Here is a 53,822-nt window from a genome sequence, read left to right on the forward strand (position 1 = left end):
GCGAGGCACGAGACTCCCGGCGAAGAGGCCGGCGGCCACGATGCGCGGCTCGACCACGGCAAGGCGAACGCCGATGGAGATCACTCCCCCCGAATACCCGACCGGGCCGCCGATTTCGGGCAGCGACAGGAGGGCGTCAAGGGCGGCCTGCCATTCCGGGACCGCCTTGTCGACGAGCGGGAGGATCAGGGCGTCGATGATCTCGTCACTGACCGGCTCGCCGGCTTCCATAACCCGGCGCAGGTCGGCGCGGGCCTGCTCGGCGGCGGCCCAACGGGGCCGGTCACCGCTCCCGGGGAGTTCGATGGTGGCCGCGGCGAAGCCATCCGCCGCGGCGTGCCGGGCCCGCGCCACCAGTCGGGGGTACATCTTGCGCAGCCCGAGCGAGGGGTGGCCGAGCAGGATCAGCGGCGCCGGTGCGGATGCGGATGCCGATGCGGGCGTCCACAGGATGCCGGGGATCTCGCCGAGGGTGAATTCGCGCTCGAGGACGCCGTCGTCGAGGCGTTGTTCCGAAGTGAATTGCATGGTCGTGCCTTTCGGGAGTGCGCTTGAACGGCGCTCCCGGACGACCTATCGCCCGACCGTGACCCCGGAGGAGAGCACCCATGTCGATACTGCGTTCACGGGTACCACCTCCTCGTTCTCTCGCACGGCCTCCGGAAAGGTAGCAGTGGCCGCCGTGGTCCGCCAGCGGGTTTTGCGGACTTCCGCCGCGCCGGGAAGGCGGTGCGTGTTCCCCTCCTTCCCGGCGAGGCGACGGCGATCGTGCGCACACCTTGACGTCAGGTGTCCATGACACGTACTCCCGGAGCGTCTTCGTCTTCGTCTTCGTCTTCGTCCTCGTCTTCGTCCTCGGTCCGGAGTTCGGGTTCCGAGCAGGGATGGTCCCTTCGGAACTGCCGGGAACAGGCAGTGCACGTACGAATGCGACCGTGTGAGGATGCGCCTGCCGGCACCGAGGGAGCCGGCCGCCTGGCAACGACCATGCGGTCGAGCCCTCCATCAGTCGGAGCATGTGACCGCAGGTCAGGGCACGCGTGATCGGATGAGCGGATGAGCGAGCGCGGCATGAGGTACGGGCCGTTGGAGCAGGTCGACGGACGCTGGGTGATGGGTGACACGCAGACCGGCGATGCCTGGTTGGAGTTCCGCACGGACGGGCTGTACCAGCACGTGCGAGGCTGGGAGGGACAGTTGATCCCCTGGCCCAGGATCATGGGGGCCAACATCAAGATCGGCGGCTCTCTTTCCAGGGCCCGAGTGACGCCGACGGGGCTGCTCTGCGGGCTGCCCGGCCCATGGAGAGGGCATGGCGGAGGGCGTCTGGATCTGACCCTCCGAAACCCGTACGGACCCTACCCGGCACGCTTCGAGCGCCACCCGAGCTGGTACAGGCTCGTCGAAGTCGACCTGGCGTGCATGCTGGTGTCCGAGACCATGGAGGCGGGCGAGGGAAGCCGGTTGGGCGACCCGGAGTGGCTGAGCCGGGCGGTCGGAGTGCTGGCTACGCGGCGTCGCCGGCGGCCACGTGAGATACGCAGGGTGCTGGCCGCGGCCCGTCAGGTCTGAGCGTTCAACGTGTGGACCGCTCACGCCCTTGCCCCGGGACGGCCCGGCGCCGTCGCCGAAGCCCTCGCCGCCGAGCCGTCCACCCACCACCTGAGGAGCCGACCACCATGCAGTACCGCACCATCGCCGACACCACCGTCAGCGCCATCGGCCTGGGCGCCATGCCGCTGTCCATCGAGCACCGCCCGGACCGGACGCAGGCCATCGCCACCATCCATGCCGCCCTCGACGCCGGCGTCACGCTCATCGACACCGCCGACAGCTACCACTGGCACGGCGACGAGATCGGCCACAACGAACTGCTGATCGCCCGCGCTCTGGCCGACTACGGCGGCGACACCTCCGATGTCCTGGTGGCCACGAAGGGCGGTCGCGGCCGGCCCGGCGACGGGAGCTGGACCGTCACCGCCACCCCGAAACATCTCAAGCGCGCCGCCGAGGCCTCCGCCGAGCGCCTGGGCGTGGACACGATCGGCCTGTACCAACTGCACAAGCCGGACCCGGCCGTGCCCTGGGCGGAATCCGTGGGCGCGCTGCGCGAGTTGCTCGACGCCGGCACGATCCGCGCCGCCGGCATCTCCAACGTCACCACCGCCCAGATCCGCGAGGCGCACACGATCCTCGGCGACGCACTCGTCTCCGTACAGAACCAGTACTCCCCCGCCGTCCGCGACAGCGAGCCCGAACTGCGCCTGAGCACCGAACTGGGCCTGGCCTTCCTGCCCTGGAGCCCGCTGGGCGGCATCCGGCGCAGCTCCCTCGACGGCGCCTCCGGGCCCACCTCCACCGGTACCGCCTTCCACCGCATCGCGCACGAACGCGGCGTCAGCCCGCAGCAGATCGCCCTGGCCTGGCTGCTCGCCCGCTCGCCGGCGGTGATCCCGGTACCGGGCGCCGGCCGCCCGGCCTCCATCACCGATTCGGCCAAGGCCGCGGAGCTCACCCTGAGCCCGGAGGAACTGACGCGACTCGAGGATGCCCTGCCGAGCTGAGGTGGTGGGCGGGTGGTGCGGTTACCGGTGCGCGGCCAGGAACGGGAGGACGATGTCGGCCATCTCGTCGGGCACTTCCTCCGCCAGGTCGTGGCCGGCGTCGAATACGTGTCCGGTGACGTCGTGGGCCATCAGCCGCATCTGGGACTCGTTGCGGTCGCCGATGAACGCGGATCCACCGAGCGCCAGGACCGGGATGTCCAGTTTCTGCCGCGCGGCCTGCCGGTTCTGTTCGGCGTCGACGAGCATCGCCCGGTAGATCGAGAGCATCGCGCGGATGCCGCCGGGCATCGAGTAACAGCGCACGTATTCGTCGATCGTGTCGGGGGTGGCGCTGTCGGGCCGGCTGCGCTCGAACTTGATCATGTAGGTGATCAGTTCGCGCTCGTGTCCGGCGATCAGCATCTCGGGTACGTCCGGCTGGAAGTAGAAGCCCAGATGCCACAGGTGCATGCCGCCGGAGACGTTCTCGGGGGTGAGGGCCGTATGGTCCTCGAAGCCGAATCCGGGGAACAGCGCCTCGGCGAACACGAGGGCCGTGACGTGGTCGCGGTGGCGCGCGGCGAGCTGGTAGCCGATCACCGCTCCCCAGTCCTCGCCCGCCACCGCGTATGTCTCGTGTCCGAGGCGGGCCATCAGTTCGGCGATGTCGTCGCTCATCGTCGCGGAGTCGTAGCCGTCCGCCGGGCGGGCGGAGTCGCCGAGACCACGCAGGTCGGGCACGACGACGGTGTAGTGCGGGGTCAGCTTCGGCACGAGGTGGCGCCAGTGGTAACCGGTCTTGGGCACACCGTGCAGGAGCACGAGCGCGGGTCCGGACCCGGCGGTGCGGTAGTGCAGACTCGTTCCGTTGACGGCAACTCGGCCGGTGTGGACGGGCGTTCCGTCGTGGTCGATCATCATGTCTTCCCATTTCTGGTTTCTGGTTCTGGTTCTGGTTTCTGGATCGCTCGATACAGTTTTTGGGCAGGGAAAATCAGCCGAGGGCGGCCAGGGCAACCTCCACGAGGGGTTCGAGGGCGTGCACATCCGGGGTGGTCTTCGCGGAGACGAGCAGTCCGTTGAGGAAGGTGACCAGGAAGGCGGCCAGCGTGTGCGGGTCGTGCCGCGCCGCGATCTCGCCCCGTTCCGCCGCGACCCGCAACACCTCGGCGAGCGCATCCCGACTGGCGTCCTGCGTGTCCCGCACGATGCGCCGGATCGCCGCATCCGCCGGCAGGCGCTCGCAGGCGGCATTGACCACCAGACACCCCCGACCGCCGTCTGCCACGGCGATCCGGATCCGCTCGACCAGCATCGTCCGGATCGCCGACCGGGCGTCCGCCCCCTCCTCCAGGCTGCGCAGGGCCTCCGCCGCGAGGGTGGTGCGGTAGTGCTCCAGCGCCGCCCGGTACAGGCCGTCCTTGTCGCCGAACGCGGCATACAGGGACCCCTGCCCGATCCCCAGGTGCCGGGTCAGGTCGCGCACCGAAGTCGCCTCGTAGCCACGCGTCCAGAACAGCTCCATCGCGCGGCTCACCGCCGCCTCTGTGTCGAACTCCCGGGTCCTCGCCATGACTCCACCGTAACCTATCTGGATCGATCGCTCAAGAAAGCGGTCGCGGCCATCAGGCGTCACGCCGTCGCAGGACCACATAGCCGCCGATCAAAGCAGCGGTGGTCCAGGCCAACAGGATGGCGAGGGCGGTCCCGGGGCCGTAGTCGGGGCCGAAACGGTCGTCCCCGGGCGCGCCGGCGATGTGCATCAGTTCCAGGCCGGCCTGGTCGGGCAGATACTGGAGAACCGGTTTGAGCACGGGGACGTTGCCCAGTCCTTGGGAGCCGAGGAACAGCAGCGGCAGCAGCAGGCCGAGGGCGGCGGCCGAGCTGCGCACGATGGTCGCGATTCCCATGGACATGGCGCAGATCGAGGTCAGGTACGCGACCGCTCCGGCGAGCGCCGACGGAATCCCGTCCGCGGTGAGGGTGGTGCCGTGTGGACCGAGGAGTACCTGTGCTCCGGCGAAGGTGGCGAGGACGGTGGCGATCGAGCCGGCGAGGGCAACCAGCGTGCCGGCGAGCAGCTTGGCGCCGTAGAACATCCCCCGCCGAGGCACCGCGGTCAACGACCCGCGAATCGACCCGGACGAGTACTCGGAGCCGACGAGCAGCACGCCGAACACGACGAGGGCCAACTGCCCGAGGGTCACGCCGTACAGGCCAGCCATCAACGGGCTGAAGTTGACGACGTGTTCGATGTCGCCGCGCCACTGGTACGCGACGAGGGCACTGACCCCGGCGCTGAGCGGGAGGGTCGACAACAGTGCGAGACGGGTCGAGCGCACGGTCCACATCTTGATCCACTCGGCGGCGAGCAACGCCCCGGACCGGCTTCCGCTCATTGGTGCGCTCCCCCGCTCGGGTGCGCTCCCTCGCTCGAGTGCGCTCCCCCGCGCGACCCCGCCCGGTGTTCGACCGCGTCGGCCGTCAGCAGTAGATACGCCTCCTCCAGGGACACGCTCTTCCGGGCCACCTCGTGCACCGCCACCGCGTGCCGTGCGGCGAGTTCGCCGAACCGCTCTGCGGTGGCCGCCACTTCGAGGCTGCCGTCCGCGGGCTCGGCGACCGTGATCCCGGCACCGGCCAGCACGTCGCGCAACCGCTGCGGCTCCGGCGTGCGCACCCGCAATCCGGCGTCGGAGTGTCTGTCGATGAACGTGTTCATGTCGGTGTCCGCGAGGAGCCGACCGCGGCCGATGATGACAAGGTGGTCGACCGTGAGCGCCGCCTCGCTCATCAGGTGACTGGACACGAAGACGGTTCGCCCCTGTTGCGCCAGGTCGCGCAGCAGCCGGCGGATCCACAGGATGCCTTCCGGGTCGAGTCCGTTGATCGGCTCGTCGAGGATCAGCACGGCCGGATCACCGAGCAGTGCCGCGGCGATCCCCAACCGCTGACTCATGCCCAGCGAGAATTCCCCCGCCCGCCGGCGTGCGGCATGTTCCAAGCCGGTCAGTTCGATCACCTCGCCCACCCGACGTGCCGGGATCCGGTTGCTGCGCGCCAGGCAGCGCAGGTGGTCGAGCGCGGTGCGTCCGGGGTGCACCGCCTTGGCGTCGAGGAGTGCGCCCACCGTGCGCAACGGGTCGTGAAGTTGCCGGTAGTGCGCGCCGCAGATGTGTACCTCGCCCGTCGTGGGGTGGTCCAGGCCCAGCATCATGCGCATCGTGGTGGACTTCCCGGCTCCGTTGGGGCCGAGGAAGCCGGTCACCCGGCCGGGCCGTACCCGAAAGGTCAGCCCGCCTACCACGGTGGTTCGTCCCTGACGTTTGGTCAGGTCGGTGACTTCGATCATGCGGGACATGGTCGGCGACCCGGCGCGGCGCTCGCGTCCGGCTCGGGATGGACCGTACTTTCTCCGCCCCGGGGTGGGATACCGCGCGTCGCCGGCGGTGGACATCCGACCGTGGGGGGAGCAGTCGCCCCAACCGGTGAGCGGAGGTGGTGCGGTGTACGCCCTCGATAGGGTCGAGCGGTGCAAGCAGGTACGGCCGCGGACTTCGACAACCCTCCGATCCTGGCCCGGCGGCTGAGCCGGCGCCGGCGAATACTCCTGGACGGCGTGCTCGTGCTCGTCTACGCGGCCACCCTGCTGGTGGCCGGGCCGACCGGCGTGTCCTCCTCCGCACCGCCGTCCTCGGACCCGGCCCCGTGGGAGCGGCTCGTGCTGATCGCCGCGACCGCGGCGCCGGTTGCCGCACGGCGGATCAAACCGTTGCCCGTGTTCGTGGTCGTGCTTGCGGCCACCGCGGTGGCCGTCATGCGGGACGAGGCGTGGGATCCGTTCCTGCCGGCGGCATGCGCCCTCTATACGGTCGCCGTCACCGTGCCGTTGAACCGTTGGTGGCAGCGCTGGTTGCCCGGCCTGGCCATCGCCGTATTGACGGCCGCCGGCGTGGTCGCGGCGATCCGTACCGGCGGAGGCGACCACTGGCGCAACGGGCCGGGCCTGCTGTTGCTCGGCTTCGTCGCGCTGCTCGGCGCCTGGCAATTGGGGCGCGCCGCGAGAATGCGGCGAGCGTTCGCCGCCCGGGCGGCCGAGCAGCTCGCGCAACGCGCCGTCACCGAGGAACGCCTGCGGATCGCCCGCGAGTTGCATGACGTCGTCACACACAGCATGGGCCTGATCGCGGTCAAGGCCGGCGTCGCCAACCATGTCCTGCACGTCAGACCGCAGGAGGCGCACGACGCGCTGCGCGTCATCGAACACACCAGCCGCACCGCGCTGAACGACATGCGCCGGATGCTCGGCGTACTGCGTACACCCGAGGACGCGCGGCAGGCGGCGGACCTCGGCCCGGCGCCGGGCACCGCCGCTCTCCGCGAACTCGTGCGGCAGGCCGACGCGCAGTTGACCACGCGCGGTGTGGAGGGTGTTCCCGACGCCGTCGCGCTGACCGTCTACCGGATCGTGCAGGAGGCACTCACCAACGTCGCCAAACACGCCGGCCCGGCAACTCGCTGTCAGGTGGTGGTCGATGCGAACGGCCACGAGGTCCGGCTCGACATCGTGGGCATGCGCGAACGTGTCGCCCTCCACGGCGGTACCCTCACCGCCGGACCGCGCCCCGAAGGCGGCTTCACGATACACGCGTTCCTGCCGTACGAGTACAACTTCGACTACGACTACGACTACAAGGAGGACGCGTGACCGAGCCCGACGACCATCCCGACGATCGTCCCGGCGACCCGATCCGCGTCCTGATCGCCGACGACCAGGCGCTGTTGCGCGGCAGCCTCCGGGTGCTCGTCGACACCGAGCCCGGCCTGATCACCACCTCGGAGGCGGCAACCGGCACCGAGGCGGTACGGCTGGCCCGGCGGGATCGACCGGACGTGATTCTGATGGACGTTCGGATGCCCGACATGGACGGCATCGAGGCGACCCGGCAGATCTGCGGTTCCCCCGAGAACACGAACGTCAAGGTGCTCATCCTGACCATGTTCGATCTGGACGAGTACGTCTACGCCGCCCTGCGCGCGGGCGCCAGTGGGTTCCTGCTCAAGGACACCCCACCCCGCGAACTGCTGGCGGCGGTTCGGGTCCTCGCCGCCGGGGACGCGTTGTTGGCACCGGCGGTAACCCGGCGCCTGATCGCGGAGTTCGTCCATCGCCCCGAATCCGTACACCCACCACGTCACAGCCTGGACGGCATCACCCGGCGCGAACACGAGGTCCTCACCCTGGTCGCCCGCGGCCTTTCCAACACCGAGATCGCCGAACGCCTCTTTCTGGGCGTCGCCACCGTCAAGACCCACATCGGCCACCTGCTCGGCAAGCTCGACGCCCGTGACCGCGCCCAATTGGTGATCGTCGCGTACGAAAGCGGCGTGGTCACGGTGGCAACACCACCGAGCGGCAGCTGAGACGCGCCGTCCAGCGTCGGGAGTGGAGTCCTCGGGACCACTCGTGGCCCTCGGACTCGTTCGTGCAGCCTCACATCCGGGATCTCAGCACGTCGACCTCGCAGCCCGGTGCGGACGGGTCGAAGCCGTGCTCGACCAGCCAGCGGACCGCCATCAGGCTGCGCAGCGACCACCACGCGCGGATCACGTCGAGGTCGACGTCGGTGCCGTAGCCGGCGACGACGTCGCCGAGGTGCTCCTCGTACCCGAGCGTCAGGACGGCGAGGTCGTACAGGGCATCGCCCCGACTCGCCTCGGACCAGTCGACCACGCCGGTGACCTCGTCACCGTCGACGAACACGTGGGCGACTTGCAGGTCCCCGTGCGTGAACACCGGTGTCCACGGCCGCAACGCATCCTCGGCGACGCGGCGGTTGCGCGTGACCAGGTCGGTGGGCAGGAAGCCGTTCGTAACGAGGCGGGCGCATTCCACGTCGAGGGCGGATGCGAGTTCGGCGACGCCGCGACCGGGCCATGGCGGCAGTGGCGCGTCGTGCAGCTTCCGTACGGCGGCACCCGCCGCGGCCCACGCCGCCGGCGACGCGGTCGACGGCTCGCCGAGGCGGCCGAGCGCCGTGCCCGGGAGGGCGGCGAGCGCGAGCACGGGCGGCTTCCGCCACAGGACTTCCGGAGTCGGGATCGGCGCCATGGCCATCGCCTCGACCTCGACGTCGGTGCGCCTCCGATCGGCGTCGATCTTCAGGAACACGTCACCGACGCGCAGGGTCGCGCGCTCGTTATGGGCGACAACGACCTCGACATCATCCACGTCGACGATTATCGCGGCACGACCGCCGATGTCGCCGGGGTTTATCGCGGGCGAGCACCCGACCGACCGGACCCGGCCATGCGTGAGCGATGAGTTTGGCCGGCGGATCGGGTCTGCCCTGGCATGACTCGAATCATCGCCGACATCTCGGTCTCTCCCACCGGCTGCGTCACCGGGCCCGACCCCGGCCCGGACCGTCGTCCCGACCCCGGCCCGGACAACGATCCGGGCCGGGGTCGGGACGACGGTCCGGGCACCGGCCGCAAGGCCCCGCACACGTGGGCGTTCTCCGAGGGCCCCCGACGACCGCCGGGTCCTGCGCGAGCGGACCGCCCGCTCGGGCGCCGGGACAACACTGTCCGCCAGGACAACACCGTTCACCTACGACGTCTGCCGGTGATCCGATGACCACTGTCAATGCCAATGAAATCGCCTTGGGCATCGAGTCGTTCGGTGCCGACGACGCGCCACTGGTCCTGCTCGCGGGCGGGACGACGATGCTCTCCTGGCCCGACGCGCTGTGCGAGCGCCTCGCCGCCGGCGGGCGCCGGGTGGTGCGCTACGACCTGCGCGACAGCGGGGAAGCGACGACGACGGATCCGCAGGCGCCCGCCTACACCCTGCGCGACCTCGCCGCCGACACGGCGGCCCTTGCCGACGCGCTCGGCGGGGGACCCGCGCACCTCGCGGGGATCGGCGTCGGCGGGATGGTCGCCCAGGTGGCCGTGCTCGACCATCCGGGCGCGTTCTCGGCACTCACCCTGGTCGGCACCCGCGCGGTCGCCCCCGGCCCACCCGACGACGACCTCCCCGACCATGACCAGGCGACGATGGGTCGGTTGTTCGCACGTCCGATGCCCGATTGGACCGACCGCGAGGCGGTTGCGGAGTTCGCCGCCGGCGGCGCGGAGATTCTCGGCGACGACCCCGCCGCCGCGCGCACGATCGCCGCGCGCATCTGGGACCGCACGCCCGGCACCACACCCCCCGTCCAGATGGCCAACCAGATGCGCATGGTGTTCTCCAGGCTCGACTGCCAACCCCGCCGGCGCGAGCGCCTGCCCGAGATCGAGGTCCCCACGCTCGTCGTGCACGGCCGCCGCGACCGGTTCTTCCCCGTCGGCAACGGCGAGGCGATCGCGCGCGAGATCCCCGGGGCACGGCTGCTCGTCCTCGACGAAGCCGCCACCGCGATCCCCTTCAGGACTCCTGGACTTCGAGTTGCCTCGCGGCCGCCGCCACGGTCTGCGCGAGCAGGACGGCGATGGTCATCGGGCCCACGCCACCGGGTACCGGCGTGATCAGACCGGCTCGGGTGCGGGCGCTGTCGAACTCCACGTCGCCGACGTTGCCCGGGTTGTACCCCGCGTCGATCACCACCGCGCCGGGCTTGATGTCCTCGCCCCGGATCAGCCGGGGCCGTCCCACGGCCGCCACCACGACGTCTGCTTCCCGAACGAGCGCCGACAGGTCCGCCGTTCGCGAGTGGCAGTACGTCACTGTCGCGTCCTTCGCGAGAAGCAGCATCCCGACCGGTTTCCCGAGGATCGCGCTGCGTCCGACCACGACAGCGTGCTTGCCGGCGAGTTCGACGTCGTACGCCTCCAGCAACCGCATGATCCCGCCTGGTGTGCAGGACACGAAGCCCGGCAGTGCGAAGCTCATTGCGGCGAAGGAATGCATCGTGACCCCGTCGACGTCCTTCTCCGGGGCGATGGCCTCGAACGCCGCTCGCTCGTCGACGTGCGGGCCGCAGGGATGCTGGAGCAGGATGCCGTGGACTGCCGGATCATTCGACAGGGCCGTGAGCGTGTCGATCAGTTCGGCGGTGGTGGTGGCGGCCGGCAGACCGACGAGTCGGGACTGGATGCCCGCCTTGGCGCAACGGGCCCGCTTCATGCGGACATACGTGACCGAAGCGGGGTCCTCCCCCACCAGGACCGTCGCCAGACAGGGACTGGTTCCGGTGCGCTGTGCGATGTCCGCCGCCTTGACGGTGGCCTCTTCGACGATGCGTCCGGCGAGGCTGGTGCCGTCCATGAGCTGAGCCGACCGAGTCGGAGTCATCGTTGCCCTCCAGGCGTTGTTGACCAATCGCCCAGGCGCACGGCATCGACTTCCCGTCAGGCCGCTCCCCGGTGGTGCTCCACCTCAGCGCCAGTCACGGCCCACACCGAACTGTAGTAGATGCCTCATCCGCACCGGGCCCGATCGGCGTCCTCGACCGGAGCGACACACGAACCGCCGTCCCCCGGTCGGGAGTTCTCCGACCGCGAGGCTGTTCTTCACTTCGGTCGGCGTCACCCGGACGATCACCCGCGCGGTCGCGTCGGGCTCCGGCGGCGGGGCCTCGCCGAGGTACCTGAGCGGGAGTGCCGGCGGAAGCTCCTTCGCCTGCGCTCGCGTCCTGGCGGTGCCCTGCCCATTCACAGGCGGGGAGCTGGCGGTCGTGCCTTCCGCGGTGCCGTGTTGCCGGGTACGGCTACTGTGCCGGTCATGTCTGGTGATCTGCGGGACATCCGCCCGCGTGCCGAATCTGCCGTGGCCGTTGGGTGGTTGGCCGATCCGGGGTTCCTGGTGAACGAGGACCCGGGATCGGTGACGGCGTTGCTGGAGGCGGCGTCGGGTCCGGCGGCGCGATTGGTCGCGTCGGTGTACCGGGCCTCGACAGACCTGGATCGTGACGTCACCGCGGGGGTACGCCGACAGCTGCTGGCGCTGGAGGCGGCCCGTCATGGGGAGCGGAAGCTGTCGGCGCGGATCACCGCGGTACCGGTGCCGGACGAACCCGCCGCGCCGTGGGGCGTCGAGTGGGCCACCGGCTCCCAGCTCGACCGGTCCCTGCGTCGTATTCCGACCGGCCACACCGAAGTGTTGTTGGCGGTGGCGACGGCGGTGCTCGACGGCCGCCCCATGGCGGTCACCGGCAGTTGTGACCGGACCGTGCGGGTATGGGACCTGACCACCGGCCGGCAGCTCGGCCGACCCCTCACCGGCCACACCGGCGAGGTGGGCGCGGTGGCGACGGCGATGGTCGACGGCCGCCCCGTGGCGGTCACCGGCGGTTCCGACCGGACCGTACGGGTGTGGGACCTGACCACGAGCGAGCAGATCGGCGAGCCGCTCACCGGCCACGCGGCTGCGGTTGGGGCGGTGGCGACGGCGGTACTCGACGGCCGTCCCGTCGCGGTCACCGGCAGCGGCGATGACGGGGTGCGCGTGTGGGACTTGACTACGCGCGAGGGGATCGGCGAGCCGCTCACCGGCCACACCTCTGTTGTGTACGCGGTGGCGACGGCGATACTCGACGGCCGTCCCGTCGCGGTCACCGGCAGCCAGGACAACACCGTGCGGGTATGGGACTTGACTACGCGCGAGGAGATCGGCGAGCCGCTCACAGTCGCCCACTCCGGCGCACCGCTGTGGCCGGACGAGGAGGGGGTACGAGCGGTGGCGACGGGGGTGGTCGATGGCCGCCTCGTGGCGGTCACCGGTGGCCACGACGCAACCGTGCGGGTATGGGATCTGACCACGCGCGAGCAAATCGGCGAGCCACTCACCGGCCACGACGGCTGGGTGTTGTCGGTGGTCACGACCACGATCGAAGGCCGCCCCTGCATCGTCAGCGCAGGCGAGGACTGGACGCTCCGGGTGTGGGATCTGGCCACGGGCGAGCAGGTCGGCGAGCCGGTGATCGGCCATGGCGACAAGGTGCGGGCGGTGGCAACGGCGGTGCTGGACGGCCGTCCCCACGTGATCGCCGGCAGTCAGGACGGGATCGTGCGGGTGTGGGACCTGCCTGCGGTTCGGCAGGTCGGCGAGCCCCGGACCGGCCACACCGACCAGGTGAACGCCGTGGCGACGACGGTGGTCGACGGCCGCCCCCTGGCGATCACCGGCGGCAACGACGGCACGGTACGGGTGTGGGACCCGACCACCGGCCGGCAGCTCGGCCGGCACCTCGCCGGCCAGGACGAAGGGGTGTGGGCGGTGGCGACGGCGGTGGTCGACGGCCGCCCCCACGTGATCGCCGGCTGCTGGGACGGGATGGTGCGGGTGTGGGACCTGACCACGGGCGACCCGGTGGGTGAGCCGCTTGCGGGTCACGACGGCTGGGTGTTGGCGGTGGCGACGGCAGTGGTCGACGGCCGCCCCTTGGCGATCACCGGCGCCTTCGATGACGTACGGATCTGGGACCTGACTGCGGGTCGGCAGGTCGGCGAGCCCCTGACCGGCCACACCGGCGAGGTAAACGCCGTGGCGACGGCGGCGGTCGAGGGCCGCGCCGTCGCGGTCACCGGCGGCGACGATGGCACGGTGCGGATCTGGGACCTGACCTCGCGCGAACAGATCGGCCAACCCCTCACCGGCCACACCGAGCAGGTGTTGGCGGTGGCGACGGCGGCGGTCGAGGGCCGCCCCGTCGCGGTCACCGGCGGCAGCGACGGCACGGTGCGGATCTGGGACCTGACCACGCGCGAACAGATCGGCCAACCCCTCACCGGCCACGCCGACGAGGTGAACACGGTGGCGACGACGGTGGTCGACGGCCGCCCCCTGGCGATCACCGGCGGCGACGATTGCACAGTACGGGTCTGGGACCTGACCACCGGCAACCAGGTCGGGCCGGAATTGCTGTTCCCGCAGCGGGTCTTCGCGGTGGCCGTGGTGCCGGATGGCCGGTTGGTGGTGGGCTTCGGCTGGGAGGTCGCGGTGTTGGCCCACCGTTGACCGGGCCCCGCACGAACGTCGCGCGGTACGAGCCACTCGCGAGGTCCGGGTGCTGGACCGCACGGTCGGTCGGTCGGCCGCGACCTGTTGCGCCGCTCCCCGCACCGCGTCGAACTCACCCTGGCCGGCCAAGCACTGCCGACCCGCGCCCGCCGACTCCTGGACGACGTGGTCGACGTGGTCGACGCGATCTCCACCACCCGATCGGTCGGCGGCGAACTCGCCGGATGGATCGCCCGCTTCCGGGAGAGCAGCCCGCTCGCGCCCGAAGCCGGCCGACCAGGCCGTCCGCACCACCTGAGCCTGCCGGCGTTCGGTCTGCGAGACGGCGTACTGCGGGTCGTCCTGGACGGCGAACCCGTGCTGGGCACCGTCGAGTTCCTCCTGCCATCCGGCGCTTTCCCCGTGCCCGCGCAGATCGAAGCGCAGCGAGGGGTCACTTGGATTCGAGTCGTCCCAGCGGGTGGCCGTCGGCGAGAACCCTCTGGGCCTTCTCCCAGTCGGTGTGGTCGATCCCGGTGACGTGGCGCAGGTAGGCGAGGGTGACCTGCTGGACGAGAGCGACGCGGCCGGGATCTTCGTCGGTGGTCTCCGCCGCCTGATAGCCGGAGATGCCGCCGAGGAAATGCTCGGCGCCGTGGACGGTGAGAAGGCTCTTGTTGCCGCGGCTGAGGGTGTAGGGGTCGGTCGTCCAGGCCGGTCCCCGGGTGGAGAGCGGGAGGTCGTCCTTGTCACCGGCGACGACGAGTCCGGGGGCGGTGATGTGGGAGAAGTCCTGATCGCGTAGCCAGGGAAGGTTCTCGTGGGCGAAGGGGGTCAGTTCGTCGCCGCCCTTGCCGGCGGTGGCCATCTGGATACTGGCCATGACCCGGGAGTCCGACAGGTCCTCGGCGATGCCGGTGTGCGGGTCCTTGACGCGCAGGCCCACCAGGATGCCCGCGGTCTGGCCGCCGAAGGAGTGGCCGGCCGCGACGACACGGCTGTGGTCGACCCGGCCGACCAGGCCCGGCACGGACGCCTCCAGAGTCCCGAGCTCGTCCAGGATGCGCCGCATGTCGTGCACCCGGTGGCGCCACAACCGGGGCCTGCGGGGATCGTCCGCGGCCAGGCCGAGCCGCTTGGAGTCCAGGTGGGTGGCCTGGACGACCACGAATCCGCGGGAAGCCCAGTGGTCGACCAGCGGCGCGTAGCCGTCCAGGTCCGAGCCGAACCCGTGGGCGAACAGCACGAGGGGCAGACCGGTGCCGGTGGCCGGGGCGGAGACGCGTACCTGCAGGTCCGCACCGCGCTGCGGTTCGCGCAGCACGAGAGGCTTGACCGATACGGTCGGGGTGGGCTCGGGACCGGTGAGACCGGTCGCCTGGTACGTGATCATGCGTGTGCCTTTCAGCTGCGGTGCGAGGTTCAGGCGGTCTTGAGGTCGAGGATGCGCTCGGCGTTGAGGCCTACGGCGCCCCCACGACCGAGGGCGGGGCCGATGCCCGCGGCCTCGGCGGCGTCGAGTGTCCAGCCGTGTTCCTCCACGCCGATCACCCGCCGGGCCGGTGCGGTGTCCTCACTCATGGAGCAGTCCGTTCGTTCGCTTCACGCCTATGCGTGACCTCACTGGATGAATCACCCGGTACCGAGCACGTCACCTACGCTAAAACTTGACGTTGACGTCAAAGGCAAGAACCTGTGGCTCAGGTCACAAGAAGGGAGCCGAACATGCGCATCGGGGAACTCGCCCGTCGCACGGGCGTCACCACCCGGGCCCTGCGCTACTACGAGGAGCAGAACCTACTCGCCTCCGAACGCAGCAGCAGCGGCCAGCGCCACTACGCGGAAGCCGCCGTCGACCGGATCCGCGTGATCCGTCAGCTATACGCCGCCGGCCTGTCCAGCAAGGCCATCGCCGAGCTCACGCCCTGCGTCATCGACGGCAAGGCCACACCCGAACTGCTCCAGCGCCTGGCCGTGGAGCGCGACCACCTCGACCGGCACATCGCGGACCTCGCCCACACCCGGGACCGGCTCGACTCCGTCATCGCCGGTGCCTCTTCCAACATGCACACCGGCGCCCCTTGCCGACGGGATACGACCACCCGGACCGGCATGGACCGCCTGTAGCCGGTGCGCCCGCACCGCTGCGACCCTGGGACCGGCCTCCGCACTCCACGTCGCGCACTGCCCGAGGTGCGGCACCGAATACCCGGGCCCGTGCGGCTCACCCCCGACCCGCCCCGCCCGACGTGACCAGCAGTCACGGCGTGCCGGTCTCCGGCTGCGCCCAGTACGCGAACTCCTCCCGGCAGCCGGCGACCCACCGTGCGAGGACCGCAGCCTCGCCGGGCTCGCGGCTCTCGCGAAGCACGTGGAGTGCGGTGACGTCTCCGCGGCGGGCAACCCACGGCGGGCTGCGGATCTGTATCGCGATCACCTCGCGCCGAATGCCTTCTCACGGCGCGATTACGGATACTTCCTCGCCTTGATGGCCGGCACTCCGGCCGCTGCCGGGGAACCGACCCAGGCAGTCGAGGCCGGCCACGAAGCGCTCACGATCGCCGGCTCGACGGGGTCCGTCCGCACGTACCGGGAATTGGTACGCCTCCTACGCCGCTTGGAGCGTTGGCGCGCACACGGGCGTTCGTGGCCTGTGCGCGCGGATCGGTGCGAGACCTGTCGTGGTCAGCGGTGAGTGGTCACCCATTCGGTGACGGTCTCGACGACCTGTGCCTGCCAGCGTTGGGTCTGTGGGTCGGCATACTGCGGGTCGTCGTGGACGGCGAATCCGTGCTGGGCGCCGTCGAGTTCGACGAGTTCGGCCTTTCCGCCGAGGTGTCGGACGTAGTGGCGTGAGCTGTCGATCGGGATGAAGGTGTCGGCGGTGCCGTGCACGAACAGCGTCGGGATGCGGATCGCGGCCAGTTCCTCGTGGGGGTGGAGGTGGAAGACCTCGTTGAGGAGTGGGCAGCCGAGTCGGAACGTCGGTGAGTGGGCGAGGAATCCGCGCTCGGTCAACGCCTGGGCGGCGTCGGTGTCGAGGTGGTCGTCGTGCCAGTAGGGCTTGTCGGTGACGAAGCGCTTCTTGTAGTCGAGCAGCGGGTTGAAGAGGATCAGGCTGCGGAGGGTGCCCGGGTGACGGGCGGCGTAGAGCGCGCTGACACCGCCCCCGAAGCTGGCGCCGATCAGATGGACCTGGCCGCCGGCCGTCTCGTTCGCGACTTCGACGGCGGCCCGGATGTCGTTGACGATGCCGGCCAGGGTCAAGTCCTCCTGCCGACCGGCGCTTTCCCCGTGTCCGCGAAGGTCGAAGCGCAGCGAGGCGAAGCCGGCCGCCGCGAGTCCTTCGGCGAGGCGGCCGAAGAAGCCGCCCTCCTCGCGGGTGACGCCGCCACCGTGTACCAACACGACGGCGCCCAGGGGGTCTTGGTCCGGACGCACCAGGGTGCCCTGGAGACGGAGGCCGTCCAGGCTCCGGAAGATCAGGTGGGGGTCAGTCGACGCGATATGTGGCTGAATCATCGGAAGAACCTCCGTGGACAACGTTCGGCCTGAGGGGCGAAGTTCGGAAGCGCGCCGAGGCCCCTGGTCCGGGGCCTCGGAGCCCCGGACCAGGGGCCTCGGCAGCAAAGCCGCTATGCGACGGTACCGAGCGCCCGGATCAACGGGACCGGCTCTCCGCAAGTCGAACTCGATTCATGTGACGGACACTTCGGTGGCGATGGACCCAACGCACTGGGCGAACGCGGCGGTGCCGAACAGGAGGGCTGGGCCGACTGGAATTTTCGAGTCGCGTACGGCAACGGCGGTCGGAAGGCTTGCCACCTCCACGCATTGGTTATTGTCATTGGTGTAAGTACTGGTACGCCACGTGGCGTTCAGCAGCGTCGTGGCCTTGAGCACGGCGTGGTCCATACCGGTTCTCTCCTTCGGCGTTGATCAGCAGGCCGAGCCCACCGATGGGCACGTGAATCGTCTCCCGCAGGATCTCACGTTCGGTGCATCTGCCCAGCTATGGCAAAACGCCTCCGGGAGAATCGCACGCTGGTCGGATGCTCGGTACCGGCCGATCATAGGAAGCTGCTGAGAAGGTCACGGCTTTCGTCCGGACCGAGCGCCGCGTTGCGCAGGTCTGCGAATCGGCTTTGATAGCTGCGTACTACCAGCGGCGTTGCGAACACATCGGTGCCTGCCCTCGATTCGCCAAAGGCCACATCGGCCTCGCCGTGTGGCATCTCATACACGTTGAACGTATTTGATCGAATACCATCCTCTCCCGCCTCGTAGGGAATGATCAGAATGGTCACGTGCTCATGTTGATCGACCATGTCGAGCAGGTGGCGTAGCTGAGCCCTGTGCGCATCCTTTCCTGCCACGACGAACCGCAGAGCCGCTTCGGTCACGATCGCTTCGAGTGCGAGTGGTCGTGGGTCGAACAGGCGCTTCTGCCGCCGCAACCGAAGCTCGGTATACCCGTCCACCTCGGTGCGACCGAGGTCGTTACTACCCCCACCGGTCACCGCAAGGGCGTATGCGGGCGTCTGGAGAAGGCCTGGGATCAGGACGGTTTGGTAGTCGGACAGCCGTACAGCGGACTCCTCAGCCTCCAGCAGTCGCGCATACCCGACACCGACGTTGTACGGCATCCACCACGGCTCCTCGGCTTCGCGCGCCTGCTGTCGAAGCCGCTTCAGTTCCGCGTACTCCTCGTCGCTGAGCTGGTATGCGGTGGCGAGGGTCTCAAGGTTGGCCACCGTAGGGATGCGCTGTCCGCCTTCGAGGCGACTGACTTGGGCCTGCGAGCAACCCAGGCGCTTCCCGACCTCGGTTCCGGTCCAGCCGCGATCCTCGCGGTGATAACGCAGGAGCCTTCCCAAGGTGCGCCTGCTGTTGCCATCCATGGCCGGTTTCATCAATTCACCATCCCGTAAAGCCTGTTCGTCGGAACGCGTCGAACGCGATCCCCCCGATCGATCGTAGCCTCGGTCACCGGACGCCTGGGATGGGTTAGGTATCTTTTGGTATATCCCAGAATGGGGCCTGATTGGCTTGACCTGGCCCTGCGTACGGAACGAGCCTATTCATCGTGGCTGCGAGCACTGCCCGTCCACGCAAGCCTCCTGTCGTACGACGCAGTTGCCAGCTGCGCGCCGACGCCACCAGTACATCATGATCGCCCTTCCGCAAGGGGTTATTCCGCCATGCCCGAATTCACGACCAAGGCGCCGCCAATGGCCCTGGTCGAGCTGCCGATGACAGTCCACGCCCCCAAGCAGGCCCGCGAATACATAGCGGCGGTCTGTGCTGCGGCGGGCTTGGAGGCAGACATCGTGGCAATGGTCCTCATCGTCGTATCCGAGTTGGTGACCAACGCGGTCCGGCACGTGGGGCACGGACTGGTGTCCCTCGACTGGGAGTTGCGCAACGGGCGGCTGATCGTCGACGTCGGGGACGATGCGCCGCAGAAGCTGCCGCACGCACAGTGGGTCAGCGATGACACCGAAGGTGGCCGGGGGTTGTTGCTGGTGCTTTCGTTCACCGAGCAGTACGTGGTGATGCGGGCCGACGGACACGCATCTCGTCCGCCCCGGAAAATCAGCCGTGTTGCGTTTCCGTGCTCCATCGCGGGCCTCGGACGGGCGTTCGCACGGCGGGTGGCGTAGACAGCCTTGATCGAGATGACAGCAACTCGCTTCATTTCCAGGTCAGTTCCCTGCGATCACACTCCCGGGAGCCCCCAAGTGACAATCGCCAAGGTCTCAATCACGCCGTCCGCACCCCCCGCGCAGCCCGAGCCCGGGAGTTCGCGGTGGTGGCCGCGCCACGATCTACCCGTTCGGCGGGTCTCCGTACGGGAGTTCTGGGGGACCGCACACACCGAGCATGCTGCGGTGTGTCTTGCCGAGATACTGCGCAAGGAACTCCCCGCCGACGAAGCGGAGTCCGTTCCCGCCGCGCGAATCCAAGCCCTCGCGCGCGCCGTCAGCAGCTGCGGCCACGTCGATGACGTCGGGCGCCTCGCTCTCGTACTGTGCCGCGCGCGACCCGCGCCGCGCGGCGGTGTCCGGCACTGGGCACCGGCCCGGCGCCGCGTCGGGGCCTGGATCGTGCCGTTGGTGGCGCTGCCGCGATTCGACGAAGTCCACTCGCTGATACACGACTTCGATCGGCGATTCCGGAGTGGGCAGCCGCATCCGGACGGATACCGGTTATTCCTGTTGCTCGGGCGGCCGTTGCTACTGCGGCCCTTTCGGCTACCGGCTTCGCCCGGCGAGGGCCCGTCGGATTCGTAACGCCACCCTCCGCTCGTCCATCTCTCACCGACCACCCCCGGAGTCCTGCCATGTCCATGCGCGAGCCGCGTTCCGGCGGCGTTCACACCCTCTCCCCCGCAGATGTCGTCGCCCTCACCAACGCCTCCGACGCCATGCGCCGCTACGCGCAGCGGGCCAATCTCGCGGATCTGCAACTGGCCCCGGGGCTCACCGCCGACGGGCTGTGCCAGGTCGCCTGGACCGTGCCCGGCCTGCCGATCCCCCCGGACTTCGCCGTCGGCCGCAATCGGGACGCCCACCTGGTCGGCGTGCCGAGCTACCTGGGCGAGTTGGACGCCGCCACGCATACCTGGCCGGTCGGCGATCACCGTGCCGGCTCCGGGGAGTTCCGCCCCGATCCGGTCGTGGACGACATCCCGACGGCCTTCAAGGAGTACCCGACCGGGGCGGGTACGGGGGCCATGGCCATCGGCATCGTCGTACCCGACGTCCACCTGGCGGTGACCGAGAGCGGCGTGTTCCACACGATGGTTCCGTTGCAGCCGATCGTCGTGGACATCGGCTACAACCTCGGCGTATATCTGGCCTCCCTCGCCGGACCCGACCAACAAGTCCCGTGGCAGTGGTGCGAGACCACGATGGCGAGCTACTGCAACGCCATGGTCGCCGCGTTCGCGATGCGCGCCGCCCACGAATGCCCGTGTCGGCGTACGATCCGCGACCATCTCCCCCGCTGGGCCACCGTCCACGCCTGCGCCGCCGCCGTGACCGGCCGACCCGGCCGCCTGCCCACCACGCGCGCGCCCGCCGACCAGCCCATCCCCTGAACGGGTGGGGCCCGTCGTCCACCCTTCCGGCGGGTCCCACCTGCCTTTCCCCGCCCGGTCCGCCCGGCCTGCGACCGCGCGGGACGTGTCCTGCGCCGTGGCAACGCAGGACACGAGCAGGAAGCGGCGTCGGTCTCGCTAGGACCGGCGCCGCTTCACCCGATACCCGGCCGGTGTCGAGTCCGGCGTGAGTAGTAGGAATGCAGGAAGTACCGGCGAGAGTGATCGGGGCAGTGACGCGGAGTGGGTAGTCCTGTCCGCGGCGGATGGCCCACCCCACGCACGGCCTGGGCCCTTTCCGGTCACACCGGCTTGATCAGTCGGACCTCGTCCACTCCGAGCAGCCCCGACAGTGGAACCTTGGCGACGCGCTGCTTCGGGTCGATCACCAGGCCGGCGGCGCGGACCCGGTCGAGGAGGAGTTCGGCGAGCGGCATGACCAGGTGGCGTCCCCAGCAGCGTTCCGAGGCGTGGCCGAAGGGGAGGTATCCGGGGGTGTTGTCGGGGTCGAGTTCGTCCCAGCGTTCGGGACGGAACTCGTCCGGGGCCGCCCACAGCGCCGGATCGCGGTGCGAGAGCAGCGGAAGCAGCAGTACGTCGTCGTCGGGACCGATGCGACTGTCGATGGCCGGGTACTCCGGCGAGGCGTTGCGCAGAAGGTTCCACGACGGGGGCAGCAGTCGCAGGGACTCGTGGATGATGTTCCGGTTGGAGGTGTCCTCGTCGAATGCCGCCCCGAGCCAGAGGGCGTTCGCGACGAGCGTCGAGACGGTGAAGCAGACCGGGGCGGCGGCCCTGCGGTAGATGCCCATCGCATAACGGCGGTCCTGGTAGCCGGTGGCTTCGGCGACGCGTGCCGCGAGAGCGGTCAGCGTGTCACCGGGCCGGGGCCGGCCGGGCAGTGCGGCACCCACCGCGATCACCGACCAGGTGAGCTTGGGGGTGAGTTCGAGGTTGCGGCTCATCAGGAGACGCAGCCGGCCGGGGTCTTTGCCGAGAATCAGGTCACGCAGGAAGAGATGGCCGGTGAGGGGCCAGGGGCCGGTCAGGTCCACGTCCTCGGGCAGAGGTCGCTTGAGGGCGTCGCGTACGTCCGCGCCGATGGTCCGCATCACGGACGAGCCCTCCATCCGGGAGATGGAACGCCCGTGCAGTGGTTTGAAGGTGGGCCGTTCGGTCTCCGTGGCACGGCGGGAGGCCAGGATACGGTCGGCGACTTCGGGTCCGGCGATGCCTACGGTGTCCGGTTCGAGCCGGAAGACGTCCTGGCCCACGTGGTCCCGGAGCAGCGCGGCCAGCCGTGGGGAGAACACGGTGGTGCGGGACTGTGGCAGGGAAAGCAGCGACATGGCGTTCTTCCGGAGTTCTCGAAGACGGCTCGGGCGCTGCTCGGGGAGGCCCGCCCGGTTCCCGGAGGGGATGCGCGAAGGTGAGGCGCGAAGGTGAGGCGCCCCCGTCGTGCGGTGGGCGAAATCGACGCCCGGTGGGCGAAAACGACGCCGGTCACACGACGGGGGTGCTGGAAGGGTCGGCTCAGTACCAGGCGTACCAAGCCTTCGACTTCAGGCTCTGCCGCTCGGACACCGCGTTGCGGATGGCGAAGAGAAGCTTCGTCACTGCACACCTCCTTGTGGAGCGTCATCATGGGAAATGCGACGCGGTGAGGTCGTTTCCCATGGCGATCGTGCCCAACCGACGGTCGTGCCTTTTCACCCGGAAGAGGGTTCACAGCTCGAATGAGCGTTCCCGGGTAAGCCCGTGCTCGGCTGCCGTCGACAGTGGGAACGACGACCGCAGCACAGGACGGCAAGACTCGTGTAACACCATCACCCAGCCGCACCGCAAGGGCTGTCACCAGGGCAGACGTGTGGTCGCCAGGGTGTCGAACGGGGCGTACCGGGCCGACACTTGGTCTTCTCCGTGACCATGTCACCGGTCTGCGACAGCGATGTCGTGGACCGACGACTCCCGTATCCCCTCGGCTCACCGCGCCGCCATAGTGATCACACAAGCACCGGGGAGCCGAAACCACCTCGGCGCCAACCACCACTGGATACCAAGGGGTTCCTCATGTCCGGCAACCGTCGCAAGGCCGTCCTCGTCTCCGCCGCCATCGTCGGCGGCGCCATGCTGATGACGGCCTGCCAGGGCACGGACTCGAACTCGAACTCGGGCGCCGCGCAGGCCCCTCCGCCCGCCGCCCCGGCCGGCACGGCGGCCACCTCGTCCGGCTCGGCGACCACGGGCGGCAATCAGGGCAGCAATCAGGGCGGCGGGCAGGACACCGCCGGGAAGGATTCCACCGGAAAGAGCTCCACCGGGAAGAGCTCCGGCGGGCAGGGCACGACCGCCGGGACCGGCGCCGCCGGCGACAACGACACGATCGGCAAGTGCCGCACCGACGACTTGAACATCACGGCGATGGACAACACCATCGGCGGCGACGCCGATCGCAGTGTCGCGGTAACGATGAAGAACATCGGCCACAACTGCACGATGTCCGGATTCGCGGGCGTCGACCTGCAGACCAACGCGGGGCCGCTGTCCGCGAAGCGCATCGGCGCGCCGGCAGAGCCGTTCATCCTCAAGAGCAACACATCGGTGTCCTTCGGCATCACCTACCCGACCAACGACACCGGCGGCTCCGGCGTCCGTATCACGGGTCTGCTGGTGACCCCGCCCGGAGAGACCAAGACGATCACCCTCCAGTGGCCGGGCGCCGCCACGCTGCCCGTCACGGACGGCGCCGGCTCTGGGGTCAAGGTCGGCCCGATCGGAAGCGCCGGCCAGGGCGGCTGACCTGCAGGCTGACATCCAGGCGCGGACGGCCCGGATTGCCCGGGGCCAGGACGACGGTGCGGTTTCGGTGCGGGTGTGGGCCCCCTCTCTCCGGTGTCGTCGCAGGGCTGTCGAATCGTCATTCGAGAGAACGAAGGAGCGTCCCCATGAGTCGCAGTCGCCGCGAGGAAGCCCAGAGAAAGCGTCTGGGCCGCAGACTGAGGGGCAAGCGGGGTCGCAGGCGCGGCAACGCCATGTTCATGTTCCGGCCGTCGATCGGTTCCCTGGAAGTCCTCGAGTGGCGACTGACCGAGCCGGGCCGCCCGGAGGCGCAACGGCTCCTGGAGCGCGTCACGGACGCGCTGAACTCGAACATGACCCTCGTCTACGGCGTGGACCTGGGACCGCGGGAAGGGGCAACCTTCTTCTCCCAAGCCGCCCTGTCGTTCGGCCGACCCTCCGGCCTCGCCGTCACCCACGGCCACGACGATCCGGACCCGTCCGACCCGTCCGACCCGTCCGACCCGTCCGACCCGTCCGACCCGCCGGACAGCCCCGAATACGCACGCCTGCACGCCGCTCTCGCCGCGCTCGAACGGCAATGGCGCCACGAGCTCCCGCCCTACCCCACACGCATCGTCCTTCGCGACATCCGCGAACGTCGCGAAGGGCAACTCCGGGCACTCTTTGACTCCTTCACCGCCACCCACCCCGGCCTCACCGCCACCATCCGCCGCTGAGCAACACCACCGCTGCCGCTCCATGAACCGGCTCCTGCGGGAACCGGACCGCGCTGCAACGCTCCTGCCAAGCGTGATCAAACGTGGTGCACGCGGCCCAACCCAACCCGGCGGCGGACCTACGCGGTCACAGCCCTAGCCGTGGAAGGTTGTCACCGCTTCGAGCGCGGCCCGCTCGGTCGTGACCTGGTTCACCGGTGCGCTCTCGTCGGCGTAGCCGAAGGAGACGCCCACGAGCAATTGCCCGCCGGTGACTCCGAGTTCGGCGCGGACCGTGTCGGCATAAAAGCTCAGCAACCCCTGCGGACAACTCGACACGCCGTACGCGGCCATCGCCAGGAGCAGCGTCTGCGTATAGGCACCGACGTCGGCTGCCAACCGAGCTCCACCGTCCCCGGTGACGAACAGGAACGCGGCGTGCGGCGCGCCGTAGAAGCGCAGGCTCTCCGCGTCGTAGGCCGCCCGCGCCTGGTGATCGTCGGAACCGATGCCCAACGCGCCGTACAACCGGGCACCGAAGGCGGCCCGGCGCGCCCGGTGCACCTGGGAGTACATGTCCTCGGAATACGGAAAGTCGACCGAGGTTCGGTTCGCGGCGTGGGCCGCCTGCAAGGCGAACGCCAAGCGCTCGCGAGTGGTGCCGCTCGCCACCTCCACCTGCCACGGCTGCGCGTTGGAGTTGGACGGCGCGGCGCCGGCGAGCGAGAAGATCGCCCGCATCGTGTCCTCGGGCACGGCTTCCGAACGGAACGCCCGGGTCGCGTGACGGCCGCGGATCAGCTGCTCCGCGGAGTCACTCAGTTCACTGGGGGCCCACCGGCTCATGGAACACTCCTCACTCCTCGACGGCAAGCAATGTAAACGGGTTCGTTTACATTGCGAGACCGTAGCAGGCGGCGTCCTTCGAAGTAAACGCAGTCGTATACTTGGTGAATGAGTGCGACGTGGATGAATGCGACGACTACGGCATCCGAAGGGCGGCGGGGGCGGGGCGGACGAGAGCGCATCCTGGCCGCCGCCGCCCGGCTGTTCGCGGCCCAGGGCATCAACGCGACCGGTATGGAACAGGTCGCGGAGGCGGCACCGGTGTCCAAGCGCACGCTCTACGCGCATTTCCGGACCAAGAGCGACCTGGTGATGGCCCACCTTCAGGACCTGGCTTCGTCGGGGGCCACGTTGGAAAGCGTGCTGACCCGCGAGGACACCCCTGCGCTGGAGCGGATCCTCGGGCTGTTCGAACCCATGCCGGACACGACACCGGTACGCGGGTGCCCATTCATCGATGCGGCGGCGGAGTTCCCCGATCCGGACAGCGCGGTCCACTCCTACGCCCGCGAACAGAAACTGGAGATGGTGCGGTTGGTCACCGCGCTGGTGACGGAGCTGGGCTGCCGCGAACCCGCCGCACTCGCCGAACAATTGGTCACCCTCGCGGACGGGGCAGCCAGTCGTGCCATGGTGCTCGGCGAAGCGGACTACGGCCGACACGCACGGACCGCAGCGCGGACCCTCCTCGCCCACGCCCTCCCGAACACGGCCTGACGCGAAGGGTTTCCGCGCCGCAACCGGCCGGCCCGTCGGCCCGTCGGCCACCCGGCCGGTGGTCCAGCGGCGCGATCCGGGCGGGTGTTCCCGAACGCCGGCAGCGTCCCAATCAAGGCCCGGCCCCGCCGGCGAGTCATGGTCAAGACCTGTGGTTCGACCGAAGTTCGGCCGGAAGGCGGCGGCCTCCCCGTGTTCGACTGTTCGACGGCTCGTCGACTCAGCCGATGTCGATCTGGAAGAGGAGCCGGCTCTCGTCGCCGTTCTCGGTGTACAACTGCCCGTTGAGGATGGATGGTTCACGGGCAGGCGTGATGGATATCGGACATTTCCCCGGGCTGGTGCAGCCCTGGCCGGTCAAGCCGGATCTGGGCGGGAGCACAGCTGCCACCCCGGGACGGGTTTTCAGCCAGGTGGTGATCGCCTCGACCTTGTCGCGGCATTGCATGGCAGTGGTGCATGCGTCGGATGCCTTGTACGTCACTCGTACCTTCCCGGCGCCGATGCCGGTCTCGGACTGTCGGGTGAATCCGGCGGGTTCCTGGAGGTCTCTGGCGGCGCGCAGGTTGACCTGGGACATGCTGGTCGCCTCGTCGGTACGGCCCCTGTCGTACATCACATATCCGACTGCCGACCCGCCCACCGCGAGAGCCAACACCGCGACTGTGACCAGCATGATCCAAGTGGGCCCCCTGCGGCGTTGGACCGGTGGCGACGCGGAGTTCGGGGGCCGACCCGGACGAGGTGGGGCCGTCGGCGCCTCCTGGTGAGGCGCCGGGACGGGCTCGTCTCGCCCTGTGTGCCGATCGGGGGCGAGTGGCGCCAACACCGCCTGGAGCTGATCGAGGGTCAGCCGCTCGGCCGGGTCCCTGCACAACAGGCCCCTGAGTACCGGTTCGAGGGGGCCGGCGTACAGGGCGGTGGCGGGCTCGTCCGTCGCGACCGCGACGAGGACCGCCCCGGGGTTTGTGCCGGCGAACGGGGGGCGGCCCTCCACTGCGGTGTACAGGGTTGCGCCCAGCGACCAGAGATCGGATTCGGCTGTGGCCGGCAGGCCGCGTACCTGCTCGGGGGCCATGTAGGCCGGGGTCCCGACGAGCATGCCCGAGACGGTCAGGGTCGCGTCGCCGGCGACGGCGGCGATGCCGAAGTCGGTCAGCACGACCCGACTCTCTTCCAACAGGATGTTGGCGGGCTTGATGTCCCGGTGGGTGATGCCTGCCTGATGAGCGGCGCGAAGTGCGTCCAGGATCAGTAGCCCGATGCGGGCCACTTGCTCTCGGGGCAGCGGCCCCTGCGCGGCGATCAGGTCGGCCAGGGACCCACCGTGCACCAACTCCATGACGATCCAGTGGTGTTGGTCCGCATCGGTTATTCGGTCATGGACGGTGACGATGCCCGGATGCTTGAGTCGCGCGGCGGCGCGGGCCTCCCGGTCCAGCCGGGTGATCCAGGTGTCCCGCTCGGCGGCGGTGAGGTGCTCGGGCAGTCGAAGCTCCTTGACCGCCACTTCACGGTCCAACTGCTCGTCATGAGCGCGCCAGACGGTACCCATACCGCCCTGCCCCAACTTGCCGATCAACCGATAGCGGCCTGCCAACACCCGCGCAAGATCCTCATCCATGGCAGTGAATATAGGCCCGCGAATATACGCCCCGTCCGATCAAGTGCCCTGAGGCCGACGCCCAGTTGACCACCTACGGTGTCGAGGGTGTTCCCGAAGCCGTCGCGCCGACCGTCCACCGGATCGTGCGGGAGGCACTCACCAACGTCGCCAAGCACGCCGGCCCCGCTGCCAGGTGCCAGGTGCCCGCTGCCGGGTGATGGTCGACGCGAACGGCTACGAAGTCCGACTCGACATCCGTCGACGCAAGGTCTCGATGTTCGGCCGGTCAGCCGGCGTTGATGACCTCGCCGCAGGTGATCGTTCCGTTGAGCGTGACCGTCTTGCCGAGTTCGTAGGTGGCGAACACCTCAGTGCCGGTCAGCGTGACCGTCCAGCTGTCGCCGGTCTTCGTCGCCTTGATGCCGGTCGCGTCGTTCTTCACGTAGCCGCCGACGTGGGCGGCGGTGCTGACCGGCATCATCCAGCCGGTGCCCGACTGGACAGCGGCGACGCTCGGGCCGCCGGCGTTCTGGTCCGACGGCGCCTGGAAGGACTCCAGTTCGCCCTTGATTACGGTGCAGGTGCTGTCGGATGCCTTGATGGAGCCGGACTCCGCGCCACTGACGGTCACGTCGGCGCTGCCCTTGCCGGACTTCGCCTTCGGGCCGGCGCCGGTGCCCGCTGCCGGGGGTGTTGCCGGGGGCGCTGCCGCGTCGGTCTTCGCAGTGCTCGACGAACCACATCCGGCGAGGAAAATCAGCGTCGCGCCGGCCATGAGCCCCGTGAGGGCGCGTCGCCGGTGGATATCGGTCCGTGACATGCTCTTGCCTCCAATCTCTCGTGTGAGCACCCAGTGATCACTGTGCGGAGTATCGCAGGCGGTCGTCGGTCCCCGGATGGCGGACCGGGGCTCGGATACCGACCTCCGGAATTCAACCGCCGAGCTCACCACCCGCTGCTGACCCGTGGCTCATCCGACCGGGCCGTCCAAGGTCGTCCGAGTGCGTCCAAGGCGCTGGTGGGACACCTGAGCTTGCGGCCAGGCTCGGCTCCGAGACCGCTTCGAGCACCACTGCGGCTCGTTTTCCGTACGGAACCCAAAGGTCCCCTACGGAATCCTCACCAGAAGGGGAAGGGACGAGACAGATGCGCAAACCATCGGTGCGTCAGTACGCGGCTGTTGCCGCGGCGATGATCGCCTTCAGCAGCGCCGGCGCAATCATGGCCGGACCGGCTTCCGCAGAAGACTTCAGGTGTACCAACCAACGCTGCGATCAGCTCAACACCTGGAAAAATGGCGCGGTTTCGGACATCTGGTTCCGCGTCACCGACGGCTGGTCACAGGCTCTCGCGAACATGCAATCGGGCGGCGGCTACGTCCAAGCACTCGCGCAATGCGAGAACGGGAACTGGATCCTCGCCGGCGGCAAGAGTTACGACAACAGCAACGCGTCCCACATCGACTGCGGCAACGCGGGCTACCGCAACACCCTCTACGGAAACGGTGCCTTGTACACGTCGTCGTGATGAACCAGCCGCCCACGTCACACCTCTACGGGAGTAGAAGGCATTGCCTCGCATGCGATGTGGTGCGGGAATCACGCTGGCCGTAGCCGTCCTCATGGGTGCCGCCGCCTGTGGCGGCACCCATGAGCGCGCGGCCGGCGATCCCGCCAGGATTCACCAAGATGTGCTCATGCTCGCCGAGTTGTTGCCGAAGCAGCAGGCCGACGACATCCGCGTCGGCCTGGCCGGCCGAAAGGAAGCGCTTACCCAGGAGTGCATGTCGGGCAAGGGGTTCCGGTACTACCCGCAACCCGTCGGCTCCCTGCTGGATCTCCATGGCAGCGTGGACCCGACCAGCATCGCCGATGCGCGCAGCCGAGGCTTCGGGGTGACGTCGATCCCGCAGTTCCAGAAGCAGGCACCCGACAACGACACCTATTACAAGTCGCTGCCCCAGCAGCGCCGGCAGGACTACTCCTCCGCCCTGTCCGCCTGCGTCACCTCGGCGGGCCGGGGCGCGAACTCCGAGCAAGGGCTGGATGCCGCGCAGTCTCTGTACGCGCGGATCGAAGGAAAGGTGGAGAAGACCAAGGAGTACCGGGACGCGTTGACCACGTGGGCAAGTTGTTCGGCCGAGGCCGGGTATCCCGGATACTCGAGTCGCGACGATCTTGTGGGTCGGCTCGCGAAGCGCCGTCAGGACATCGCGAGGAAACCCTCCACGGGGAACGGCGTCATGGACGCGAACTCGATGACGGGCCTGCAGCACGATCCCGATTTCGCGCGACTCCACGATGACGAAGTGGCCGCCGCGGTGGCTACGTTTCCGTGCTCTCAGGCAATGACCGCGGTAAGGGCCCGCCTGATCACTGGTCTCCTGTCGACCTGAGTCCGGATCGTGGGCAGCGTCCGCCACTCGGGCGCGAACACCGGCGCGGCGTACGTCGTGGCGGTGCCGATATCGCGGAAATCGTCCACGGCGATCCGGTACTTGCCGGCGTGCGGATATGTCAGATGGATCGAGTCGGCCGTGCCGAGAGCACGCACATGGAAGCTCGCGAGGATCATGGTTCGGTGCCGGCGGGAGTCGGTCACATCATCGACGATCCGAAACGTGTCGCCTTCCGTATCCGTCGCCTCGACACGGCCGGGACAGGTCGCGGTGAGCATGACGCTGAGGATCAGGGTGTCCCCGGCGGTGACCGGTGAAGTGATGGGCAGGACGACATCGGAGCCGGAGCGGGCCTGGGCTGCCGTCGCCGGGCGCGCCACCCGTGCCGGGGATCCCAGCGCAACGGAGCCTTCGTCGGCCCGGGTGTCGGGTGACGGGCCGAGCCCGATGGCGCCGGATGGGCAGGCCCGCTCCTCCCCCGGGTAGCGAGCCGGGGCGCTCTCCGCCGCCCTGGTCGGTCCGAGCGTACCGCCGACCCCCACGGCGACACCGAGGGCGAATGCGATCGTGTGGGTGAGGGTGCGCAAACGGCGACCGGACCCGCGGACCCGCGACCTTCGGGACGACACCGTGGCCGGATCGTCACCGGGGGCCGTCGCTTCCGGACGCCCGGTCGCTTCCGGGTGCCCGGTCGACTCGGGGCGCCCGGTCGATCCTGGGTGCCCGGTCGACTCCGGACGCCCGGTCGACTCGGAGTGCCCCGTCGACTCGGAGTGCCCCGTCGACTCGGAGTGCCCGGTCGACTCCGGGTCGGGTAAAGGCTCCTGAGCCCCCTGCTCGGGTGTGTGCCCCGGCTCGGAGGCGGTGCACGAGGCGGGCGTCAACAGGATCCTGGTCCAGGTGCCCTTCCACTCGACCAGTCCGACAATGCCCCGTCGCGATGACCCGTGATCATCGAGTCGCCGGATCCTACGGCGGCAGCCCACCGCGTCGACAGACGGCAATCAGCCACGGTGCAGGAGGCGTGACCGGGGGTAATCGCCCAGTCGGGCCGCCGGATTGGTCCGTGATCTGGCAATACCTTCCGACACCTCCCGACACCTCCCGATACTCCGATGCGCAGCGTCGGCACCTCCGACCCGAACCCAGGTGCCACGCAGCCCCGTCCGCCAAGTGACGTTGGACGGAAGCCGAACTCCCCTCACTCGTCGAGCAACCGCCACGCCGTCAGCGCAACCCTGGCCCGGAACAAGCCGGTTGGCGTGGTGAGGTCGATCCGGAGCATCTTGCCGATCTGGTCCAGTCGACGCGAGACGCTGCTGTGGTGCAGGTGCAGGAGATCGGCGGCCCGACGCAGCGAATCGGTGGCGCAATAGGCGTCCAGGGTCGCCAAGTCCTCCGGGATGCGCGCGAGTTCGGCGATCGCGACGACATCGGCGTGGTCTCGTACGGCATCCTGCGGGATCTCTGCGTGAGCAGCGCCGACGCGCCCAGTTCCTCGTAGCGGACGATCGGGCGGGACGCGGTGGTGAAGCGGAGGGCGGTACGGGCCTCGCGCCAGGATCGATCCGGGCTGTCGGCGGCGCCGATACCCGCGCGTACCTCCGCCGGGAACCGGGCCATATCGACCGCGCCGGCCAGGATGACGCCCACGTCGGCCGGCGGCGCCGCCTTCACCGGGCGGGCCGGGCAGATCAGGTCGCCGATCCGGGCCGGCGGAAGCCGCGAGCGTACGGCAACGGCACGCACCGGCAGGTCGGCGGCGAAACCCAGGAGCCGCAACGCCCGGGCCCTGGCCGCCTCGTCGCTGTCGGCGCTGATCGCGAGTTCGACCAGCGCCGGGTCGGCCATCGTGGTCCGGGCCGGGCCGTACCGCGGCGCGCGGCGGCCTCACCGCAGCGTGTCGGCCTCCCGGACCCGGTGGAGATGGATGAGGACGTCGTAGGACGGGCCGAGCGCGATGTCGTCGAGCGGATCCGGGAATTGGGTGCCGATCTGGCGGGTGGGGCGCGCCGTGTCGAGCCAGGCCCGGGCCGCGGCCGGGGCGTTGCGGGTGTCGAGGAAGTAGTCGCGGTAGCGGACCTGGTCGAGGGTGTACTCGTTGGTGCCGGGAGCGGCCGCGTCCACCGTGAACTTCTTCCACGGGCCGACGAGGCTCCGGTCCTGGGACAGGAAGGAGCCCTGGTCGAAGGTGGTGGCGATGGCGAGATACGCGTTGCCGAGCGTCTCGCGCAGGAACGCGCCCTGCACCTTCGGGTATGCCTCGGGCCTGGCGCTGACGTATCCCACATGCCCGTCGTGTGCCGACAGGAGTATCCGGTGGCCGGTGTGTCGCTGCCACCAGGCGATGTTGTCGGCCATCAGCCGGTCGCGGTAGAGCTGCGCGGCGGCCGGCGCCTCGGGGTCGTCGAAGTCGTGGCCGAGGAACGTGGCGGTCTGGGCGATGGACCGGGCGTGCTGCACCGTCCACTCGAACTCCTGGCCGCCCGCATCGCGTTGGCCGGCCAACAGCTCCAGGGCCTGCCGGGCGTTGGCCGCCAGGCGCTGCCGTTCCGCGAGCGGTCGGGACAGGTACGCGAAGACGTCGTCGAGGGGGCGCAGGCCGGTGTAGAGCTCGGTGAAGCGGGACAGCAGCCGCGGGTGGTGCCGGCCGACGTAGCCCGTCACCCGCTCGAAGAAGGCGTCGCCCATCCTGGGCGCACCGGCGTCGTCACCCATGAAGTGGACCCGGCGGCCGGGCCGGCGTCGGTTGTGGTCCCGCATCCACTCGATCAGATGCAGGAACTCCCGGCGCTCGAACGGCGATCCGCCCAGGGCCTCGGTCACGACCCGGCGCGGGGACGAGCAGGGCCCCCGCCGTGGCCGCGACCGCCACCAGCAGTGGGCGTCGCCCGATCGTCGTCTTCTCGCTCATGCCGATCACTCCTCGACTCGAACAGTCGGTCAGTCGGTCAGTCGGTCAGTCGGTCAGTCGGTCAGTCGATGTCGATGTCGATCACGAACTCGGCTCCGGCGCGGTCGCGTTACGCCTGCGAGGTGCGCTTGGCCCCAGGAGAATTCGGCGAGGTCGACGGCGTCCCGGGTCCGGTCACCGATGACAAGTTGCGCCCGGGCCGGGGAAGTTGCCGGGCGTCCCCGACGGATCCCAGCCCATCACCCGCCCGACGCCTCCTCGTCCGCCCGCGGAAGGAGATCACAAAGGGGACCAGGGTCCTGCCACGGCACCCGAAACAGGACCCTGGTCCGGAGTTCGATCACGGGCCCGATCACGGGCCCGATCACGGGCCCGGGTTGTAGTCCGGTCCGCAGCAGCGGTGGTGACGGCGGAGCCGCCGCCGGACGCGCGGGGAGGAGCGGTTGTGGCGGCCGGGAGCGCGATCGTAATACTGACGCGTTGGTAGTTCGTAGTCGGTAGTACGTAGTTGCTGGTTGGCAATAGCCCTCCCCTCGGCAAGGAACACATCCCCGTGCGAATCAATCGCGTTGCGACGGCCCTCTCCGCCGTCGTCCTCGGACTCGTCACCGTCACCGCCTGCGGAGGTGGTGGAGGCGGCAAGGGCAACAGCGGCGACAAGAAGGCCAAGGACGTCAACGGTGACAAGGGCCCTGTCCAGGTCACGAACGCCGACAAGGACTCCCTGACGCTCACCAACGAAGCGGTGGCGGCGTTGCAAGGTGAGGACTTCAAGCTCACCGGGGACATGGTGCAAGACGCCTCGCGCGCGGATTTCGACGTGTGCGTGCACGCGGGTCGGGAGCTTCAGGGCACCATGACGATCCGGGACACGAAGGCCGAGATCACCGTGGTCGGCGGGAAGCTCTACCTCCGCGGCGACGAAGCGTTCTGGCGGAAGACCGGTGCCTGGACGAAGCTGACTCAGGCTCAGATCGACAAGCGGGCCGCTTCGTTCGCGGGCAAGCAGCTGATGAAGACGGTCGACGACAACGATCCGCTCGAAAGCATCGGTTCGATCTTCGGGGATCCGAAGCAAAACACCTTCGACAAGGGCACGACATCCGAGGTCGACGGCAAACGCGTCGTCGCGCTACAGGCCGCCGACTCGGACCAGAACACCAGGACCATCTACGTCCTCGCCGAAGGCAAGCCGTACCCCGTCAAGGTCACACACGACGGCCCGAATCCGGTGCGCCTCACCCTCACCCCCTCGAAGCAGTCGTGCACACCGGTTGCACCGCCCGCCGACCAGACAATCAACCTCGACGATCTCGTCGCCTGATGCTCTGACCGCGAAGGTTCACCGGGTTCAGCCGAGCGGGTGTTGAGTACTCCGCCGGCCAAGCGGGACGGTGACGGTGACGGTGCACTTCAACGGGCTCCACGGCTATGTCACGGATGTCGACGGCAACAAGATCGAGTGTGGCCATCGGCGGCCATCTGGCGCCGAAACCGTTTGATGTGGGCATCCGCAGCAAGTCTCATGCCGCCTTGGCGGCGCCGGCAGTCGTACGGGACCTGCGCGAGCACGGGGCACCCGCGTCGGCGGAAGAGCTGGAGCAGTTCGAGACCGACGTACCGTCCGGGTTCGTCCTCGCGCGGGCCTCGGCAGGGCCGGCGGACGGCACCAGCGAACGGCACCATCCGCGGGGACGTCGGCCACCCGGACCAGATCAGGACCCGGTTCGGCCGGCCGCGGTGGGACATGGAACCCGCCGACGCGGACGTGTACTTCGGGAAGGTGCTGCGGGGCTCGCCAAGCGGCACCCGGCCGGCCCGGCCGCAGGCGCTGACCACGTACTTCATGTTCCTGGAACTGCGGCACAAGGTCGCCCGCCACTGCTGTCCCGCAGGGAGGACGCGGGAGGTTCGGGTCTTGCTTCAGGCGGCGTCGGGCCCCTGCTCCGCCGCGGCGTCGTAGGCGGCGCGGGCCTCGGTGACGGCGGAGCGGTGGCGCTCGGCCCAGCCCACCAGCCCGGTCAGCGACGCGTAGAGCTCCCGCGCGATGGGCGTGAGGCTGTACTCCACCTTGGGCGGAACGGTCGGATACACGGTGCGTATGAGCAGCCCATCCCGCTCCAGCCTGCGCAGGTTCAGGGTGAGCATCCGTCGGCTGATGCCGTTGATGGTGCGCTCAAGTCGGGGTGGTGGTCCAGGCCGCAGCCGACGGAACCGGCCCCGCAGTGGGTACCCGGGTGGTGGCCCTGATCTCGGGGGCGTTCGCCGAGCGCGTCGCGATCGACGTGGGTGCGCTCGCCGAGACCCCGGAGACGGTGGACTTGGCGGCGGCGGTTGCGTTGCCGGTGGCCGGAGTGGCCGCGCTGCGCTCGCTGCGGGCCGCCGGGCCGGCGCCGGGCACGAGGGTGCTGGTCACCGGCGCCTCCGGCGGAGTCGGCCGATTCGCCGTCCAGTTGGCGGCGCGGGCCGGTGCCCACGTGATCGCGTCCGTGGGCTCGGCGGCCCGAGGGGAGGGGTTGGTCGAGGCCGGCGCCGACGAGGTGGTGATCGGCCTGGCCGGACTCGACCGGCCGGTCGACGTGGTGATCGACAGCGTCGGCGGCCCGCAGCTGGTCGCGGCATGGAACCTGCTCGCTCCCGGCGGCAGTGTGCAGAGCGTCGGTTGGACCTCCGGCGAGCCGGCTGTCTTCCCCCCGTATGCGACGGTCGGCCCGGCCAAGTCGCTGACCTCCTTCGTCATCGAGGGCGACGCCGGTGCGGACCTGGCCGTCCTGGCCGAGCTGGCCGCGGAGGGAGCCCTGACCGTCGAGATCGGCTGGCAGGGCTCCTGGGAACGCTTCGCCGAGGCGGCCGAGGCGCTTCGCGGGCGTCGGATCTCCGGAAAGGCGGTTCTGGAGGTGTCACGCAACGGGCGGCACACGCCGGGGCTTCCTCCGCAGGACTCGTTCGTCAAGGCCGTGCGCATTCATGAGGGCGGCGGCGCCGACATGAGGCGATGACGCCCGCGGCCCCGGACGCCTCTTCAGCAGGCCGTTGGCGCCGGCGACCATCGATAGGTTTCCTCGGCCCCGACCAGGGCGATGGGGCCGCCGCCCTTCCGGCGAGCCGGTCATCGGCTCGACCGGCGCCGACCCGGCACGCCGGCCGGGGCTGCGGTGGGGTGGCCAACCCAGCCGATGTAGGACTCCGGTGGCGACCGGTCCGGCGCCGCCGGATCGTTCTGCCGGTCGGGGCGGGTCTCCGCGCGATGAACCGGGGGAAGAGGACGAAGTCGTGGAGGTTGCGCGCGGCCGTCCGCAGTTCCGTGCGCGCGAGCCGCAGCCGCAGGTAGCGCTTGACGGTCTGCCTCAGCCAGGGCTGGGTGATGCCGGTGAAGTCCAGCGGCGCGACGCGCAGCCGCTCCTCGATGTTGTAGCCGAGCCGGTCCGGGCGCCACACGTCCCTGTCCCACGGGCCCGGAGGGTGTTGGGGTGTGTCCCGTCGATCAAGGTGAGGTTGACGGTGCCCTGGTGGATACGTTCTCGCCGGTGTCGGCCGACACATTGCGGGATCGGCCGGATCGCTTGCCGAGGAGCGTCAACGCGGTGATCAGGGCGAGAGCGGCGAAGATGCCGGCTGCCCCGAACGCGGCATGCTGCCCGGAGGTGAGTGCGAGCGGTGTCGGACCATCGATCGCGGACGTGCGGGCGGCGGCGACGCTGGTGCAGATGGCAGCGCCGAGGGCGGTGCCGACGGCGAAGGAGGTGTCGGCGAGGCCGGCGACCAGGCCCGAGTCCTTTTCGGTGACGCCGGTCAGCGCGGCGATCTGTGCACATACCGTGACGGCGCCCATTCCCGCCCCGAACAAGAACAGGGCCGCCGGCACAAGAGTCATCGGGCCACCGGCCGGTATGCGGGTGAGCAGCAGGCAGCCACAACCGAGCAGGACGGTCCCGGCGGCAGCCACCCGCCCCAGGCCGAGCCTGGGCACGATCCGTTGGCTCAGCAGTGCGCCTGCGGCCGCGGTGACGGTCATCACCGCGGCCACCAGCCCGAATTGCGCCGCCGGCCGGCCGAGCACCTGCTGCACGAAAGAGGTGAGGGTGACGAGCATGCCGTCGACGGTCATGCCGGCCAAGAGCAGGAGGAGGTTGCCGCCGATCAGCATGCGCGAGCGCAGCGACTGAAAGGAAACGAGCGGGGCCACCGATCGCTTCTCGATCAGGATGAACATCCAGACCAGCACCGCCACGGCGGCCAGTAGCCCGATGCTCTGTCCATTCGCCCACCCGGATGTCGGCACCCGGGTGATCACGTATACGAACAGAACGAGTGCCGGGGCGATGGTCAGCGCACCGGGGATATCGAAGGAACGGGAGCGTGCTCGGTCCCGGCTTTCGTGCAGCACGGCGGGGGCGAGCACCAGCACGAGGGTCCCGACCGGGACATTGACCCAGAACACCCACTGCCAGCCGAAGAGATCGGTGATGATGCCGCCCACCAGTAGACCGGCGGTGGCACCGAACCCGCCGATGCCGCCCCAGATACCGAGCGCCTTGTTCCGCTCGATCCCTTCGGGGAAAGTGTTCATGACCATCGACAACGCAGCCGGAGCGATGATCGCGGCCGAGACGCCCTGCACCGCCCGGGCGGCCACCAGGGCCTGGATGGATGGAGCGAGCCCGCACGCCAGCGAGGCCACGACCCGCAGCACCATCCCGGCGATGAACACACGCCGACGGCCCAGCAGATCCGCAGCGCGGCCGCACAACAACAGCAGCCCGCTGAAGGCCAGCGCATAGGCCGTCACGGTCCATTGGATGGCAGGACCGTGCAGGCGAAGGTGGCCTTCGATCGCGGGCAGAGCGGCAAGCAGGCTGGTGCCGTCCAGAATCGTCATGAAGAACGCCGTGCCCAGCAGCGCCAGCACCTGCCAACGGCGAGTCTGCGAAAGGTTGCTCGTGGTCGTCACTGTTGCTCGATGCTGCGCAGCAGTTCGACGGCGAGCGCGTCAAGCCACTTGCCGGTGCCCTGCTCGCGCCAGCTCGGTTCTTCGCGGCCGTCGAGGAAGGTGCTCTGCTCGGTGAGCAGCAGCCGGGTGCCAGCACCCTCGGGGAGGAACTCCACCGTCGTCAGCGACACCGTCGCAAGGTCGGGCCCCTCGGACAGAGTGGAGGTGTAGACGATCCGCTCGTCCCGGACGATGTCGCGGTACCAGGACTCGAAAGTCAGCACCGGCCCACCGCCGGAGCGGCCGCGGTTGACCTCCCGCCCACCGACGCGGAAATCAAGCTCGTGCTCGGCGTCGAGGCCGGCGAACCAGCGGGCCTTTGCTTCGGGGACGGCCCACGCGGCGAACACTGTGGCCGGTGCGGCCGCGTAGCGGCGTTCGAGGGTGAATGTGGCATGCGTGACCACGTGATCGGTCATTGTGTGCTCCCTTGATCCGGGCTGTCGCAGTGTTCGGTCAAGTAGTCGCCGAGGCGATCGAGGCGGTGTTCCCAGGCAGTGCGCTGCGCAGCGATCCAGTCCTCGGCCATGCGCAGCACACCCGGCTCGATGTGGCAGGTGCGTACCCTTCCGGCTTTCTCGGACCGGACCAGTCCGCACGCCTCCAGTACCTGTAGGTGCTGCATCACCGCCGGCAGCGACATGGCCAGCGGCCGGGCCAGCTCACTGACCGAGGCAGGCCCGCGGATCAACCGCTCAACGATTTCCCGGCGAGTCGCGTCCGCCAGCGCTTGGAACACTCGGTCCAACGAACCAGCTTGGTTAAGCATGTGCCTAACTATTCGATGCCGGCAGCGAATAGTCAAGCATTTGGTTAACTTTTCTTCCCGTCGTCACGACTGCCCTGCCCCCGCGCGCGCCCCCGGCTGTGCAGGAGCCGGCTGGGGGCTAGGCCATCACCGAGCAACGGTGACGGCGTCGGCGTGAGCGTGAGCGTCGGCGTGGGAGGGGCGGTCGGTGGGCCGCCCGGACGGTTCCGACGGTCGGGCAGGTCGAGGGTCGCGGTGAAGCCGCCGATGTCCACCAACGTGACGCCGGAGTCGGCGATTTCGGTCACCCTCCCGGTGACGACCTGGCCTCGGTGCAGGGTCTTGAGGATGGCCCAGCGGCGGTCGCTCGGGGTCGGGTCGGCGGGATCGTACTTGGTGATCCGGTAGATGTATGGGAGCGCGTCAGCGCCCGCCGGACGCCGACCGGGCCGGCGCGTCGGCCCGGGGCGCCGCGCTCATGCCACCGGCCGTTCCGCGGCGACCGTGAAGTAGTCGAGGCTGCCTTCGTGGTAGGCCCGCAGGAAGTTGCGGGGCCAGGTGCCCGGCTCCCACATGCCCGCCAGCCAGCGGTCCCAGCCGGGCCACACCGACGCTCCGATCGAGGTGACCCGCACCCCGGCCAGCCCGGCTCGTTCGAGACTGCCGACCAGGAAGGGGATGGTGTGCGCGACGTCCAGGCCGTCGGCGAACGTGTCGAGCAGCTCGGCCAGTCGCCCGGCCCGCGCCGGATCGGCGTCGGGAACGAAGAAGCCGGCGACCTCGACTCGGCCGCCGGGCCGCAGCACGCGTCCGACCTCCCGAGCGAACGCGCCGAGGTCGCGGAAGTGTTGGGCGGCTTCGATGCTGTACAGACGGTCGAACTCGCCGTCACCGAACGGCATGTCCTCGGCCGCACCCGGCACGAAGCGCAGCTGCTCGGGGCGGCGGGCCAGCACGTCGGCGTTGATCCGCCCGGCTCGTTCGAGCTGTTGGGGATGGATGTCCAAACCGGTGACATGCGCGAAGCCGTACTCCCCGAGCGCCACCGCGGCGCCGACCCCCAGCCCACAGCCGACCTCCAGGACCCGCAGTCCCTCGGTGGGTGCCAGGGCACCGAGCACGTGGCGGTACATGGCCCGCTGACTGGTGATCCGGTCGTGTTCGGTCAACGGCCGGTCGAGGTCGATGCCCTGCCAATAGCCGAAGTTGATGAACCCTCCGCCGAACAGGGACATCGAGCCGAGATCGCCCGGACCGTACGCTTCCTGGACTGCGGGCGGGATCGGGTGCGGGGTCGCCCCGGAACGCTGCGTCATCTGTTCCACTCCCGCGGTGAAGAGCGCACGCCGCCGCTCGGCGAGCGCATTTCGGGTACCGGCGCCTTACCACGCCGGCAGGGAAGAGGCGCATGGCGGACGGCCGATGACCGACGATCGATTACCGATTACCGATCACCGATCACCGATCACCGATCACCGACGCTGATGGCCTTGCCGCCACGTCGCCCATCCCTCAGTCGCGTTACCCAAGGTGATCGCGCGCGAACCGCCCGGCGATACCGGTCATCCGCCGACCCGCCGGGCAGGCTCATCGCGGCGGTCGAGCCCGGCGCCCTCTCCAGCGCAGCAACTCGCCTGCCGCTCCCCGTCATCCCCACCCACCGTGCCCGCGCTCGGATACTCGTCGTGCCGCCGGAACCACAACCCGCTCTCGTTGCGGCCCAGCGGAGCGCGGTCGAGCCATTGGTACATGCCCCACAGGGCGTCGATCCCACGCTCGTACGCCGAGTACGTGTGGTAGACCACCCCGTCCTCCAGGACGAACGCGCTCACGCCGGGTCCCTCTCGCCGGTATGTCTCCCAGCCCACGCCCACACTCGACGCGAACTCGTCGAAGATCGGCATCTCGACCCCCTCCGGCGGGCGGAAGTCGCGCTCACGGTAGTTGTAGTCCACCGCACCCGCCTGCCACTCCTCGGCCGTATGCGCGGCGTGGAAGTCGTAGTTGAAATCGCTCCCGTACGACGACGCCCACGGGAAGCTCCACCCCATCCGCCGCTTGTACGTCGTGAGCTTCGCCAGCGGCGCCCTCGACACCGCGCACAGCGTGACGTCGTGATTGGCGAGGTGGATCACCGAACCGTCGAAGCCGTCCGCCATCGCCGAGCAGGAGGGGCATCCCGCCTGATAGTCGGGCCCGAACATGAAGTGATGGACCAGGAGTTGCGAGCGCCCGGCGAAGAGATCGGCCAGTGTGGCCGGGCCTTCGTCGGTCTCGAAGCGATACTCCTTGTCCACCCGGACCCACGGCAACTCCGTGCGTCGTCGGGCGAGTTCGTCGCTGCGCCGGGTCAGTTCCTTCTCCGCCTCCAGCAACTCCAGCCGGGCGGCGAGCCACTCGTCCCGGGTGCCGATCCTGTGCGTGCTCGTAGTCATCGTTTCTCTCCACTCGTTCCGTCTCGGATCGCCGGCCCACGAGCAGCGCAGGCCGACGGGCAGCACACACCGACCGGCGGCCCAAGCCGACCGACAGCCGAACCAAGGAGCAGCCCAAGCCAAGGGGCAGCGCCCCACGTCCGCACTGCCCCCGTCCGCACTGCCCCCGTCCGCGCTGCCCCAGTCCGCGCTGCCCCCGTCCGCACTGCCCCCGCTCCGTCAGCGGGCGTCCCGCTCCGCCGCCTCGGCGATGCGCTTGATGGTGGCCAGTCGCCGGTCCCACTCGGCCGCCAGCCCCGCCATCCAGCGCGCCGTGGCGTCCAGCGCCGCCGGCCGTACCGCGTACCGCACTTCGCGGCCCACCCGGCCGCCGGTCACCAACCCCGCCGCGTCCAGCACGGCCAGGTGCTTGACCACCGCCTGCCGCGACACCGGCAACCGCTCGGCCAGGGTCGTCGCGGTCGCCGAACCCTGCGCGGCAAGCAGGTCGAGCAGTTGGCGCCGCGTCGGATCGGCCAGCGCCACCAGCACGCTGTCCACCCCCTCGGCGGCGCCGGCCCGCTCCTGCGTCACGCCGCCGGCTGTTCGGCGCGCGTCTTGAGGGCGTCGAACACCTGGGCCCAGCCGCCGGTGTTGTCCCGCACCGCGCCGCTGCGCAGTTCCTCGGACCCGGCCAGCGACGCGAATCCGCTCTCCACCACGCGCAGTCGGGTCCGGTCGCCCTCCGGGGTCAGGGTGAACTCGACGAGCGTGGTGTTGTCCTCGCGCAGTTCCTGCCCGCCGAACGCGCTGGCCCAGCGGTACGCCAGATAGGTCTGCGGCTGCACCTTCTCCACCCGCACCGGGAATTCGCCGTATTCGGGATGCTTCGCGAGCATCGTCTCGCCCTCCGTGGCCACGGTGCCGGCCACGGACTCCGCATCCACCCAGAAGCCGGGCTGGGCCACCAGCGTCCACACCCGCTCCAGGGATGCCTCGATCAGGGTCTCGCGCTCGATCCGGTCGTCACTCATTTCCGGGACTCCTTCGTAACTCTCGTGCGTAACTCTCGATCGCGGCTCCATCGTCACCGTCACGATTACCGCAACCCCAGAGTTGCACATCAACCATCGAGGTGCAACCGGGGGATTGCACCTGGAGTCGACCGGGCTCACGGCGGCAAAAACGTCTCTCCCACCCGGAACTCGATCCCACCCGCACACGACTACTCGAATGCGCGCGCACACGGCGCGTAACCTTTCGACGCACGCCCCACCCGTACGCCCCCGCTCCACCCGCTCCACCCGCTCCACCCGCCCCGAACGAACGAAGGAAAGACCACATATGTGCGGAATCACCGGCTGGGTCTCCTTCCACCACAGCGCCCTCCCGCACCGCCCGACCCTCGACGCGATGACCCGCACCCTCACCCGCCGCGGCCCCGACGCCGGCGGCGCCTGGCTCGACGAGCACGCCGCCCTGGGCCACCGCCGGCTGGCCGTCCTCGACCTCACCGGCGGCGCCCAACCCATGACCGACCGCCCCGACAACCCCGAAGTCGTGCTCACCTACAGCGGCGAGGTCTACAACCACCACCAACTGCGCGCCGAACTCGCCCGCGCCGGACACGAGTTCCGCACCCGCAGCGACACCGAGGTGGTGCTGCGCGCCTACCAGCAGTGGGGACCGGCCTGCGCCGAACACCTCGAAGGGATGTACGCGTTCGCCATCTGGGACGTCCGCCGCGCCCGCCTGGTACTGATCCGCGACCGACTCGGCGTCAAACCCCTCTACTGGGCCCACATCGACGGCGGCATCGCATTCGCCTCCGAACCCAAGGCACTGTTCGCCCACCCCGAGATCGAACCGCGCGTGGACGCGGACGGACTGCGCGCCGCCTACGGCCTGCTCTTCGACACCGGATCCACCGTCTGGACCGGGATACGCGAGATCGAGCCCGGCTCGATCCTCACCCTCGACCGCGACGGCATCCGCGAACACCACTACTGGCAACTGGCCGTACACCCACACCCCGACAACCGCGAAGCCACCGTCCAGCGCGTCCGCGAACTGGTCGAACACGCCGCCCGCAGCCAGCTCGAAGCCGACGTACCCGTATGCAGCCTGCTCTCCGGCGGCCTGGACTCCACCGTCGTCACCGCCGTCCTCGCCGACGAACTACGCCTGCGCGAAGGGCCCGACGCCCGCATCCGCTCCTACGCGGTCGACTACACCGACCAGGCCGAATCCTTCACCGGCGACATACTGCGCACCGGCCACGACACCCCCTACGCCGCCGAGGCCGGCCGCTTCCTCGGCACCGACCACGACACCGTGGTCCTGGACCCGCACGCGCTGCTCGACCTCGACCACCGCCGCGCCGTGGTCGCCTGCCGCGACTCGCCGATCGGCGTCGGCGACATGGACACCTCGCTCTACCTGCTGTTCGGCGAGATCCGCAAACACTCCACCGTCGCCCTGTCCGGCGAGGCCGCGGACGAAGTCTTCGGCGGCTACCCGTGGTTCCACAACCCGGCCGCACTCGCCGCGGACACCTTCCCCTGGCTCCTGGTCACCGGCGACGAGGCCGCGATGCCACTGCACCCGGACCTCGCCGCGACACTGCGCATCGGCGAATACCGCACCGACACCTACCGCACCGCGCTGGCCGCCGTACCGCACCTGCCCGGCGAGGACCCCACCGAGCACCGACTGCGCGAGCTGCGGCACCTGTCGCTGACCCGCTGGTTGCGCCAACTCCTGCACCGCAAGGACCGGTTGAGCATGGCCCAGGGGCTGGAGGTGCGCGTCCCGTACTGCGACCACCGCCTCGTCGAGTACGCCTACAACGCGCCCTGGTCGCTGCACTCCTTCGACGGCCGCGAGAAGAGCCTGCTGCGCGCCGCCGCCGGCGACACCCTGGCCCCGCACTCGGTCCGCCACCGGCCGAAGAACCACTACCCCGCCACCCACCACCCCGACTACAACCGCGGCCTGCAACACCTGGCCCGCGAAGCCCTGGACGCCCACGACGGACAGGTCCGCGCGCTCACCGACGAAACGGTGATCAAGGGCTGCCTGGACACCCCCGCCGACCAACTCCCGTGGGGCCACCGCCTGCGCCTGGAACGTGTCGTCGACCTCGCGCTGTGGCTGGACGAGTACCGCCCGCGGATCACCGTCTGATGCGCACCGCACCGTCCCGCGCGTACCTCGGCGTCCGACGGATACCGCACCGAACGACACACACTCACCGTCCGACACGCACACCGAACCACCACTTATCCCGGAAGGCACCATGCACGAGAACGACCAGCCCGTGAACAACCCGGAAAACAACCCGGTGAACAACCCGGAAAACAACCCGGTGAACATTCCGGCGAACCACCCCATGAACGACCCCGTGAACCACCCCGAGCCCGTCGAGCTGTACGGGCCCGCGTACAAGCGCGACCCGTACCCCCTCTACACCAAGCTCCGCGACGCCGGCCCGATCCACCGGGTGCGCTTCCCCAGCGGCGTCGGCGCCTGGCTGGTCACCGGCTACGACGCCGCGCAGGCCACCCTCACCGACCCCCGGCTCGGCAAGAACCACGACCTGGGCAACGACCGCTGGCGGGCCCTCGCCTCGATCATGCCCGAACCGCAACACAGCCGGCTCCAGGTCCACCTCCTGCACCAGGACCCGCCCAAGCACACCACGATGCGCCGCCTGGTCACCGACACCTTCGCCCCCCGCCGGGTGGAGGAACTGCGCCCGCGCATCCAGGAGATCGCCGACGAACTGGTCGACGCGATGCCCGCCACCGGCGGCGCGGACGTGGTCGCCTGCTTCGCCGCACGCTTCCCGTTCCGCGTCCTCGCCGAAGTGATCGGGCTGCCCGCCGAGGCCGCGTCCCGGTTCCGCCGCGAGTGGTGCAAGGTGGTCCAGCCGGTCGGCCCCAAGGACCCCGGACGCCCCGGCTACGAGGCACTCCTGCGCGAACTCCAGCGCTACATCACCGACATCGTCGCCGACAAGCACAACCACCCGGACGACGGCCTGCTCGGCCGCCTGGTCACCGCGCACGACGCCGGCGACCTGACCCGGGAGGAGCTGGACTCGATGATCTTCCAACTCCTGGTCGCCGGACAGGAACCCGTCACCAACCAGATCAGCACCGCGCTGACCACCCTGCTGCGCCACCCGGCCCACCTGGCCCGACTCCGCGACGACCCGGCCCTGTTGCCCGCCGCCGTCGAGGAACTCCTGCGCTACGACAGCGCCTTCGAACTCACCACCTGGCGCTTCCTGGCGCAGGACGACGACCTGCACGGCACCACCGTGCCCGCCGGCGACTCGGTGATCGTCTCGCTGTGCGCGGCCAACCGCGACCCGGCCCGCTTCCCCGACGCCGACACACTCGACTTCGACCGCAGCCCCAACCCGCACCTGGCCTTCGGCCACGGCATCCACTTCTGTCCCGCCGCCACCCTGGCCCGCGTCGAACTCCAGGTCGCCCTCGGCACCCTGCTGGCCCGACTGCCCGCGCTGGCCCCGGCAGCCGCCGCCGACGAACTCGACTGGATCCCCGCCGTACTCGCCCGAGGCGTCGACTCCCTCCCGGTGACCTACGCCGACCGCACCTGACCAGCCAACCCCCGCAGCGAAATGACCGAGCCGAGGCGCCACCGCGCCGAGGTGCCCTGCCGTTCTGCACCGTGGAGATCCGAACCATGCCCGCCACCCCGGCCCGCGCGGATACCCCCGCCACCAGCGCCGCGATCCTCGAACTCCTGCTCCCGCACCGCCGCGCCGCCGAGCCGCACCCGGACACCGAACCCGCGTCCGTCGCCGACTTCCCCGAACAGCTGGAGCGCATCGCCGACTTCGTCGACCGTGACGAACCCGTCGAATTCGCACTGCCCGCCTTCCCGTGCAAATCACCCAACCCGGCCAAGGTCCTGGGCCACCTGCCCGACGAGGGCGAACGGCTCAGCCTGGCCTTCCTGGACGGGCTGTGCACCTCGATCCAGGCCATCCACCCGCCCGGCGCCCGGATGTTGATCTGCTCGGACGGCCACGTCTTCGCCGACCTGGTCCGCGTCCCGGATCCGCATGTCGACGCGTACACCGACGAGTTGCGCGCGATCATCGCCCGCGACGGGCTGAGCCGGCTCAGCGTGTTCGACCTGCGCGACGTCCTGGACACCCGCAGCCACGACGACAAACGTGCCTGGCTGCACGCCCGCCACGCCCCGACCGTGGCCGACCTGCGCGCCCAAGTGCGCACCGACGAGGACACGTTGCGCCTGTACCGGGGCATCACCAGGTTTCTGTTCGAGGACACCTTCGACTTCCCCGGCACCCGATCCGCGCTGCAACGGGACTGTCGTACGCGCGCCTACGGCGTCATCCAACGCAGCCGGGCGTGGGGCGACCTGGTCGCCGAGCACCACCCGCGCGCGGTCCGACTGTCCATCCACCCGCAACGGCGCGGCGCGGACAAGTTCGGGATCCGACTCCTGGACGCCCCCGACGCGTGGGCCACACCCTGGCACACCACGGTCCTGCGCCGACCCGACGGCCACCCCCGCCTGGTCCATCGGGCCGACGCCGAACGTATAGGCATACTCGTGCACCGAGACGGACGCCCCAGCCACTACCGGCAGTTGACGACCGTGTAGCGGCGAGCTCGAAGTGCGGCGACCAGACGGCTCGGTGACCGAGCAGCCGAGTGGCTCAACGACTCGGCGGCTCAACGGTTCAGCAGCTCAGCCGTGCTGGTCGTCGCACAACTCGCCGCCGCCGTTGCCGTGTTGCCGCCGCAGCGGCGACCCGGTGTCGGGGCCGGTTCAGCCCGTGCCCTCGCCCGCGGCGGCGGCGTGCGCAGCCAGGCGCGCCTCGATCTCCTCGCGCACCGGCCGGTAGACCTCCTCGGCCGCCCGCATCCGGGCCACACACCGCTCCCAGGACCGGCGCGAACGCGCCTTGCGCCCCGGGATCAGGTCGTAGCGCCACCGCCGGATCGTCACGTGATCGGCCATGAACCGCGACACGGTGCGAATCCCGTGCTCCCAGCGGACATTCGACTGGGCCGCGCGCAGTTCCTGCTCGAACACGACAGCGGCCTGCGGCCAGCGGGCCTCCTCGTCGGGGGTGGTGTCGAGGTCGGGTCTGCCCCACGCGACCGTGGTGAACTCGTAGATCCGAAACTCCAGCCCGTCGGGCACCCGCACCCACGTCAACCTGTCCCACGGCTTCGGGGCGAGCCGGAAGGTGCGGTGGGCGATCAGGGTCATGACGCTCCTCGGCGCGCGGAACCGACGTATCGGCCCAGCGTAGAGCCCCTCCCCCGGCCCCCGCCGGCCGCCCCGAGCACGACCGGCGGAGACGGGGCGAAGGCGGAGACACCCGTCACCGCGCAGCGTCGGCGAGCCGAGCCCAGACGGCCGCACGCACCGTCAGCACCGCATCGTCCGGCGGCGGTTGCTCTCCCGTACCCGGTACGTGCCCACCCGCCGCGCGCAGTTCGGCCGCCGGCTCCTCGACCCGGTCGGCGGCACCGTCCCCGAACACCCGGGTATCCAGGACCACACACAACACACCACGCCCGGCGCCGCCCTCCCCGGCCCGCGCACCGACCAACGCCGCCGCGAACGACTCGACCAACAGCCCCACCAACGTGCCCATCCGACCCCGCCGGGCAACAACGCCCGCGCCGCGCCCGGATCGGTCGTCTCGCCCCGTCCGCATCCACGGCCACGCCCACCGGCAGGGCGGTGCCCTCGCCCCGATGCCGCGTCAGGTCGGCCATCGTCAGCGCCGAGGTCACGAAGTCGGCGGCCGGCACGCCACCATGGGCGCGCGGCAGCGCATACGCCACCGGATTCGTCCCGAACACCGCGCCATGCCAGCCATGCGGCACGGTGATCGCCGGTGCTTGAGCGAAGACGATCGCTCGGCGCCGAGCGGGTACATACCCTGCCCCGACCGGCGTTCGCCGGCGAGGACTTCGGCCACATCCCGGCCCGGGTCCCCGGCGCCCTCCTCCAACTGGGCACCCGCGTACCGGACTTGCCCACCCCGGTACCCAACCACTCACCCCTGATGCGGATCCACGAGGACGCGCCGGCCACGGGCGTCGCCCTGCCGGCCACCCTCGCGCTGAGCTGAGCTGACTCGAGCCGGTCCGACCCGAGCCGAGCGGGCTCCGTCACACGTGCAAAACCACGCCCCGGTGCGCGGCGAACGTGTCGAACACGTCGAGCGGGAGTGTGGCATCCACGGCCTCCGGCCGGTGTCCCGACGGATTGCGGAACTCCACCATCCCGTCGCGATGCCCGGTCACCAGCACCAAGTGCCCGCCGCGTCCGGGCGCGGGCCGCTCCGGACGGCGGATCTCGCAGTGCACGGAGGCGATCACCAGCCGGCCCAGGTCGAGTTCGGCGACGAGCCGACCCGGGCCCAGCTCGGTGACCACCTCCGCGGGCAGCGCGTGCTCGGCGGCGACATACGCCGTGAACGGCCGGTAGATCAGCCCGTCCACGCTGCCGTCCTCGTTCCGCACGTATCCGCCGTGCGCCAGGCAGCCGGCCAACAACTCGTGCAGCGTGGGCGCGTGGCCGTCCCGGGCGTAGAGGGCCATCCGCAGACAGGCCATCCCGCACACCCGCGGCGCCCAGTAGGCGTACGTGGCCCGGTCCGCCGCGCCGCTGGTGGGCCAGTTGTCATCCTCGCCGGGCGGATGGCCCTCGTAGACGATCGCGTTGATCAGCTCCGGCGATGCGAACTGGGTGATCGGCGGGATCGCATGGCGTGTGGTTCGGCCGAGCAAACCGGTTCCTTCCACTGGTTTTTCCACTGGGTCCTTCCAATGGGCAGCCGCCGTGCTCACGCGGCGGCGGCGTCCAGCAACAACCCGGCCAGTTCACGCGGCTGGGAGAACATCGGCCAGTGGCCGGTATCCAGGTCGACCCGACGCCACCGCTCGCTTGTGGCCAGCAGCTCGGCCACCTCCGCGCGCGGCTCGTCACCGTCGAGCAGGCACTTGATGTACATGGCCGGCAGCTCGCCCATCGACCGGGCCAGTACGGCCGGTTCGGTCAGCGACGCGCCCGGGTGCGGCGTCGAGCCGCCGACGATCCGGGCGATCTGCTCGTCGGTCAGGCCCTGGTCGACAAAGTCCGCCGCCGTCAACGGCGCCCAGAACCCACCGTTGGCGGCGATCGCGGCGGCAAACTCGGCCGGCCCGGCCCACCCGGACGCGAACGACTTCCCGTCGGTCGGCACATTGGCGTCGACGAACACCACACGCCGCAGCCGCTCGCCGATCCGCTCGGCCGCCTGACCGACCGGGATGCCGGAATAGCTGTGCCCGACCACGACCACATCACGCAGATCGCCGCGCTCGACCACGTCGACGATGTCCTGCACGTGGGTCTGCTGCCCGACCGGCTCACCCCGCCGCTCGGCCAGCCCGGCCAGCGTCACCGGATGCACCCCATGCCCGGCCGCCCGCAACTCCGGCACCACGTCGTCCCAGGCCCACGAGCCCAACCAGGCACCGGCCACCAATACAAGATCAGTCATCGCAGCACAATACCCAACGCCTCCGACACCGCCGGTTCAGCCGAAGGGGCGCCGAACACCTCGGCGGTTCCCGGGTGGTGCGCGGCATAGAATCGGCGGCATGGCGACGCGGCTTGTGCAGATTGCGATGAATGCTCGCGACGATTCCGCCCTCGGCCGGTTCTGGGCGGAGGCACTCGGCTGGAGCATTTCCAGCGAGGAACCCGGCGTGACCAACCTCGAACCCGAGGGCATCACCTATCCCGACCCCATCGCCGTCTGCATCGACATCGTCGCCGTGCCGGAACCCAAGACGGTGAAGAACCGCGTGCACATCGACCTCGCCACCACCTCTGCCGCGCATCAATCGGACCTGGTCGCGCGCCTGGAGAATCTCGGTGCGACGCGAGCCGACGTGGGCCAGGGCAACGTGCCGTGGACGGTCCTCGCCGACCCGGAGGGCAACGAGTTCTGCGTCCTCACCTCGCGCTGACGCGGACCCTCTTCATCGGGTGACGCAGTACCCACAAACACCGTTCGTCGCATTATCCCGTCCCACCCGCCCGTCATCCGAGGGTGGGCCGCCGCTCGCTCCCGGGTTCACGCGTCCGTCGGCCGTGACGTCCTCGGCTCGGCGCGGGTGACGAAGGGGATGTTGCCCTCCGGGAGGAATACGACGAACTCTCGGCCGTCGGCGGCGACCACGCGGGCCAGGCCCAGTGCGCTGCGGGCGTTCACCAGTGGCCAGGTCGATTCGCGGCCCTCGATGATGCGGTCCAGCTCCGCGTGGTATCGGATGATCCGGTGGGCGGGGCCGTCGACCCACAACCGCACCTCGGCGCCCCGGCGCAGCAGCTCGAGCAGTTCGTCCCGCAACGGGCGCGGCACCGCGTCCTCGAGTCGGCGGTGCAGGCGTTCCTGGACGCCGGGTTCGGTGGGCACGGCCGCCGCCCGCCGCGCGCATTCCACGCATGCGTCCGGTCTCCGGAGGAAGAACGGGTGTCGATACACCGTCACCCGCTCCCGCGAGATCCCGCACAACGTCGCGTCGCCGGTCAGCGCGTGCTCCACGTCCGGCGCGGCCGACTCGCGGCATGCGGCGAAGAGCGGCCTCTCGCGTGTGGTGGCGAACGACCAACCCTGATCCCCCGGCCTCGACATGCCCTCAGCGTGGCACATCGCGCGCGACCTCGAACGGCACGATCCGCTCGAATGCACCGATCACACTGATCGCACCGATCACCCCAACACGCCTGCACCGCAGCGGAATCGGCGTCCCGATTCGATTGTGGAAAACCGGCATGCACGCTTGGAACTCTGCGTTATTATTCAATTACATACCGCGACACGACGATGGGCTGGTGGAGTTCGCGAGCCGACCACGACACCTCGGGAAGGGAGTTCGCATGGGATTCAGGGATTGGTGGCGCGATCGACGAGCCGCCAAGTACCACGATCTGGACCGGCGCATCGAGCATCGCAGACGGATGGAAGCCGCCGCGGGCGTCGCCAGCATCCAGGTGTACTGCCATCAGGACACGTGGGCGTTCATCCACGAACAGGCCGAAAGGGCACCGTTGTCCCTCAACGGCACGTACATCCCACCACGCGCCGAGGACGTCAGCACCACCAACGGGATGATCGAAGCCCGCGTCTCCGGCCCGCAATTGGCCCACCTCATCGCCACGATGAATCTGGCCAATCGTTCCGGATTCGGCGTCAACGGTGCGATAGCCCGCCGGGTATACAGCGAACTCGCCCGTGTCGTCGACGCGATCGAACCCGACAGCGACCGCAGCCGCCCGGTCCAGCCCATCGTCCTGGACGACCGCTGACCCGCCGATCAACGGACCCCGCAACCCGACAGCGGCCCGGCGGCCCGCCCGGGGGTCGCCGGAGCGCATATCGAAAGCCGGTTCAGGCTCCGGCGACGACACTTCCGGCCCCGGCGACGGCACTTCCGGCGCTGGCGAAGGCACTTCCGGCTCCGGCGTCCGCACTTCCAGCTCCGACAAACGCCGTTCAGGCGCCCGCGCGAAGGCCGTTCACGCCCCCGGCCCCGGTGCGCGGGAGTCCGCAGTCGTCGCGTCCGCACCCCAACTGGCCAGCAGGCGAAGGTTTTCGGCGGCGGTGGAGTCGGCCGGTGCGTGGTACATGGTCAGGACCTGCTCGGGGTCGTCGGGCAGCCGCAACGACTCGAACGGCAACGTCAGGTCGCCGACCAGCGGGTGCTGCAGGCGCATCGTGCCGTGGTTCTTCTCCTTGACGTCATGCCGGGCCCACAGGCGGCGGAACTCCTCGCTCTTCACCGAGAGTTCGCCCACCAGCGCGGACAACTGCGGGTCGTCCGGGTAGCAGCCCGCGTCCAGGCGCAACGCACCGACGATGTCGGCCGCCTTGGACTCCCAGTCCAGGAACAGCCGCCGGTAGTCGGGCCGCAGGAACACCAGCCGCGCCCAGTTGCGTTCGTGCGCCGGCAACCGGTCCCAGTCGCCGAACAGCGCCGCCGCCATCGGATTCCAGGCCAGGATGTCCGTACGCCGCCCCGACACATACGCCGGCACCCCCTCCAGCGAGGCCAACAACCCCCGCAACGACGCGCGTACCTGCTGCCGTCGCGTCGACACGTACCGATCCCGGGGCTGGTGCCGGCACTTGGCCAGGTGGGTCAGGTGGGCACGTTCGGCGTCGGTCAGCCGCAGTGCCCGGGCGATCGCGGTGAGCACCTCGGCCGACACGTTGTGCCCCTTGCCCTGTTCGAGCCGGGTCAGGTAGGCCACCGACACCCCGGCGAGCTGAGCCAGTTCCTCGCGGCGCAGTCCCGGTACACGCCGGTGCCGCCCGCCGGTCGGCAGCCCGACGTCCGCCGGCCCGAGGCGGGCCCGGCGGCTGCGCAGGAACTCGCTGATCTCGGCACGCGGGTCGAGCGAGTGCTCACCGCCGCCCGGCTCCGCCGCATACGCCTCCGCCGCCGCCCGCTCCGGCTCCCCGCCCTCCCCACCACGCCGATCGTTCATGACCGCCATTATTCCTGGTCGTACGCACAGCGGTACGAATGAGACTGACCCTGGCAGTAGTAGGACCACCGGTCGTAAGCAGAGCAGGGCTCTGGGCGATCGGCCCGCGCTGGGGCAGGCTCGGTACCGGCCGCCGCCGCCGATGAACGACGGATCGGCCGCGCGCACGACCACGACCCCGGGAGACCGCCGATGAGCACCGCCGCCACCCCAACCGCACCGACCACCACCCCCGACGACGCACCGCGCGCCCAGCGCAACGGGCGGCCGGCGACCGTCGAGGACCTGACGCCTCTCGCCTTCGCGGGCTATGCCCACTTCACCGCAATGCAGGTACGCGACGGCCGGATCCGCGGCCTGGACCTGCACCTGGAGCGGCTGCGCTCGGCCTCCGTGGAACTGTTCGGCCTGGCGCTGCCCGACGAGCGGGTCCGGGCGCTCCTGCGTACGGCCCTCGCCGACGGTCCGGCCGACCGGTCGCTGACCGCCACCATGTACTCCTCGGCAGGCGAGTTCACCGCGCGCGGCGTCGACACGGAGCCCGACGTACTGGTCCGTACCGCCGCACCCCACAACGGCCCCGCCGGCCCACTGGCCCTGGCCGCCGTCGAGCACGAACGCGACCTCCCGGCGGTCAAGCACGTCGGCGAGGTGGCCAAGACCTACCACCTGCGCCGAGCCGTCGCCCAGGGCTTCGACGACGCCGTGTTCGTCGACCGGCGGGGTCGACTCAGCGAGGGCACGATCTGGAACCTGGCCTTCTGGGACGGCACCGCCGTGGTCTGGCCGGTGGCCGACCTGCTGGGCGGCATCACGATGGCCATCCTCCGCCGGCAGTTGGACCGGCTCGGCGTCCCGCAGCACGACCGGGAGATCACCCTCGCCGACCTGCCGACGCTGAGCGGTGCGGTGGTGATGAACTCGTGGACGCCGGGGGTGGCGGTACACCGGATCGATGGCGTGACCGTGCCCGAGGCGCCGGGGTTCGTCGAACTGCTGCACCGGGCCTACGCGGCGGAACCGCTCACCGCGCCGTAGGGCGCGTAGGGCGCCGCGACGTCGGGGGTGGGGGTCGGTCGGTCGCCCCCGCCTCGGGCCCTACCAGCCCTACCGGCTCTACCGGCTCTACCGGCCCGAGGCCCCGGCGCCGGCCCCGATCCCGGTCCCGATCCCGGCCCCGATCCCGAGGAAAGGCGTGACCTATCCGAGCCTCGACGCGGCGGCTGCTCGGGCACCGGCCTCCTCCACCGCCGTTCGCTGATTCCTACGATCACCCTCATGACCGTCACCCATACCTATGAATACGAATGGCGAGGCGACTTCGCCGACGTCGACCTCAACGCCCTGCACGCCGAGGGCTTCGACCACCCGCCCGTCGACATCGGCTGGTCCGCGCGGGTGCGTCGGCACAGCCTCGGCTGGGTCTGCGCACGGGAACCCGGCGGTCGGCTGGTCGGGTTCGTCAACGTGGCCTGGGACGGCGGGGGCCACGCCTTCGTCCTGGACACCGTGGTGGACCGGCGGCACCGAG

57 protein-coding genes, 4 pseudogenes and 1 riboswitch (2 of these 62 cut by a window edge) are annotated in these 53,822 nt (G+C 70.0%); of the genes and pseudogenes, 25 read left to right on the top strand and 36 right to left on the bottom strand.

Going from position 1 to position 53,822, the window contains the following annotated elements; genetic code table 11:
* Window positions 1-528, bottom strand: the 5' portion of a protein-coding gene (locus ABIA38_RS31830; RefSeq protein WP_424642350.1) for an alpha/beta hydrolase. Its footprint begins 213 nt before the window's first position; the window shows 528 of its 741 coding nt (coding positions 1-528); it begins with the start codon at window positions 526-528; its stop codon lies off the left edge, out of view.
* A 528-nt stretch (window positions 529-1,056) separates the two neighbouring features.
* Between ABIA38_RS31830 and ABIA38_RS31835 the strand changes: the two genes are divergently transcribed.
* Both ABIA38_RS31835 and ABIA38_RS31840 read left to right on the top strand, forming a co-directional pair.
* A complete protein-coding gene (locus tag ABIA38_RS31835) occupies window positions 1,057-1,572 on the top strand; it encodes a hypothetical protein (protein ID WP_424642351.1) in 516 nt (171 codons plus the stop codon).
* Between the two features lie 107 nt (window positions 1,573-1,679).
* Window positions 1,680-2,564 (top strand): aldo/keto reductase, encoded by an 885-nt coding sequence (locus ABIA38_RS31840; protein WP_424642352.1) that lies wholly within the window; start codon window positions 1,680-1,682, stop codon window positions 2,562-2,564.
* Window positions 2,565-2,585: 21 nt separating this feature from the next.
* Here the strand turns inward: ABIA38_RS31840 and ABIA38_RS31845 are convergent, their stop codons facing one another.
* The 4 genes from ABIA38_RS31845 to ABIA38_RS31860 form a co-directional block, all read right to left on the bottom strand.
* Window positions 2,586-3,467, bottom strand: coding sequence for an alpha/beta fold hydrolase (locus tag ABIA38_RS31845; protein WP_424642353.1), 882 nt, complete (start codon window positions 3,465-3,467; stop codon window positions 2,586-2,588).
* Between the two features lie 73 nt (window positions 3,468-3,540).
* A complete protein-coding gene (locus tag ABIA38_RS31850) occupies window positions 3,541-4,119 on the bottom strand; it encodes a TetR/AcrR family transcriptional regulator (RefSeq protein ID WP_424642354.1) in 579 nt (192 codons plus the stop codon).
* 52 nt (window positions 4,120-4,171) lie between these two features.
* On the bottom strand, window positions 4,172-4,945 hold the full coding sequence (locus tag ABIA38_RS31855; RefSeq protein ID WP_424642355.1) for an ABC transporter permease subunit: 774 nt from the start codon (window positions 4,943-4,945) through the stop codon (window positions 4,172-4,174).
* Window positions 4,942-5,898, bottom strand: coding sequence for an ATP-binding cassette domain-containing protein (locus ABIA38_RS31860; RefSeq protein ID WP_424642356.1), 957 nt, complete (start codon window positions 5,896-5,898; stop codon window positions 4,942-4,944). The genes ABIA38_RS31855 and ABIA38_RS31860 overlap by 4 nt, the downstream gene beginning before the upstream one ends.
* 180 nt (window positions 5,899-6,078) lie before the next feature.
* Here ABIA38_RS31860 and ABIA38_RS31865 point away from each other — a divergent pair, with 180 nt between their 5' ends.
* Together ABIA38_RS31865 and ABIA38_RS31870 are read left to right on the top strand one after the other, a co-directional pair.
* Complete coding sequence (locus ABIA38_RS31865; RefSeq protein ID WP_424642357.1) at window positions 6,079-7,254, top strand: sensor histidine kinase; 1,176 nt, start codon at window positions 6,079-6,081, stop codon at window positions 7,252-7,254.
* The gene (locus ABIA38_RS31870; RefSeq protein ID WP_424642358.1) at window positions 7,251-7,970 is read left to right on the top strand and encodes a response regulator; all 720 of its coding nucleotides are present in this window, start codon (window positions 7,251-7,253) and stop codon (window positions 7,968-7,970) included. Before ABIA38_RS31865 ends, ABIA38_RS31870 begins: the two co-directional genes overlap by 4 nt.
* A 70-nt stretch (window positions 7,971-8,040) precedes the next feature.
* Here ABIA38_RS31870 and ABIA38_RS31875 read toward each other — a convergent pair whose 3' ends face one another.
* Entirely contained in the window at window positions 8,041-8,778 is a 738-nt protein-coding gene (locus tag ABIA38_RS31875; protein ID WP_424642359.1) for a phosphotransferase family protein, read from the bottom strand.
* A 123-nt stretch (window positions 8,779-8,901) separates the two neighbouring features.
* Between ABIA38_RS31875 and ABIA38_RS31880 the strand changes: the two are divergent.
* Window positions 8,902-9,124, top strand: a pseudogene (locus ABIA38_RS31880) (hypothetical protein); the annotation flags it as partial.
* A 58-nt stretch (window positions 9,125-9,182) separates the two neighbouring features.
* Window positions 9,183-10,079, top strand: coding sequence for an alpha/beta fold hydrolase (locus tag ABIA38_RS31885; protein ID WP_424642360.1), 897 nt, complete (start codon window positions 9,183-9,185; stop codon window positions 10,077-10,079).
* On the opposite strand, the gene ABIA38_RS31890 is transcribed toward ABIA38_RS31885, so the two are convergent.
* Entirely contained in the window at window positions 9,979-10,845 is an 867-nt protein-coding gene (locus ABIA38_RS31890) for a bifunctional 5,10-methylenetetrahydrofolate dehydrogenase/5,10-methenyltetrahydrofolate cyclohydrolase (RefSeq protein ID WP_424642361.1), read from the bottom strand. The two genes, ABIA38_RS31885 and ABIA38_RS31890, sit on opposite strands and share 101 nt — an antisense overlap.
* A gap of 22 nt (window positions 10,846-10,867) precedes the next feature.
* Window positions 10,868-10,953: riboswitch (ZMP/ZTP riboswitch) on the bottom strand.
* Between the two features lie 321 nt (window positions 10,954-11,274).
* Here ABIA38_RS31890 and ABIA38_RS31895 point away from each other — a divergent pair.
* Window positions 11,275-13,509: a WD40 repeat domain-containing protein gene (locus tag ABIA38_RS31895; RefSeq protein WP_424642362.1), complete on the top strand. Its 2,235-nt coding sequence runs from the start codon at window positions 11,275-11,277 to the stop codon at window positions 13,507-13,509.
* Between the two features lie 436 nt (window positions 13,510-13,945).
* Here ABIA38_RS31895 and ABIA38_RS31900 read toward each other — a convergent pair whose 3' ends face one another.
* Window positions 13,946-14,884 carry an alpha/beta hydrolase family protein gene (locus ABIA38_RS31900; protein ID WP_424642363.1) on the bottom strand — a complete coding sequence of 313 codons (939 nt, stop codon included), beginning with the start codon at window positions 14,882-14,884 and terminating at the stop codon, window positions 13,946-13,948.
* A gap of 29 nt (window positions 14,885-14,913) precedes the next feature.
* Window positions 14,914-15,072 (bottom strand): hypothetical protein, encoded by a 159-nt coding sequence (locus ABIA38_RS31905; RefSeq protein ID WP_424642364.1) that lies wholly within the window; start codon window positions 15,070-15,072, stop codon window positions 14,914-14,916.
* 144 nt (window positions 15,073-15,216) lie between these two features.
* Between ABIA38_RS31905 and ABIA38_RS31910 the strand changes: the two genes are divergently transcribed.
* Window positions 15,217-15,618, top strand: a complete 402-nt coding sequence (locus ABIA38_RS31910) for a MerR family transcriptional regulator (protein ID WP_424642365.1) — start codon at window positions 15,217-15,219, stop codon at window positions 15,616-15,618.
* Window positions 15,619-16,176: 558 nt separating this feature from the next.
* Here the strand turns inward: ABIA38_RS31910 and ABIA38_RS31915 are convergent.
* The 3 genes from ABIA38_RS31915 to ABIA38_RS31925 all read right to left on the bottom strand — a co-directional run bounded on the left by ABIA38_RS31915 (window position 16,177) and on the right by ABIA38_RS31925 (window position 18,404).
* The gene (locus ABIA38_RS31915; protein ID WP_424642366.1) at window positions 16,177-17,013 is read right to left on the bottom strand and encodes an alpha/beta hydrolase; all 837 of its coding nucleotides are present in this window, start codon (window positions 17,011-17,013) and stop codon (window positions 16,177-16,179) included.
* 174 nt (window positions 17,014-17,187) lie between these two features.
* Window positions 17,188-17,406, bottom strand: a complete 219-nt coding sequence (locus tag ABIA38_RS31920; RefSeq protein WP_424642367.1) for a DUF397 domain-containing protein — start codon at window positions 17,404-17,406, stop codon at window positions 17,188-17,190.
* Between the two features lie 155 nt (window positions 17,407-17,561).
* Window positions 17,562-18,404 (bottom strand): helix-turn-helix domain-containing protein, encoded by an 843-nt coding sequence (locus tag ABIA38_RS31925; protein ID WP_424642368.1) that lies wholly within the window; start codon window positions 18,402-18,404, stop codon window positions 17,562-17,564.
* 288 nt (window positions 18,405-18,692) lie between these two features.
* On the opposite strand from ABIA38_RS31925, the gene ABIA38_RS31930 reads away from it, so the two are divergent.
* Complete coding sequence (locus ABIA38_RS31930; RefSeq protein ID WP_424642369.1) at window positions 18,693-19,154, top strand: ATP-binding protein; 462 nt, start codon at window positions 18,693-18,695, stop codon at window positions 19,152-19,154.
* A 165-nt stretch (window positions 19,155-19,319) separates the two neighbouring features.
* Here ABIA38_RS31930 and ABIA38_RS31935 read toward each other — a convergent pair whose 3' ends face one another.
* Window positions 19,320-19,685 carry a hypothetical protein gene (locus ABIA38_RS31935; protein WP_424642370.1) on the bottom strand — a complete coding sequence of 122 codons (366 nt, stop codon included), beginning with the start codon at window positions 19,683-19,685 and terminating at the stop codon, window positions 19,320-19,322.
* Window positions 19,686-19,834: 149 nt separating this feature from the next.
* Here ABIA38_RS31935 and ABIA38_RS31940 point away from each other — a divergent pair, with 149 nt between their 5' ends.
* Window positions 19,835-20,593, top strand: coding sequence for a hypothetical protein (locus tag ABIA38_RS31940; protein ID WP_424642371.1), 759 nt, complete (start codon window positions 19,835-19,837; stop codon window positions 20,591-20,593).
* Window positions 20,594-20,895: 302 nt separating this feature from the next.
* Here ABIA38_RS31940 and ABIA38_RS31945 read toward each other — a convergent pair whose 3' ends face one another.
* Window positions 20,896-21,942: a cytochrome P450 gene (locus tag ABIA38_RS31945; protein WP_424642372.1), complete on the bottom strand. Its 1,047-nt coding sequence runs from the start codon at window positions 21,940-21,942 to the stop codon at window positions 20,896-20,898.
* A 184-nt stretch (window positions 21,943-22,126) separates the two neighbouring features.
* Window positions 22,127-22,210, bottom strand: coding sequence for a tryptorubin family RiPP precursor (locus tag ABIA38_RS31950; RefSeq protein WP_424642462.1), 84 nt, complete (start codon window positions 22,208-22,210; stop codon window positions 22,127-22,129).
* 453 nt (window positions 22,211-22,663) lie between these two features.
* Here ABIA38_RS31950 and ABIA38_RS31955 point away from each other — a divergent pair, with 453 nt between their 5' ends.
* Both ABIA38_RS31955 and ABIA38_RS31960 read left to right on the top strand, forming a co-directional pair.
* On the top strand, window positions 22,664-23,392 hold the full coding sequence (locus ABIA38_RS31955) for a DUF4232 domain-containing protein (protein ID WP_424642373.1): 729 nt from the start codon (window positions 22,664-22,666) through the stop codon (window positions 23,390-23,392).
* Between the two features lie 146 nt (window positions 23,393-23,538).
* Window positions 23,539-24,111 (top strand): hypothetical protein, encoded by a 573-nt coding sequence (locus ABIA38_RS31960; protein WP_424642374.1) that lies wholly within the window; start codon window positions 23,539-23,541, stop codon window positions 24,109-24,111.
* A gap of 135 nt (window positions 24,112-24,246) precedes the next feature.
* On the opposite strand, the gene ABIA38_RS31965 is transcribed toward ABIA38_RS31960, so the two are convergent.
* Window positions 24,247-24,936 carry a nitroreductase gene (locus tag ABIA38_RS31965; protein WP_424642375.1) on the bottom strand — a complete coding sequence of 230 codons (690 nt, stop codon included), beginning with the start codon at window positions 24,934-24,936 and terminating at the stop codon, window positions 24,247-24,249.
* A 108-nt stretch (window positions 24,937-25,044) separates the two neighbouring features.
* Here ABIA38_RS31965 and ABIA38_RS31970 point away from each other — a divergent pair, with 108 nt between their 5' ends.
* On the top strand, window positions 25,045-25,653 hold the full coding sequence (locus ABIA38_RS31970) for a TetR/AcrR family transcriptional regulator (RefSeq protein WP_424642376.1): 609 nt from the start codon (window positions 25,045-25,047) through the stop codon (window positions 25,651-25,653).
* A 220-nt stretch (window positions 25,654-25,873) separates the two neighbouring features.
* Here ABIA38_RS31970 and ABIA38_RS31975 read toward each other — a convergent pair whose 3' ends face one another.
* On the bottom strand, window positions 25,874-27,277 hold the full coding sequence (locus ABIA38_RS31975; RefSeq protein WP_424642377.1) for a protein kinase domain-containing protein: 1,404 nt from the start codon (window positions 27,275-27,277) through the stop codon (window positions 25,874-25,876).
* A gap of 268 nt (window positions 27,278-27,545) precedes the next feature.
* On the bottom strand, window positions 27,546-28,079 hold the full coding sequence (locus ABIA38_RS31980; RefSeq protein ID WP_424642378.1) for a hypothetical protein: 534 nt from the start codon (window positions 28,077-28,079) through the stop codon (window positions 27,546-27,548).
* A gap of 326 nt (window positions 28,080-28,405) precedes the next feature.
* On the opposite strand from ABIA38_RS31980, the gene ABIA38_RS31985 reads away from it, so the two are divergent.
* Both ABIA38_RS31985 and ABIA38_RS31990 read left to right on the top strand, forming a co-directional pair.
* Window positions 28,406-28,786: a hypothetical protein gene (locus tag ABIA38_RS31985; protein ID WP_424642379.1), complete on the top strand. Its 381-nt coding sequence runs from the start codon at window positions 28,406-28,408 to the stop codon at window positions 28,784-28,786.
* A 169-nt stretch (window positions 28,787-28,955) separates the two neighbouring features.
* Window positions 28,956-29,654 carry a hypothetical protein gene (locus tag ABIA38_RS31990; protein ID WP_424642380.1) on the top strand — a complete coding sequence of 233 codons (699 nt, stop codon included), beginning with the start codon at window positions 28,956-28,958 and terminating at the stop codon, window positions 29,652-29,654.
* Here ABIA38_RS31990 and ABIA38_RS31995 read toward each other — a convergent pair.
* The 3 genes from ABIA38_RS31995 to ABIA38_RS32005 form a co-directional block, all read right to left on the bottom strand.
* Window positions 29,600-30,244: a hypothetical protein gene (locus tag ABIA38_RS31995; RefSeq protein WP_424642381.1), complete on the bottom strand. Its 645-nt coding sequence runs from the start codon at window positions 30,242-30,244 to the stop codon at window positions 29,600-29,602. The two genes, ABIA38_RS31990 and ABIA38_RS31995, sit on opposite strands and share 55 nt — an antisense overlap.
* Window positions 30,245-30,858: 614 nt before the next feature.
* Window positions 30,859-31,050 carry a helix-turn-helix domain-containing protein gene (locus tag ABIA38_RS32000; RefSeq protein WP_424642382.1) on the bottom strand — a complete coding sequence of 64 codons (192 nt, stop codon included), beginning with the start codon at window positions 31,048-31,050 and terminating at the stop codon, window positions 30,859-30,861.
* A gap of 497 nt (window positions 31,051-31,547) precedes the next feature.
* Window positions 31,548-32,483 (bottom strand): erythromycin esterase family protein, encoded by a 936-nt coding sequence (locus ABIA38_RS32005; RefSeq protein ID WP_424642383.1) that lies wholly within the window; start codon window positions 32,481-32,483, stop codon window positions 31,548-31,550.
* A 641-nt stretch (window positions 32,484-33,124) separates the two neighbouring features.
* Between ABIA38_RS32005 and ABIA38_RS32010 the strand changes: the two genes are divergently transcribed.
* The gene (locus ABIA38_RS32010; protein WP_424642384.1) at window positions 33,125-33,895 is read left to right on the top strand and encodes a hypothetical protein; all 771 of its coding nucleotides are present in this window, start codon (window positions 33,125-33,127) and stop codon (window positions 33,893-33,895) included.
* Window positions 33,896-34,494: 599 nt separating this feature from the next.
* Here the strand turns inward: ABIA38_RS32010 and ABIA38_RS32015 are convergent.
* Window positions 34,495-34,752: pseudogene (locus ABIA38_RS32015) on the bottom strand (winged helix-turn-helix transcriptional regulator); the annotation flags it as partial.
* Between the two features lie 8 nt (window positions 34,753-34,760).
* Between ABIA38_RS32015 and ABIA38_RS32020 the strand changes: the two are divergent.
* Entirely contained in the window at window positions 34,761-35,570 is an 810-nt protein-coding gene (locus ABIA38_RS32020; RefSeq protein WP_424642385.1) for a zinc-binding dehydrogenase, read from the top strand.
* 485 nt (window positions 35,571-36,055) lie between these two features.
* Here ABIA38_RS32020 and ABIA38_RS32025 read toward each other — a convergent pair whose 3' ends face one another.
* The 7 genes from ABIA38_RS32025 to ABIA38_RS32055 form a co-directional block, all read right to left on the bottom strand.
* Window positions 36,056-37,522, bottom strand: a complete 1,467-nt coding sequence (locus ABIA38_RS32025) for an MFS transporter (protein ID WP_424642386.1) — start codon at window positions 37,520-37,522, stop codon at window positions 36,056-36,058.
* Window positions 37,519-37,980 (bottom strand): SRPBCC family protein, encoded by a 462-nt coding sequence (locus ABIA38_RS32030; RefSeq protein ID WP_424642387.1) that lies wholly within the window; start codon window positions 37,978-37,980, stop codon window positions 37,519-37,521. The genes ABIA38_RS32025 and ABIA38_RS32030 overlap by 4 nt, the downstream gene beginning before the upstream one ends.
* On the bottom strand, window positions 37,977-38,300 hold the full coding sequence (locus tag ABIA38_RS32035) for an ArsR/SmtB family transcription factor (RefSeq protein WP_424642388.1): 324 nt from the start codon (window positions 38,298-38,300) through the stop codon (window positions 37,977-37,979). Before ABIA38_RS32035 ends, ABIA38_RS32030 begins: the two co-directional genes overlap by 4 nt.
* Window positions 38,301-38,785: 485 nt before the next feature.
* Window positions 38,786-39,625 carry a class I SAM-dependent methyltransferase gene (locus tag ABIA38_RS32040; RefSeq protein WP_424642389.1) on the bottom strand — a complete coding sequence of 280 codons (840 nt, stop codon included), beginning with the start codon at window positions 39,623-39,625 and terminating at the stop codon, window positions 38,786-38,788.
* A 246-nt stretch (window positions 39,626-39,871) separates the two neighbouring features.
* The gene (locus ABIA38_RS32045) at window positions 39,872-40,744 is read right to left on the bottom strand and encodes a DUF899 domain-containing protein (protein ID WP_424642390.1); all 873 of its coding nucleotides are present in this window, start codon (window positions 40,742-40,744) and stop codon (window positions 39,872-39,874) included.
* 219 nt (window positions 40,745-40,963) lie between these two features.
* The gene (locus ABIA38_RS32050; protein WP_424642391.1) at window positions 40,964-41,317 is read right to left on the bottom strand and encodes an ArsR/SmtB family transcription factor; all 354 of its coding nucleotides are present in this window, start codon (window positions 41,315-41,317) and stop codon (window positions 40,964-40,966) included.
* Entirely contained in the window at window positions 41,314-41,757 is a 444-nt protein-coding gene (locus tag ABIA38_RS32055; protein ID WP_424642392.1) for an SRPBCC domain-containing protein, read from the bottom strand. The genes ABIA38_RS32050 and ABIA38_RS32055 overlap by 4 nt, the downstream gene beginning before the upstream one ends.
* A 310-nt stretch (window positions 41,758-42,067) precedes the next feature.
* Here ABIA38_RS32055 and asnB point away from each other — a divergent pair, with 310 nt between their 5' ends.
* The 3 genes from asnB to ABIA38_RS32070 all read left to right on the top strand — a co-directional run bounded on the left by asnB (window position 42,068) and on the right by ABIA38_RS32070 (window position 46,390).
* Window positions 42,068-43,909 carry an asparagine synthase (glutamine-hydrolyzing) gene (gene asnB, locus ABIA38_RS32060; protein WP_424642393.1) on the top strand — a complete coding sequence of 614 codons (1,842 nt, stop codon included), beginning with the start codon at window positions 42,068-42,070 and terminating at the stop codon, window positions 43,907-43,909.
* A 205-nt stretch (window positions 43,910-44,114) separates the two neighbouring features.
* Window positions 44,115-45,353 (top strand): cytochrome P450 family protein, encoded by a 1,239-nt coding sequence (locus ABIA38_RS32065; RefSeq protein ID WP_424642463.1) that lies wholly within the window; start codon window positions 44,115-44,117, stop codon window positions 45,351-45,353.
* An 86-nt stretch (window positions 45,354-45,439) separates the two neighbouring features.
* A complete protein-coding gene (locus ABIA38_RS32070; protein ID WP_424642394.1) occupies window positions 45,440-46,390 on the top strand; it encodes an L-tyrosine/L-tryptophan isonitrile synthase family protein in 951 nt (316 codons plus the stop codon).
* A gap of 168 nt (window positions 46,391-46,558) precedes the next feature.
* Here the strand turns inward: ABIA38_RS32070 and ABIA38_RS32075 are convergent, their stop codons facing one another.
* The 3 genes and pseudogenes from ABIA38_RS32075 to ABIA38_RS32085 form a co-directional block, all read right to left on the bottom strand.
* The gene (locus tag ABIA38_RS32075; RefSeq protein WP_424642395.1) at window positions 46,559-47,005 is read right to left on the bottom strand and encodes a hypothetical protein; all 447 of its coding nucleotides are present in this window, start codon (window positions 47,003-47,005) and stop codon (window positions 46,559-46,561) included.
* Window positions 47,006-47,120: 115 nt separating this feature from the next.
* The gene (locus tag ABIA38_RS32080; protein WP_424642466.1) at window positions 47,121-47,396 is read right to left on the bottom strand and encodes a hypothetical protein; all 276 of its coding nucleotides are present in this window, start codon (window positions 47,394-47,396) and stop codon (window positions 47,121-47,123) included.
* A 67-nt stretch (window positions 47,397-47,463) separates the two neighbouring features.
* Window positions 47,464-47,631, bottom strand: a pseudogene (locus tag ABIA38_RS32085) (hypothetical protein); the annotation flags it as partial.
* Between the two features lie 11 nt (window positions 47,632-47,642).
* Between ABIA38_RS32085 and ABIA38_RS32090 the strand changes: the two are divergent.
* Window positions 47,643-47,879, top strand: a complete 237-nt coding sequence (locus ABIA38_RS32090; RefSeq protein WP_424642396.1) for a hypothetical protein — start codon at window positions 47,643-47,645, stop codon at window positions 47,877-47,879.
* A 40-nt stretch (window positions 47,880-47,919) separates the two neighbouring features.
* Here ABIA38_RS32090 and ABIA38_RS32095 read toward each other — a convergent pair whose 3' ends face one another.
* The gene (locus ABIA38_RS32095; RefSeq protein ID WP_424642397.1) at window positions 47,920-48,555 is read right to left on the bottom strand and encodes a C39 family peptidase; all 636 of its coding nucleotides are present in this window, start codon (window positions 48,553-48,555) and stop codon (window positions 47,920-47,922) included.
* Between the two features lie 41 nt (window positions 48,556-48,596).
* Window positions 48,597-49,295, bottom strand: a complete 699-nt coding sequence (locus ABIA38_RS32100) for an alpha/beta fold hydrolase (RefSeq protein ID WP_424642398.1) — start codon at window positions 49,293-49,295, stop codon at window positions 48,597-48,599.
* A 100-nt stretch (window positions 49,296-49,395) separates the two neighbouring features.
* Here ABIA38_RS32100 and ABIA38_RS32105 point away from each other — a divergent pair.
* Window positions 49,396-49,764 (top strand): annotated as a pseudogene (locus tag ABIA38_RS32105) (VOC family protein); the annotation flags it as partial.
* Between the two features lie 110 nt (window positions 49,765-49,874).
* Here ABIA38_RS32105 and ABIA38_RS32110 read toward each other — a convergent pair.
* Window positions 49,875-50,435: a hypothetical protein gene (locus tag ABIA38_RS32110; RefSeq protein WP_424642399.1), complete on the bottom strand. Its 561-nt coding sequence runs from the start codon at window positions 50,433-50,435 to the stop codon at window positions 49,875-49,877.
* Window positions 50,436-50,680: 245 nt separating this feature from the next.
* Here ABIA38_RS32110 and ABIA38_RS32115 point away from each other — a divergent pair, with 245 nt between their 5' ends.
* Window positions 50,681-51,109, top strand: a complete 429-nt coding sequence (locus ABIA38_RS32115; protein ID WP_424642400.1) for a hypothetical protein — start codon at window positions 50,681-50,683, stop codon at window positions 51,107-51,109.
* A 210-nt stretch (window positions 51,110-51,319) separates the two neighbouring features.
* Here ABIA38_RS32115 and ABIA38_RS32120 read toward each other — a convergent pair whose 3' ends face one another.
* Window positions 51,320-52,291 (bottom strand): helix-turn-helix transcriptional regulator, encoded by a 972-nt coding sequence (locus tag ABIA38_RS32120; RefSeq protein ID WP_424642401.1) that lies wholly within the window; start codon window positions 52,289-52,291, stop codon window positions 51,320-51,322.
* A 192-nt stretch (window positions 52,292-52,483) separates the two neighbouring features.
* On the opposite strand from ABIA38_RS32120, the gene ABIA38_RS32125 reads away from it, so the two are divergent.
* Together ABIA38_RS32125 and ABIA38_RS32130 are read left to right on the top strand one after the other, a co-directional pair.
* The gene (locus ABIA38_RS32125; protein ID WP_424642402.1) at window positions 52,484-53,329 is read left to right on the top strand and encodes an aminotransferase class IV family protein; all 846 of its coding nucleotides are present in this window, start codon (window positions 52,484-52,486) and stop codon (window positions 53,327-53,329) included.
* 240 nt (window positions 53,330-53,569) lie between these two features.
* Window positions 53,570-53,822: the 5' portion of a GNAT family N-acetyltransferase gene (locus ABIA38_RS32130; RefSeq protein ID WP_424642403.1), read on the top strand. Its footprint extends 176 nt past the window's final position; the window shows 253 of its 429 coding nt (coding positions 1-253); it begins with the start codon at window positions 53,570-53,572; the stop codon falls past the right edge of the window.

The sequence above is a fragment of the Embleya sp. AB8 genome (genome assembly GCF_049739465.1).
In the GTDB taxonomy this organism is placed as follows: Bacteria; Actinomycetota; Actinomycetes; order Streptomycetales; family Streptomycetaceae; genus Embleya.

What these genes read in the sequence shown, in the direction of transcription:
- ABIA38_RS32125 (WP_424642402.1), top strand. Translation starts at nt 52,484, where the DNA reads ATGAGCACCGCCGCCACCCCAACCGCACCGACCACCACCCCCGACGAC.
- ABIA38_RS32100 (WP_424642398.1), bottom strand. Translation starts at nt 49,295, where the DNA reads ATGACTGATCTTGTATTGGTGGCCGGTGCCTGGTTGGGCTCGTGGGCC.
- ABIA38_RS31860 (WP_424642356.1), bottom strand. Translation starts at nt 5,898, where the DNA reads ATGATCGAAGTCACCGACCTGACCAAACGTCAGGGACGAACCACCGTG.
- ABIA38_RS31900 (WP_424642363.1), bottom strand. Translation starts at nt 14,884, where the DNA reads ATGATCACGTACCAGGCGACCGGTCTCACCGGTCCCGAGCCCACCCCG.
- ABIA38_RS31945 (WP_424642372.1), bottom strand. Translation starts at nt 21,942, where the DNA reads ATGTCGCTGCTTTCCCTGCCACAGTCCCGCACCACCGTGTTCTCCCCA.
- ABIA38_RS31985 (WP_424642379.1), top strand. Translation starts at nt 28,406, where the DNA reads ATGCGCAAACCATCGGTGCGTCAGTACGCGGCTGTTGCCGCGGCGATG.
- ABIA38_RS32110 (WP_424642399.1), bottom strand. Translation starts at nt 50,435, where the DNA reads ATGTCGAGGCCGGGGGATCAGGGTTGGTCGTTCGCCACCACACGCGAG.
- ABIA38_RS31955 (WP_424642373.1), top strand. Translation starts at nt 22,664, where the DNA reads ATGTCCGGCAACCGTCGCAAGGCCGTCCTCGTCTCCGCCGCCATCGTC.
- ABIA38_RS32075 (WP_424642395.1), bottom strand. Translation starts at nt 47,005, where the DNA reads ATGACCCTGATCGCCCACCGCACCTTCCGGCTCGCCCCGAAGCCGTGG.
- ABIA38_RS31975 (WP_424642377.1), bottom strand. Translation starts at nt 27,277, where the DNA reads ATGGATGAGGATCTTGCGCGGGTGTTGGCAGGCCGCTATCGGTTGATC.
- ABIA38_RS32070 (WP_424642394.1), top strand. Translation starts at nt 45,440, where the DNA reads ATGCCCGCCACCCCGGCCCGCGCGGATACCCCCGCCACCAGCGCCGCG.
- ABIA38_RS31920 (WP_424642367.1), bottom strand. Translation starts at nt 17,406, where the DNA reads ATGGACCACGCCGTGCTCAAGGCCACGACGCTGCTGAACGCCACGTGG.
- ABIA38_RS32065 (WP_424642463.1), top strand. Translation starts at nt 44,115, where the DNA reads ATGAACGACCCCGTGAACCACCCCGAGCCCGTCGAGCTGTACGGGCCC.
- ABIA38_RS31845 (WP_424642353.1), bottom strand. Translation starts at nt 3,467, where the DNA reads ATGATGATCGACCACGACGGAACGCCCGTCCACACCGGCCGAGTTGCC.
- ABIA38_RS32055 (WP_424642392.1), bottom strand. Translation starts at nt 41,757, where the DNA reads ATGAGTGACGACCGGATCGAGCGCGAGACCCTGATCGAGGCATCCCTG.
- ABIA38_RS32115 (WP_424642400.1), top strand. Translation starts at nt 50,681, where the DNA reads ATGGGATTCAGGGATTGGTGGCGCGATCGACGAGCCGCCAAGTACCAC.
- ABIA38_RS32045 (WP_424642390.1), bottom strand. Translation starts at nt 40,744, where the DNA reads ATGACTACGAGCACGCACAGGATCGGCACCCGGGACGAGTGGCTCGCC.
- ABIA38_RS31935 (WP_424642370.1), bottom strand. Translation starts at nt 19,685, where the DNA reads ATGCGGCTGCCCACTCCGGAATCGCCGATCGAAGTCGTGTATCAGCGA.
- ABIA38_RS31840 (WP_424642352.1), top strand. Translation starts at nt 1,680, where the DNA reads ATGCAGTACCGCACCATCGCCGACACCACCGTCAGCGCCATCGGCCTG.
- ABIA38_RS31890 (WP_424642361.1), bottom strand. Translation starts at nt 10,845, where the DNA reads ATGACTCCGACTCGGTCGGCTCAGCTCATGGACGGCACCAGCCTCGCC.
- ABIA38_RS31855 (WP_424642355.1), bottom strand. Translation starts at nt 4,945, where the DNA reads ATGAGCGGAAGCCGGTCCGGGGCGTTGCTCGCCGCCGAGTGGATCAAG.
- ABIA38_RS31910 (WP_424642365.1), top strand. Translation starts at nt 15,217, where the DNA reads ATGCGCATCGGGGAACTCGCCCGTCGCACGGGCGTCACCACCCGGGCC.
- ABIA38_RS31885 (WP_424642360.1), top strand. Translation starts at nt 9,183, where the DNA reads ATGACCACTGTCAATGCCAATGAAATCGCCTTGGGCATCGAGTCGTTC.
- ABIA38_RS31965 (WP_424642375.1), bottom strand. Translation starts at nt 24,936, where the DNA reads ATGAGCCGGTGGGCCCCCAGTGAACTGAGTGACTCCGCGGAGCAGCTG.
- ABIA38_RS31835 (WP_424642351.1), top strand. Translation starts at nt 1,057, where the DNA reads ATGAGCGAGCGCGGCATGAGGTACGGGCCGTTGGAGCAGGTCGACGGA.
- ABIA38_RS31990 (WP_424642380.1), top strand. Translation starts at nt 28,956, where the DNA reads ATGCTCGCCGAGTTGTTGCCGAAGCAGCAGGCCGACGACATCCGCGTC.
- ABIA38_RS31960 (WP_424642374.1), top strand. Translation starts at nt 23,539, where the DNA reads ATGAGTCGCAGTCGCCGCGAGGAAGCCCAGAGAAAGCGTCTGGGCCGC.
- ABIA38_RS31980 (WP_424642378.1), bottom strand. Translation starts at nt 28,079, where the DNA reads ATGTCACGGACCGATATCCACCGGCGACGCGCCCTCACGGGGCTCATG.
- ABIA38_RS32080 (WP_424642466.1), bottom strand. Translation starts at nt 47,396, where the DNA reads ATGGGCACGTTGGTGGGGCTGTTGGTCGAGTCGTTCGCGGCGGCGTTG.
- ABIA38_RS31915 (WP_424642366.1), bottom strand. Translation starts at nt 17,013, where the DNA reads ATGATTCAGCCACATATCGCGTCGACTGACCCCCACCTGATCTTCCGG.
- ABIA38_RS32040 (WP_424642389.1), bottom strand. Translation starts at nt 39,625, where the DNA reads ATGACGCAGCGTTCCGGGGCGACCCCGCACCCGATCCCGCCCGCAGTC.
- ABIA38_RS31850 (WP_424642354.1), bottom strand. Translation starts at nt 4,119, where the DNA reads ATGGCGAGGACCCGGGAGTTCGACACAGAGGCGGCGGTGAGCCGCGCG.
- ABIA38_RS32030 (WP_424642387.1), bottom strand. Translation starts at nt 37,980, where the DNA reads ATGACCGATCACGTGGTCACGCATGCCACATTCACCCTCGAACGCCGC.
- asnB (WP_424642393.1), top strand. Translation starts at nt 42,068, where the DNA reads ATGTGCGGAATCACCGGCTGGGTCTCCTTCCACCACAGCGCCCTCCCG.
- ABIA38_RS31905 (WP_424642364.1), bottom strand. Translation starts at nt 15,072, where the DNA reads ATGAGTGAGGACACCGCACCGGCCCGGCGGGTGATCGGCGTGGAGGAA.
- ABIA38_RS31895 (WP_424642362.1), top strand. Translation starts at nt 11,275, where the DNA reads ATGTCTGGTGATCTGCGGGACATCCGCCCGCGTGCCGAATCTGCCGTG.
- ABIA38_RS31970 (WP_424642376.1), top strand. Translation starts at nt 25,045, where the DNA reads ATGAGTGCGACGTGGATGAATGCGACGACTACGGCATCCGAAGGGCGG.
- ABIA38_RS31925 (WP_424642368.1), bottom strand. Translation starts at nt 18,404, where the DNA reads ATGAAACCGGCCATGGATGGCAACAGCAGGCGCACCTTGGGAAGGCTC.
- ABIA38_RS32120 (WP_424642401.1), bottom strand. Translation starts at nt 52,291, where the DNA reads ATGAACGATCGGCGTGGTGGGGAGGGCGGGGAGCCGGAGCGGGCGGCG.
- ABIA38_RS31930 (WP_424642369.1), top strand. Translation starts at nt 18,693, where the DNA reads ATGCCCGAATTCACGACCAAGGCGCCGCCAATGGCCCTGGTCGAGCTG.
- ABIA38_RS31940 (WP_424642371.1), top strand. Translation starts at nt 19,835, where the DNA reads ATGTCCATGCGCGAGCCGCGTTCCGGCGGCGTTCACACCCTCTCCCCC.